At 40.5% G+C, this 57,671-nt stretch carries 42 protein-coding genes, 4 tRNA genes and 3 pseudogenes (1 of these 49 cut by a window edge); 18 read left to right on the top strand and 31 right to left on the bottom strand.

Annotated elements, in window-relative coordinates; genetic code table 11:
* From H5180_RS02510 to H5180_RS02500, 3 genes are all read right to left on the bottom strand, one after another.
* Nucleotides 1-191, bottom strand: partial view of a GreA/GreB family elongation factor gene (locus tag H5180_RS02510; RefSeq protein WP_182757611.1) — the start only. Its footprint begins 286 nt before the window's first position; 191 of the gene's 477 nt are visible here — the first part of the coding sequence; it begins with the start codon at nt 189-191; its stop codon lies beyond the left edge, outside the window.
* A 205-nt stretch (nt 192-396) separates the two neighbouring features.
* The gene (locus tag H5180_RS02505) at nt 397-1,065 is read right to left on the bottom strand and encodes a DUF2987 domain-containing protein (RefSeq protein ID WP_145233136.1); all 669 of its coding nucleotides are present in this window, start codon (nt 1,063-1,065) and stop codon (nt 397-399) included.
* Nucleotides 1,058-1,864: a glucosaminidase domain-containing protein gene (locus H5180_RS02500; RefSeq protein WP_145233135.1), complete on the bottom strand. Its 807-nt coding sequence runs from the start codon at nt 1,862-1,864 to the stop codon at nt 1,058-1,060. Before H5180_RS02500 ends, H5180_RS02505 begins: the two co-directional genes overlap by 8 nt.
* A gap of 176 nt (nt 1,865-2,040) precedes the next feature.
* On the opposite strand from H5180_RS02500, the gene H5180_RS02495 reads away from it, so the two are divergent.
* On the top strand, nt 2,041-3,330 hold the full coding sequence (locus tag H5180_RS02495) for an anti-phage deoxyguanosine triphosphatase (RefSeq protein WP_145233134.1): 1,290 nt from the start codon (nt 2,041-2,043) through the stop codon (nt 3,328-3,330).
* 85 nt (nt 3,331-3,415) lie between these two features.
* On the opposite strand, the gene H5180_RS02490 is transcribed toward H5180_RS02495, so the two are convergent.
* A complete protein-coding gene (locus tag H5180_RS02490) occupies nt 3,416-5,578 on the bottom strand; it encodes a prolyl oligopeptidase family protein (protein ID WP_182757610.1) in 2,163 nt (720 codons plus the stop codon).
* Nucleotides 5,579-5,730: 152 nt separating this feature from the next.
* On the opposite strand from H5180_RS02490, the gene H5180_RS02485 reads away from it, so the two are divergent.
* The 7 genes from H5180_RS02485 (at nt 5,731) to H5180_RS02455 (ending at nt 13,382) form a co-directional block, all read left to right on the top strand.
* Nucleotides 5,731-6,042 (top strand): DUF962 domain-containing protein, encoded by a 312-nt coding sequence (locus H5180_RS02485; protein WP_145233132.1) that lies wholly within the window; start codon nt 5,731-5,733, stop codon nt 6,040-6,042.
* 113 nt (nt 6,043-6,155) lie between these two features.
* A complete protein-coding gene (locus H5180_RS02480; RefSeq protein ID WP_182734261.1) occupies nt 6,156-8,003 on the top strand; it encodes an ABC transporter ATP-binding protein in 1,848 nt (615 codons plus the stop codon).
* A 574-nt stretch (nt 8,004-8,577) separates the two neighbouring features.
* Nucleotides 8,578-9,678 carry a tRNA 2-thiouridine(34) synthase MnmA gene (gene mnmA, locus H5180_RS02475; RefSeq protein ID WP_145233130.1) on the top strand — a complete coding sequence of 367 codons (1,101 nt, stop codon included), beginning with the start codon at nt 8,578-8,580 and terminating at the stop codon, nt 9,676-9,678.
* Complete coding sequence (hflD, locus tag H5180_RS02470; RefSeq protein ID WP_149982535.1) at nt 9,678-10,280, top strand: high frequency lysogenization protein HflD; 603 nt, start codon at nt 9,678-9,680, stop codon at nt 10,278-10,280. Before mnmA ends, hflD begins: the two co-directional genes overlap by 1 nt.
* 32 nt (nt 10,281-10,312) lie before the next feature.
* Entirely contained in the window at nt 10,313-11,683 is a 1,371-nt protein-coding gene (gene purB, locus H5180_RS02465; protein ID WP_145233128.1) for an adenylosuccinate lyase, read from the top strand.
* Nucleotides 11,684-11,765: 82 nt separating this feature from the next.
* Complete coding sequence (locus tag H5180_RS02460; RefSeq protein ID WP_182757609.1) at nt 11,766-12,911, top strand: cupin domain-containing protein; 1,146 nt, start codon at nt 11,766-11,768, stop codon at nt 12,909-12,911.
* 12 nt (nt 12,912-12,923) lie between these two features.
* Nucleotides 12,924-13,382, top strand: a complete 459-nt coding sequence (locus tag H5180_RS02455) for a GNAT family N-acetyltransferase (protein ID WP_145233126.1) — start codon at nt 12,924-12,926, stop codon at nt 13,380-13,382.
* Between the two features lie 178 nt (nt 13,383-13,560).
* Here H5180_RS02455 and H5180_RS02450 read toward each other — a convergent pair whose 3' ends face one another.
* The 5 genes from H5180_RS02450 to H5180_RS02430 form a co-directional block, all read right to left on the bottom strand.
* On the bottom strand, nt 13,561-14,016 hold the full coding sequence (locus tag H5180_RS02450) for a DUF4826 family protein (RefSeq protein WP_220493027.1): 456 nt from the start codon (nt 14,014-14,016) through the stop codon (nt 13,561-13,563).
* A 227-nt stretch (nt 14,017-14,243) separates the two neighbouring features.
* The gene (locus H5180_RS02445) at nt 14,244-15,035 is read right to left on the bottom strand and encodes an SDR family oxidoreductase (RefSeq protein WP_145233125.1); all 792 of its coding nucleotides are present in this window, start codon (nt 15,033-15,035) and stop codon (nt 14,244-14,246) included.
* Nucleotides 15,036-15,054: 19 nt separating this feature from the next.
* Nucleotides 15,055-15,558 (bottom strand): DUF962 domain-containing protein, encoded by a 504-nt coding sequence (locus tag H5180_RS02440; RefSeq protein ID WP_145233124.1) that lies wholly within the window; start codon nt 15,556-15,558, stop codon nt 15,055-15,057.
* An 89-nt stretch (nt 15,559-15,647) separates the two neighbouring features.
* A complete protein-coding gene (locus H5180_RS02435; protein WP_145233123.1) occupies nt 15,648-16,067 on the bottom strand; it encodes a hypothetical protein in 420 nt (139 codons plus the stop codon).
* A gap of 82 nt (nt 16,068-16,149) precedes the next feature.
* Nucleotides 16,150-16,824: a Crp/Fnr family transcriptional regulator gene (locus tag H5180_RS02430; RefSeq protein WP_145233122.1), complete on the bottom strand. Its 675-nt coding sequence runs from the start codon at nt 16,822-16,824 to the stop codon at nt 16,150-16,152.
* Nucleotides 16,825-16,875: 51 nt separating this feature from the next.
* Here H5180_RS02430 and H5180_RS02425 point away from each other — a divergent pair, with 51 nt between their 5' ends.
* Nucleotides 16,876-18,186 carry an amidohydrolase gene (locus H5180_RS02425; RefSeq protein ID WP_145233121.1) on the top strand — a complete coding sequence of 437 codons (1,311 nt, stop codon included), beginning with the start codon at nt 16,876-16,878 and terminating at the stop codon, nt 18,184-18,186.
* 107 nt (nt 18,187-18,293) lie between these two features.
* On the opposite strand, the gene H5180_RS02420 is transcribed toward H5180_RS02425, so the two are convergent.
* Nucleotides 18,294-20,180, bottom strand: coding sequence for a M61 family metallopeptidase (locus tag H5180_RS02420; RefSeq protein ID WP_182757608.1), 1,887 nt, complete (start codon nt 20,178-20,180; stop codon nt 18,294-18,296).
* Between the two features lie 386 nt (nt 20,181-20,566).
* Here H5180_RS02420 and H5180_RS02415 point away from each other — a divergent pair, with 386 nt between their 5' ends.
* A complete protein-coding gene (locus tag H5180_RS02415; RefSeq protein ID WP_182757644.1) occupies nt 20,567-21,196 on the top strand; it encodes a trimeric intracellular cation channel family protein in 630 nt (209 codons plus the stop codon).
* Between the two features lie 4 nt (nt 21,197-21,200).
* Here the strand turns inward: H5180_RS02415 and H5180_RS02410 are convergent.
* Nucleotides 21,201-21,418: pseudogene (locus H5180_RS02410) on the bottom strand (ClbS/DfsB family four-helix bundle protein); the annotation flags it as partial.
* Here H5180_RS02410 and H5180_RS23485 point away from each other — a divergent pair.
* Nucleotides 21,415-21,645: pseudogene (locus H5180_RS23485) on the top strand (EamA family transporter); the annotation flags it as partial. The pseudogenes H5180_RS02410 and H5180_RS23485 overlap by 4 nt on opposite strands.
* A 47-nt stretch (nt 21,646-21,692) precedes the next feature.
* Here H5180_RS23485 and H5180_RS02405 read toward each other — a convergent pair.
* Complete coding sequence (locus H5180_RS02405; protein ID WP_145233119.1) at nt 21,693-22,112, bottom strand: MAPEG family protein; 420 nt, start codon at nt 22,110-22,112, stop codon at nt 21,693-21,695.
* A gap of 279 nt (nt 22,113-22,391) precedes the next feature.
* Here H5180_RS02405 and H5180_RS02400 point away from each other — a divergent pair, with 279 nt between their 5' ends.
* Nucleotides 22,392-23,558, top strand: a complete 1,167-nt coding sequence (locus H5180_RS02400; protein ID WP_145233118.1) for a DUF3103 family protein — start codon at nt 22,392-22,394, stop codon at nt 23,556-23,558.
* Nucleotides 23,559-23,700: 142 nt separating this feature from the next.
* Here the strand turns inward: H5180_RS02400 and H5180_RS02395 are convergent, their stop codons facing one another.
* The 4 genes and pseudogenes from H5180_RS02395 to H5180_RS02380 all read right to left on the bottom strand — a co-directional run bounded on the left by H5180_RS02395 (nt 23,701) and on the right by H5180_RS02380 (nt 29,990).
* Nucleotides 23,701-24,822 carry an ABC transporter permease gene (locus tag H5180_RS02395; RefSeq protein ID WP_182757607.1) on the bottom strand — a complete coding sequence of 374 codons (1,122 nt, stop codon included), beginning with the start codon at nt 24,820-24,822 and terminating at the stop codon, nt 23,701-23,703.
* A 2-nt stretch (nt 24,823-24,824) separates the two neighbouring features.
* Nucleotides 24,825-27,626 (bottom strand): annotated as a pseudogene (gene rbbA, locus H5180_RS02390) (ribosome-associated ATPase/putative transporter RbbA).
* The gene (locus H5180_RS02385) at nt 27,626-28,630 is read right to left on the bottom strand and encodes an HlyD family secretion protein (protein WP_182757606.1); all 1,005 of its coding nucleotides are present in this window, start codon (nt 28,628-28,630) and stop codon (nt 27,626-27,628) included. The pseudogene rbbA and the gene H5180_RS02385 overlap by 1 nt, the downstream one beginning before the upstream one ends.
* A 355-nt stretch (nt 28,631-28,985) precedes the next feature.
* The gene (locus H5180_RS02380; RefSeq protein WP_182757605.1) at nt 28,986-29,990 is read right to left on the bottom strand and encodes an endonuclease/exonuclease/phosphatase family protein; all 1,005 of its coding nucleotides are present in this window, start codon (nt 29,988-29,990) and stop codon (nt 28,986-28,988) included.
* A 234-nt stretch (nt 29,991-30,224) separates the two neighbouring features.
* On the opposite strand from H5180_RS02380, the gene H5180_RS02375 reads away from it, so the two are divergent.
* Both H5180_RS02375 and H5180_RS02370 read left to right on the top strand, forming a co-directional pair.
* Nucleotides 30,225-31,487 (top strand): valine--pyruvate transaminase, encoded by a 1,263-nt coding sequence (locus H5180_RS02375; protein ID WP_182757604.1) that lies wholly within the window; start codon nt 30,225-30,227, stop codon nt 31,485-31,487.
* Between the two features lie 409 nt (nt 31,488-31,896).
* Complete coding sequence (locus H5180_RS02370) at nt 31,897-33,096, top strand: Nramp family divalent metal transporter (protein WP_182757603.1); 1,200 nt, start codon at nt 31,897-31,899, stop codon at nt 33,094-33,096.
* A gap of 25 nt (nt 33,097-33,121) precedes the next feature.
* On the opposite strand, the gene H5180_RS02365 is transcribed toward H5180_RS02370, so the two are convergent.
* The 10 genes from H5180_RS02365 to H5180_RS02320 all read right to left on the bottom strand — a co-directional run bounded on the left by H5180_RS02365 (nt 33,122) and on the right by H5180_RS02320 (nt 50,760).
* Nucleotides 33,122-33,526: an MAPEG family protein gene (locus H5180_RS02365; protein ID WP_182757602.1), complete on the bottom strand. Its 405-nt coding sequence runs from the start codon at nt 33,524-33,526 to the stop codon at nt 33,122-33,124.
* A 115-nt stretch (nt 33,527-33,641) separates the two neighbouring features.
* Entirely contained in the window at nt 33,642-34,505 is an 864-nt protein-coding gene (locus H5180_RS02360) for a PhzF family phenazine biosynthesis protein (protein WP_182757601.1), read from the bottom strand.
* Nucleotides 34,506-34,669: 164 nt separating this feature from the next.
* The gene (gene blaCARB, locus H5180_RS02355; protein ID WP_145233110.1) at nt 34,670-35,536 is read right to left on the bottom strand and encodes a CARB/PSE/RTG family carbenicillin-hydrolyzing class A beta-lactamase; all 867 of its coding nucleotides are present in this window, start codon (nt 35,534-35,536) and stop codon (nt 34,670-34,672) included.
* Nucleotides 35,537-35,671: 135 nt separating this feature from the next.
* The gene (recD, locus tag H5180_RS02350; protein ID WP_182734284.1) at nt 35,672-37,645 is read right to left on the bottom strand and encodes an exodeoxyribonuclease V subunit alpha; all 1,974 of its coding nucleotides are present in this window, start codon (nt 37,643-37,645) and stop codon (nt 35,672-35,674) included.
* Nucleotides 37,642-41,262 (bottom strand): exodeoxyribonuclease V subunit beta, encoded by a 3,621-nt coding sequence (recB, locus tag H5180_RS02345; protein ID WP_182757600.1) that lies wholly within the window; start codon nt 41,260-41,262, stop codon nt 37,642-37,644. Before recB ends, recD begins: the two co-directional genes overlap by 4 nt.
* Nucleotides 41,249-44,557, bottom strand: a complete 3,309-nt coding sequence (gene recC, locus H5180_RS02340; RefSeq protein WP_182757599.1) for an exodeoxyribonuclease V subunit gamma — start codon at nt 44,555-44,557, stop codon at nt 41,249-41,251. The genes recB and recC overlap by 14 nt, the downstream gene beginning before the upstream one ends.
* A gap of 167 nt (nt 44,558-44,724) precedes the next feature.
* A complete protein-coding gene (locus H5180_RS02335; protein ID WP_182757598.1) occupies nt 44,725-45,789 on the bottom strand; it encodes an alkaline phosphatase D family protein in 1,065 nt (354 codons plus the stop codon).
* Complete coding sequence (locus H5180_RS02330; protein WP_182757597.1) at nt 45,786-46,913, bottom strand: alkaline phosphatase family protein; 1,128 nt, start codon at nt 46,911-46,913, stop codon at nt 45,786-45,788. The genes H5180_RS02335 and H5180_RS02330 overlap by 4 nt, the downstream gene beginning before the upstream one ends.
* 66 nt (nt 46,914-46,979) lie before the next feature.
* Complete coding sequence (locus H5180_RS02325) at nt 46,980-49,349, bottom strand: TonB-dependent receptor domain-containing protein (protein WP_182757596.1); 2,370 nt, start codon at nt 49,347-49,349, stop codon at nt 46,980-46,982.
* A 367-nt stretch (nt 49,350-49,716) separates the two neighbouring features.
* Complete coding sequence (locus tag H5180_RS02320) at nt 49,717-50,760, bottom strand: alkene reductase (protein WP_182757595.1); 1,044 nt, start codon at nt 50,758-50,760, stop codon at nt 49,717-49,719.
* A gap of 145 nt (nt 50,761-50,905) precedes the next feature.
* On the opposite strand from H5180_RS02320, the gene H5180_RS02315 reads away from it, so the two are divergent.
* The 4 genes from H5180_RS02315 to H5180_RS23735 all read left to right on the top strand — a co-directional run bounded on the left by H5180_RS02315 (nt 50,906) and on the right by H5180_RS23735 (nt 55,384).
* On the top strand, nt 50,906-51,487 hold the full coding sequence (locus H5180_RS02315; RefSeq protein WP_145233102.1) for a TetR/AcrR family transcriptional regulator: 582 nt from the start codon (nt 50,906-50,908) through the stop codon (nt 51,485-51,487).
* A 72-nt stretch (nt 51,488-51,559) separates the two neighbouring features.
* Complete coding sequence (locus H5180_RS02310; RefSeq protein ID WP_145233101.1) at nt 51,560-51,955, top strand: DUF2750 domain-containing protein; 396 nt, start codon at nt 51,560-51,562, stop codon at nt 51,953-51,955.
* Nucleotides 51,956-52,216: 261 nt separating this feature from the next.
* Entirely contained in the window at nt 52,217-54,037 is a 1,821-nt protein-coding gene (locus H5180_RS02305; RefSeq protein ID WP_182730646.1) for a tetratricopeptide repeat-containing diguanylate cyclase, read from the top strand.
* 246 nt (nt 54,038-54,283) lie between these two features.
* The gene (locus H5180_RS23735) at nt 54,284-55,384 is read left to right on the top strand and encodes a methyl-accepting chemotaxis protein (RefSeq protein ID WP_274803910.1); all 1,101 of its coding nucleotides are present in this window, start codon (nt 54,284-54,286) and stop codon (nt 55,382-55,384) included.
* Between the two features lie 174 nt (nt 55,385-55,558).
* On the opposite strand, the gene H5180_RS02295 is transcribed toward H5180_RS23735, so the two are convergent.
* The 5 genes from H5180_RS02295 to H5180_RS02275 all read right to left on the bottom strand — a co-directional run bounded on the left by H5180_RS02295 (nt 55,559) and on the right by H5180_RS02275 (nt 57,626).
* Nucleotides 55,559-55,648 (bottom strand) — tRNA-Ser (locus H5180_RS02295).
* Nucleotides 55,649-55,796: 148 nt separating this feature from the next.
* On the bottom strand, nt 55,797-56,837 hold the full coding sequence (gene nadA, locus H5180_RS02290) for a quinolinate synthase NadA (protein ID WP_182730647.1): 1,041 nt from the start codon (nt 56,835-56,837) through the stop codon (nt 55,797-55,799).
* A 419-nt stretch (nt 56,838-57,256) separates the two neighbouring features.
* Nucleotides 57,257-57,332: transfer RNA gene (locus H5180_RS02285), tRNA-Lys, on the bottom strand.
* A 71-nt stretch (nt 57,333-57,403) separates the two neighbouring features.
* Nucleotides 57,404-57,479 (bottom strand) — tRNA-Lys (locus tag H5180_RS02280).
* Between the two features lie 71 nt (nt 57,480-57,550).
* Nucleotides 57,551-57,626 (bottom strand) — tRNA-Lys (locus H5180_RS02275).
* Nucleotides 57,627-57,671 lie beyond the last annotated feature (45 nt).

The raw sequence follows: 57,671 nt of genomic DNA, 5'->3' as shown, positions 1-57,671 counted from the left end.
CAGTCATTCACACGCTGTGCTTGCCCTTGCGCTAAATAGGCAGCTTCTAGGCCTAATGTATCGTATTTATTTTCAGCAATATTTTCTTCATGAGTGGCGGTGTCATGGGCTGTCTTTGCAGCAGCCTGCGCGGTACTAAGTTGCGCCTCTAAAGCAAAACGCAGGCATTCAATCACATGGGTTTTATTCATATCTAAGGAATTATTTTAAATCTATAATGACTGTATTTTAACGTGCTTTGGGCTGCGTGTAACTCAATTGGCTAAAAACAAGGTTATTCATAGGCATTGATTAGTAAATATGGAAGGATATTTTTTAATTACTCTTGATTACTCTTGATTAGTAATAATATAAATCAAGCGCTGCTGTTAACAGCGCTTACTCAACTGTTTTTTACTACTTAGCAATCCATGGCGTTACTTTTAGTAATGGCACCGGCACAGTAAATGCTGTTTTATCGTCTTCCCACTGCTCAGTAACACTGACATGACAAATTGCTCCTTGGCAATCAAAAGCAGGATCGGCAATCGTCACTGGCTCTGCAAAAGTCAGCACCACACCTTGTTGTTCAGGCAATAAAAAGCTCATCAGTTTGCTAACAAAAAATCCCGACAGATCCGATAATAATTCATCAAACTCATCATTAAGCTGATACAACTGGTGTTTATTTAAATTACTATTATTGAACTCACGCGCCTCAATTTGCAGTTTTAACTGGCAATCATGGTTTTCATTTTGAGGCTCGATAACCACCACAGCTTTATTTGTATCAAGTTGTTTATCAAAAGGAAGTAAAAGCTGAGCATGCTCAGTATAATTAAGTGAAAATTCCTCTCGCTCAGTAATAATGCGCCCGGTTTTAATTAAACATTCGTCATTACTGGCAATGTCGGTGATGTAAAAATTGACCTGAGCAAATTGAAAATCACCTTTATTGACGACTTTTAAACGATCATAAAAGCCATCATAGGAAACCACAAACTCTTTTGCTTGCACAGTAAACGTTGCTATTAGTACAACGGCTAATGCCATAATATGACTGATACTACGTACTGGGTTATTCATCAAAGTAAGCTCTATTTTGGTTGATCATTTGATTTAATTCTTCGATATACGCTTCACCACGCTCGGAATAGGAGATTAATCCGTAACTTAGCTTAGTCGCTGAAATTGGCTTTTCTTGTAAACGCAAATCGGCGCGGATACTACGTAACTCTTTATAAGCTGCATGGGTATTAATATTTTTAAAATAAGAAGTCACGGCTGCTCGCACAGATTTAAATGCCGCCACTTCATGGTCTGCACCAGTATTACGACGATTAGGCACCATACCGCAGCCTTTGCTATAACACCACTGACCAAAAAAGTTTAATCCTATTCGAGCAAATCGAGACGTTCCCCATGCTGATTCGTTTGCCGCTTGCATCAGCGCTAGCTCTTTAGGAATAATATCAACTCGACGTAATGCCTGACGCAAAGACAAACTATCAATCGTTTCTGGTAATTTATAGCTGTTTAAAATCGTTTTAACTTGCTTAGTTTGCGTGCGACTTAATGGCTCATCGTATTGCACCATCATCAATGCAATCTCCAGCGTTGCCCGTTGCTGCAGGATTTTTTTATTTTCAGCCTCAACATGCGGCCGAATAAAGTTAAAAAAAGCATGTTTTTTTTCTTTTACATCACTAAAGCCGTTAAAATCAGGAAGCTTAACGTTATGTAATGGCTTTTCTTTCTTTTTGACTGGTGGCTTGATTAAGGCTGTTTCGCCCTCAATAGTTGAATTCGACCTTTCTATAAATGGGTAACTCAATGCCCAAATAAAAAATAGGCTAACGATTAAACGAAATAGATACTTAAGCATGTATTCTCTCAAAAAAACTAATGTTTATGCATGGTATATCCACACGCATCTGACCATTCATTATACCTAAGCACTCCAATAAAGGCGAATATACCCATTTGAAGGATTTATAATCTATAAAAATCGGCTACAATTAAGCGCATAAAAACGCTAAAGAAGTTACCGGATACCCATTAATGAAATTAGACTGGCAAAGCCGCATAATAAATCAAAACAAGTTTCGCCCTAATGACAATCGCTCAGCGTGGCAAGTAGACCGCTCCCGGATAATCCATGCAGCTGCATTTAGACGTTTACAAGCTAAAACTCAGATAATGGGGATTGGCCTAAATGATTTTCATCGTACACGATTAACCCATTCTTTAGAGGTATCGCAAATTGGCAGTGGTTTACTTCGTCATTTAGAGAAACAACACCCTGACTTCACACATTTTCCCGACCCTAGTTTGCTTGAGACGCTTTGTTTGGCCCATGATATAGGCCATCCTCCTTATGGTCATGGCGGTGAAATTGCCCTTAACTACATGATGCGTGAACATGGTGGTTTTGAAGGCAATGCACAAACACTGCGCATTGTTTCAAGACTTGAACCATACAGTGATGGTCATGGTATGAACTTAACGCGCCGTACTTTGCTTGGCTTTATAAAATACCCGGCTTTTATTGATGACTTGTGGCACACCATCCCACATCATGATCCGCAACGTGCATTTATAAAAGCTGACGACTGGCGCCCAGCAAAAGGTTTATACAAGGATGATAAAGCGACCTTTGACTGGATTGTAGCGCCTTTATCTGACGCTGATAAACAACGCTTAGGCGATTTTAAGGCCGTCGATGAGTTTAGATCTAAAACCAGTTTTAAATCCCTTGATGCGGCCATTATGGAACTTGCCGACGATATCGCTTATGCCGTACATGACCTTGAAGACGCAATTGCAACAGAGCAAATCACCCTAAAAGAGTGGCAAAATCATGCCTTACCCGCACTTGAGCTTGTGCAATGTGAGTGGCTTAGCGACAGTAACTTAACCGAGCGGCTATTTTTAGGTAGCGAAGCACAACGTAAAGATGTGATTGGGGAATTAGTAAACTTATTTATTACTCAATCATCCATTGTGCACACAGAACTTGAGTTTGAAAATCCAATTTTAAATTACACCGTTGAATTACCGCACAGTTATCAGCATTTACTTGAGACGTTAAAGTCATTTATTTATCAACGACTCATTCGTGCTTCACATATGCAGCAAATTGAGTTTAAAGGACAAAAATTAATTATTGAATTATTTGAAGCATTTGCCTGCGAACCATTACGACTATTACCTGAAACCACAGCAAATGTGTTTCGCCTAGCACAACAACAAAATGGTAATACACACAGAGTAATTTGTGATTATTTAAGTGGTATGACTGACGAATATGCGTTTAAAACACACCAACGCCTTTTTTCAAGTAATAGCTAATTAATACTCTTGCGTTGCAAAGTCCCACTGCGCAACCTTAAAAACACCGAAACAATCGCTTCGGTGTTTTATTTATATTATTCAATTACAGTGATTTGATACCCATGTTATAAAGGGTGAAACCGTAAATATCTGCATATTGATCAATAATTTTACTGGTTGGTGTACCTGCACCATGACCCGCATTAGTTTCAATACGGATAAGGTATGGATTGTTCCCTGCACCTTTGGCTTGTAGCTCCGCTGCAAACTTATAAGAGTGAGCTGGCACCACACGGTCATCGTGATCGCCTGTGGTGATCAAGGTCGCTGGGTATTTAACCCCAGCTTTTACATTATGAACTGGCGAGTAGCCTTTTAAGTAATCAAACATTTCTTTACTTTGCTCACTCGTACCATAGTCATATGCCCAGCCAGCTCCGGCGGTAAAAGTGTGATACCGTAACATATCAAGTACGCCTACTGCAGGTAGTGCGACTTTAAATAACTCAGGGCGCTGAGTCATGACCGCGCCAACTAATAAACCGCCATTTGAACCACCGCGAACGGCTAGGTAATCACTTGATGTGTATTTCTCTGCGTTTAAATACTCAGCAGCAGCTATAAAATCATCAAATACATTTTGCTTTTTAAGTTGTGTACCCGCATCATGCCACTGTTTACCGTATTCACCGCCACCACGAATATTAGCCACGGCGTAGACACCCCCTTGCTCAAGCCAAGCAGCAATGGTTGAACTAAAGCTTGGCGTCATGCTGGCATTAAAACCGCCATAACCATATAGAATAGTTGGGTTAGTACCATCACGTTTTAAATCTTTTCTATAGGAGATGATCATCGGTACTTTAGTGCCATCTTTGGAACTATAAAATACTTGTTCAGAAGTATATGCCGCAGAATCAAACTGCGCCCCAGATTTACGGTAAACGTCTGAGTTACCAGTATTTACATCAAACGCATAGGTATTGCCCGGCGTTGTGTAATTAGCGAATGAATAATAAAGCGTACTACTTTCTTTTTTACCACTGAAACCACGAGCGGTACCCACACCGGGTAAACTAATTTCACGAACTAACTTGCCAGCTTTGTCATATTGTTGCACTTTAGAAATGGCATCAACCATGTATTTTGCAAAAAAGAAATCCCCCCCTTTAGACATACTCAATACATTATCTGTTTCTGGGATCAAATCTTGCCAATACTCAACAGTTGGGTTTGCGGCGTCTACCGTCACTACTTTCTTATTCGGCGCATTTAAGTTTGTTACTAAAAATAACTTACTGCCGTCGTTATCTAAAACGTAAGTGTCTGAATCTGTATTATCAAGCACTGTGACAAGTTTGCTGTCTGGCTTGGTTAAATCTTTAATAAACAGTTTATTACCAGATGTTGAAACACTAGCAGAAATCAATAAGTAGCGATTATCACGCGTTACCGAGGCACCAATATAGCGATGTTTTTGTTCCTCAGAGCCACCATATATAAGTTCATCGGTTGTTTGTGCAGTTCCTAATTTATGGTAATACACTTTGTGTTGATCAGTTTTTGCCGAGAGTTCACTGCCTTTAGGTTTATCGTAGCTTGAGTAATAAAAACCATCGTTGCCAACCCAAGCAATACCACTGAACTTTATATCGATTAATGCACTTTCAATTTGCTCTTTACTTTGCGTATCAATAATAATGACTTTACGCCAATCACTGCCACCTTCAGAGATCTGATAAGCTGCTAGCGAACCATCTTCAGAGAAAGTCAGACCAGACATTGAAGTTGTACCATCTTCGCTAAACTTATTTGGATCGAGGAAAACCTCTGCTTCGCCCTTGCCTTTTCTACGATAAAGTACATATTGGTTCTGTAGGCCATCATTTTTATAAAAGTAGGTGTATTCACCTTCAGTAAATGGAGCCGTTACTTTTTCGTAATTCATTAGCTTTTCAAGGCTGGCTTTTAATTTATCCCGGTACGGGATATTTTCAAGATATGAAAAAGTCAGTTCATTTTGTGTTTTAACCCACTTAGCCGTATCACTGCTCATATCATCTTCTAACCAACGGTATGGATCAGCCACTTTCTCGTCAAAGTACTGATCAACCACAGTCCCTTTTTTTGTTTCTGGGTAAGTGATAGATTGGTTAGCAGTTATCGGTGCTGCTGCATTATTTTGATTGTTTGTTGATATTGATGTCGATTCAGAACAACCCCAAAGCGCAACTAACACCGCGCAAGTAATGGCTTTTTTTAACATGATTATGATCTTTTAATTATTTGTTAGACTCATAACGGTATAAATTTGTCTTAAGTATGTCTAGTAGTATGAGATCAAAGCGCCTAATATCTGTAAAGAAATGTAAAACTAAATATTTAAAACCAGTCAATAGCATTAACAAGATATGTGATATGAAAAATACACCAGAATTTACTAGCTTTAAAAAGTTTTACCCATACTACTTACAAGAACATAAAAATATTACCTGCAAACGGTTACATTTTTTTGGTAGCTCTTTGGTGCTTATTATCGTTTTGTATGTGCTGTATAGCCAACAATTTATGCTGTTGTGGTTGCTACCCATTATTGGTTATGGTTTTGCCTGGGTTGGTCATTTCTTCTTTGAGAAAAACCGCCCTGCTACGTTCAAATACCCGTTTTATAGCTTATGGGCAGACTGGGTGATGTTTAAAGATATGCTGATTGGCAAAATAAAATGGTAGTCACTGTTGTTTTGTAATAACCGACAAACAAGCAAAAAGATCACTATGCAAACCTGTTTTTGTCGCTTTTCAGTGATATAGTTAACGCCATTTTTGCTATTCAAGATATTAAAATGTATCGATTATTTGAGCGGATGATCAAGCCGTTTCCCGAACAAAAGCCAACCCAGCCTCCTGCGACGCTATTTGCATTTTGTCGTCACTACACTAAAGGTATGGAAGTCTCGCTATTTTTTATGTCGCTAAGCGCAGCATTGCTCGCGATTTTAGAAGTATCACTGTTTAGCTATATGGGCCAGCTTGTTGATTGGCTAAGTATCTACACCCCTGAAACATTATTTGTTGAGCAAAAATCTGAACTCATAAAAATGGCGATAGTGCTACTTGTTGTCCTACCTATCGTGGTGTTTTTTCATTCTGCGATATTGCACCAAGCCTTGTTAGGTAATTACCCGATGTCAATTCGTTGGTTAGCACATCGCTATTTGCTTCGCCAAAGTGTGAGCTTTTACCAAAATGAATTTGCAGGGCGCATCGCCACCAAAGTAATGCAAACATCCCTCGCGGTGCGTGAAACCGTGATGAAACTACTTGATGTATTAATGTATATCGTGGTTTATTTTGGCGCTATGGTGTTTTTAGTAGCCGAAGCCGATTGGCGCTTAATGCTTCCTTTGCTTGTATGGTTAGCTCTGTATATTTTGATCCAAATGTACTATGTACCTAAGCTCAAAAAAGTGGCTAGCTCGCAAGCAGACGCTCGCTCTGAGATGACCGGCCGAATAGTCGACAGTTACACTAATATTTCGACTATTAAATTGTTCTCATATACCCAACGTGAAGAGCAGTACGCAAAAGACAGCATGGATGTTTTTTTACAACCTGTGTATAAGCAAATGCGCTTAGTTACCAGTTTAAATTTTGCCATTCAAACGCTTAACTACTTTTTAGTATTTAGTGTTGCGGCATTATCTTTGTATTTATGGACTCTGAGCGCCATTAGTGCCGGCGCAATTGCAATTGCGGTAAGCTTAGCACTGCGTTTAAATGGCATGGCACAGTGGATCATGTGGGAAATTAGTGGCTTGTTTGAAAACATCGGCACTGTCGCTGATGGTATGAAAACGTTATCAAACCCAATTGAAGTCGATGATCTGCCTGATGCCAGCACATTAAGTGTAACCACAGGTGCAATTGACTTTAATAATGTGCATTTTAACTACGGTAAAGCCGCAAACGAAACGAATCGCGGCGCTGTTATCAATGGCTTAAATCTCAACATCAAGGCCGGAGAGAAAATAGGTCTTGTTGGTCGCTCTGGCGCTGGTAAGTCAACACTCGTTAATTTGTTGCTACGTTTTTACGATATTGATAGCGGTAGTATCAACATCGACGGCCAAGATATCTCAAAAGTGAGTCAAGAAAGCCTGCGTAAGTACATTGCGATGGTTACCCAAGATACTTCTTTACTGCATCGGACAGTCAAAGAAAATATCCTTTATGGCCGCCCAGATGCCAGCGATGAAGAAATGATGAAAGCGGCTAAACAAGCCAAAGCGCTAGAGTTTATTGATGACCTTGAAGATAGCAAAGGCAACAAAGGTTTTGCAGCCCAAGTGGGTGAGCGCGGCGTAAAACTCTCAGGAGGTCAACGCCAACGTATCGCCATTGCTCGGGTGCTGCTGAAAAACGCCCCGATATTAATTTTAGATGAAGCCACCAGCGCGCTCGATTCTGAAGTTGAAGCGGCTATTCAAGCTAGTCTTGATGATTTAATGACCGGTAAAACCGTCATTGCCATCGCGCATCGACTATCCACTATTGCACAAATGGACCGGCTCATCGTACTTGATGAGGGCGGCATTGTAGAGCAAGGTAGCCATGAAGAACTGCTGGCACAAAATGGTATTTATGCCGCGTTGTGGACACACCAAACCGGTGGGTTTATTGGTGTAGAATAATTTTTACCTAGCCATAACGCCCTAGTTAAGTTTCAAAATCCAAGCGCTGTTTTTTGAAACTTAACCAGCCAAGTGTCATTACAAAAAACTTCATCGTTTTTAATACAACTTAAAAACCACACCTTCCCTGCCAATTTGGCTACGAAACTGTTCCCTACAAAACTCATATCTTGGGTGGCTTGGCTGTCTATATACCCAAACCACCTCAAGATGCGAGCGTCGTTGGAATTAAAAGCGATTTAGTAAAGGCATTGATTGCAAGTAATAGTGGTTCTATTGTTAAAATCAATAACGCAGTATAAATCGCTTTTAAACCAACCCGTTGGGCGTTTCACAGGCACTTACTCTCAGCGTTGTTACTTATTAAAAGGGACTGCCATTGTTGCAAAGTAACGCCTTGATATTAAGCACCTGTGAAACGCTGAATTCTGCATCTTGAGGTGGTTTGGGTATACTGCTATAATCGCGGCCTTTCATAGCCTGCGTAATTTGTCAGAGTGTCTCCTTTTAGCTCTATAATACGCGTATGCGCTAGTAGTTTAAATGACAGCAACCTGTATAAGCGAAATTATCCATGAGCGAAAATAGTCACATTAAAGTCATCGTTGGCATGTCCGGCGGTGTTGATTCTTCTGTATCAGCTTATTTATTAAAACAACAAGGCTATCAAGTTGAAGGCCTGTTTATGAAAAACTGGGAAGAAGATGATAATGATGAATATTGCGCTGCTGCCGACGATTTAAAAGACGCGCAAGCAGTCTGTGACAAGCTGGGGATTGAACTACACACAGTTAATTTTGCCGCAGAATATTGGGATAACGTATTTGAGTACTTTCTTGCTGAATATAAAGCAGGCCGTACGCCAAATCCTGACATCATGTGTAATAAAGAAATCAAATTCAAAGCTTTTTTAGAATTTGCAGCAACGGCGCTTGGCGCTGACTTTATAGCCACGGGCCATTATGTACGCCGTGAATTACGCGATGATAAATACGTTATGTGTCGTGGTCTTGATGATAACAAAGATCAAAGCTACTTTTTATACACATTAAGTCATGAACATATTGCACAAACGCTGTTCCCAGTTGGTGATATTGCCAAACCTGAAGTGCGCCGCATTGCTGAAGAACAAGACTTAATTACCCACGATAAAAAAGACAGTACCGGTATTTGCTTTATCGGTGAGCGTAAGTTTAAAGACTTCCTACAAAAATTCTTACCTGCACAACCGGGTGTTATTGAAGACACAGACGGTAACAACGTTGGTGAACACGAAGGCTTGATGTATCACACTCTCGGTCAACGTAAAGGTTTGCTAATTGGTGGCATGAAAGAAGGCTCTGGCGAACCATGGTATGTAGTAGATAAAGACTTAGAACGCAACGTATTGATTGTTGGTCAAGGTAAAGACCATCCGCGTCTTTACAGCAATGGACTAAATGCCAACCAATTACACTGGGTTGATCGTGTTGGGCCAAAAGGTACCACCCGCTGCACAGTAAAAACTCGCTACCGTCAAGAAGACCTAAACTGTACGCTGCTCGTTGGCGATGATGGTTTTGCCCGAGTATTATTTGATGAACCACAAAAAGCAGTAACCCCAGGACAATCTGCGGTATTTTATGCCAACGAAATATGTTTAGGTGGCGGTATTATTGATTCGGTGATCAAATAATGAATGAACACCAAGTCATGGCATTAGCAGCCATGTGCCAAGTTGCTAAACAAGTTCAAAAAATAGCGCAGTACGGCAGTAGCAACGATTACGAATTAGAAAAACTATTAACCAGTATTGTACAAACCTCCCCTGATTCACCCAGTGATGTGTATCAAGGCACTGAGAATCTAAGAGATGGTTATAAAATCTTACTTGATCAACTCAGTGCAGGTGAAAAGAAAGATGTTGAAATCGTCAAATACGTTGGCGGTTTAATGCAACTTGAGCGTGCACTGAGCGCAAAAGCAAGTAGCTTAGCAGAGCTTGGTAAAAGCATTGATGATATCAAGCGACGTCTTGATCACTTTGCTATTACTGATGACACTGTTATTACGGCTCTTGCCGATATTTATTCAAAGGTGCTTAGCCCCCTAGGGCACCGAATTCAGGTTTATGGCAAGCCTGACTTACTAAAACAGCAATTAGTACAACACAAAATACGTGCATTATTATTAGCAGGTATTCGCAGTGCAGTATTATGGCGACAAATGGGCGGTAAACGCCGTCACTTTTTCTTTGCGAAAAGAAGAATTATCGCCATTGCTAAAAACCATATTTAATTATCGTTCAAAACTAAAATTTAGGAGTTATTATGGAGCTTTCAGCGTTAACAGCTATCTCTCCGGTGGATGGTCGCTACGGCAGCAAAACCACTGAACTACGCAGTATTTTCAGCGAATTTGGCTTGATAAAATACCGTGTAACAGTCGAAGTTCGTTGGTTACAAGCCCTTGCAGCAGCTGATGCGATCAAAGAAGTACCGGCATTTAGCGACGAAGCCAATGCTTTACTTAACGCGATTGTTGATAACTTCAGCGAAGCCGATGCGCAACGTGTAAAAGATATCGAGCGTACTACAAACCACGATGTTAAAGCCGTTGAATACTTATTAAAAGAAAAAGTAGCTGACAACGCCGAGTTACATGCAATTAATGAATTTATTCACTTTGCATGTACATCAGAAGACATCAATAACCTGTCTCACGGTTTAATGCTCACTGAAGCACGTAACGAAGTATTACTTCCTTACTGTGATCAACTACTTAATGCAATTAAAGAAAAAGCCATTGAGTACAAAGCAGTACCAATGATGACACGTACTCACGGTCAACCTGCAACACCTTCAACTATGGGCAAAGAATTTGCCAACGTATATATGCGTTTAAAGCGTCAACGTGACCAAATTGCACAAGTTGAAATGCTAGGTAAAATCAACGGTGCTGTAGGTAACTACAATGCTCACCTCAGTGCCTACCCTGATTACGATTGGCACAATCATGCTGAGCAATTTGTAACTAGCCTAGGGTTAACATTCAACCCATTTACAACGCAAATTGAACCGCATGACTACATTGCCGAGTTATTTGATGCGATTGCTCGCTTTAACACTATCTTATTAGATTTTGACCGTGATGCATGGGGCTATATAGCGCTAAATCACTTTAAACAAAAAACCATTGCGGGTGAAATTGGTTCATCAACTATGCCACATAAAGTTAACCCGATTGATTTTGAAAACTCAGAAGGTAACTTAGGTCTAGCAAATGCTATTTTCGCTCATCTAGCGCAAAAGCTGCCGGTATCTCGCTGGCAACGTGACCTTACTGACTCAACAGTACTGCGTAACTTAGGTGTTGGTATGGGTTATGCGCTAATTGCATACCAGTCAACCCTAAAAGGTGTAAGCAAGTTAGAAGTAAACGAGCAACGATTACTTGACGAGTTGGATCAGAACTGGGAACTGCTAGCAGAGCCAATTCAGACGGTAATGCGTAAATACGGCATCGAAAAACCATACGAAAAGCTAAAAGATTTAACCCGTGGTAAACGTGTAAATCAAGAGATCATGGCTGACTTCATCGATGGTTTAGAGTTACCGGAAGAAGCAAAAGTAGAAATGAAAAAACTAACACCGGCTAACTATATTGGTCGTGCTGTCGAGTTTATCGACAACCTAGTTTAAGCTTTCTGCGACAACTTATTTTATATACACTATAAAGCGAAAGGCTCTTGCCTTTCGCTTTTTTCATTTTAATGGGCGCAGCATGTATCAATTAACGATTAACGACTTATCCGAGCAAGACTTTCTAACACAGTATTGGCAAAAAAAACCGCTCTTGATCAAGCAAGGGTTTACAGACTTTGCCGACCCGCTTGATGCTAATGAGCTTGCCGGTCTTGCCATGGAAGAGAGCATTGAATCGCGTATTATCACTAATCATGATAATGACTGGCAAGCGCATCATGGCCCATTTGAAGATTTTGAATTACTAACCGAGCAACATTCTACCCTACTCGTACAAGCAGTCGATCATTGGCATCCTAATGCTGCGCAGCTGCTGGAACCATTTCGGTTTATTCCTAATTGGCGTATTGATGACCTAATGATCAGCTTTTCAACGCCTGGGGGTGGAGTCGGTCCGCATTTAGATCAATATGACGTATTTATTATTCAAGGTGAAGGCAAGCGTCATTGGCGTGTCGGTATGCCAGATAATAAACTAAAACAATTTGCACAAAATAAAAGTTTATTACAAGTTGAACAATTTCCAGCCGTGATTGATTGCATCCTAGAACTAGGCGATATTTTATACATCCCGCCGGGCTGCCCACATGAAGGTTATGCTGTAGAAAACGCATTAAACTACTCGATCGGATTTCGTGCACCAAATCAACGCGATCTATTATCAAACTTTGCTGATCACATCATTGATAAAGAAGCGGGAAATAGCCGTTATCAAGACCCTGCAATAACACTGCGCGATTCTAAAGGTGAGATCCAAGCTTGCGAAGTCGAAAACATTAAACTATTAATGCAAGCGGCCCTAAATGACGACGCATTACTTAAATCTTGGTTAGGTAATACACTTAGTCAACCTAAGCATGAAATGGATTTAATGCCACCAGAAGATTTATTTAATAGTGAACAAATAGCTGAGCTATTGAATGATGATGATGTGATTTTTGAGCGCCTCGGTGGCACCCGTGCATTGTATCAAGTTTTTGAAAATGAAATACTTCTCAGCGTAAATGGTGAAAACTACCCACTCCCTGTTAGTGACTTAACTGCGGTTAAATTACTCACTGACCATACTATGGTGACAGCAGAGCAACTAAATAGTTCAAAAAATAGTTTAGTTTTTATACAAACCTTTACTACACTAATTAATGAGGGGATTTGGTTTTGCTAGGAGTGTGTTTGTATGGGCTATCATATCAACAAGGTAGAATGGGATATAGGCAAGGAGTTACTACAACAGATCAGAGAGCGGGTATTTGTATGTGAACTACATATTCCCAAACATATCGAGTTTGATAATCTTGATAGATATGCTCATCATATACTGGTAACAGATGACAGCCAAGGCCCAGTTGCAACAGGCCGATTATGTAGCGATGGCCTTATTGGCCGTATTGCGGTGCTGCCAGAGCACCGTAATCGCTCCGTCTATCGTTCATTGCTGAATTATATTGTTGAGCTTGCACAACAGCAGGGTTGTGATTGCGTCAGCATTAATTGTATTTTAAATGAGGTAGAACGATTTAAACGTAATGGCTTTGAACAACAAGGTTGTGTGTTTATGGAAGCAGGTATTCCACGGCTTCGTATGCAATGCCCCATTAATAAATTCAATACGAAACCATTTACACTGGTGCATTGATAAAAATTTATTAAAAATGGCCATCCTAGCGAGTTAAAAACCACCAATTTAACGCAATGGGCATTAAAAAAGCGAACATATTAATGTGTAACTCCACATAACACGTTCGCTTTTTTAATTTTTAAAGCTGTTCTTTATATTAAAATCTTTAAGTTAAAATTATAAATAAGCTTTCAGGTCAATTAACTTCGTTTGCCCACAGCTCTTCTTTTTCGTACATTTCATAAATACCATGCGCACGATTAATTAGTAGGTTTGCAAAATCAACTTTAGTTTTATCGTGTCCACCGGTTTGCATAATTTGATCTGCTTTTAACTGCCATTGCAGAGAAAAATATCGCAGCGCATCACGCGCATTTTCGGCAACTGATGCTAACGCATGATCAGTTGGTAAGCGACCGGTGATAACCCAATAACTTTTACCGTCTTGGCCTTTAAACTTCCATAGGGCACATAACGGAGCGATAAAGCGGCTTTCTTTTTCTAGCAAAGTTTTTGGCATTACGCCCTTCTCTGCTAAATGCTTTTGTGCATTTTGAAAACACTCACGTTGCCATGCAATACTTTGCTGCTTTGCTTGTTCTTGTTCTTCTGGTGTTAATTCTTTAAGTTGTTTTTGTTCCACAGTATTCATCACTCGTTTACATCATTTTAGCTACTTTAAGTGCATATAATTATCGGTGCAAGTATAAAAGACCAATTCCAGCGAGATCATAAGCGATCGCCTGTTTTTTCTACATTCTAACCCATCGTTCTACGCACAACTGTTTACTAATACTGCAAAAAAATCAATTTATAGCTAATTTATAAACTATAAAGCCGCTGTTAATGCATACCAGCACGGTGTTATTCATCGTTTGTTTAACGATAATTCTTTTTCGCTGTCATACGATTAAAAAAACTAGGAAAGAAACGTTTTATAGTCGGAGCCCAGCCACTGATCCCCTCGCCAACCACCACTTCATCTTTACGTTTAGCTATTGCACTGACCATTTGCTTCACAGCAGCCGTTACATCCATACCATTTTCAATGGAGTGTTCAGCCTTATTTTGCGCAATACCATGTTCATTAAGTGAATTATGAGCAATAGCCGTTTTTATAGAGCCTGGGCAGATAGTCAAACAATGAATGTTTTTATCGGCCACTTCAGCTCGCAAACAATCCATAAAACCAACGACTGCATATTTAGAGCCTGAGTAACCGGTTCTGAATTTAGAGCCAACTTTACCTGCGACACTACTGATTGATACTACACAGCCGCCGCCATTTTTAACCATACTCGGTAATACCGCTTTAGTTAGCGCAATCAAACCAAAATAGTTAACTTCCATAAGTTGACGATACACAATAAAGTCATTTTCTAAAAACAAACTACGCTGCGACACGCCACCATTATTAATTAAAATATCAACGTTACCAATCGTAGCCATACTATTTGCAACATACTCAAGTACCCGCTCAGGTTGTGATAAATCAAGTGGTATTACTTTGTGTTGTCCAGCCGGTAACTCGCTACAAAGTTGATTTAGTTTATCTGCACTTCTGGCTGATAAAATAATATTAGCGCCTAAGTGTGCTAACTGTATCGCTAACTCTTTACCAATACCTGATGATGCCCCGGTGATCCACACCGTTTTATTATTAAAGTTCATGCTCTACCTATGATTATTATTAAGGCTTTGTAGGACCCGCAATGTCTGTGATCTGTTGCTCGAGTTGTTTATATAGTCCGAGTAAAAAAAGCGCCTCAACAAGCACAAATAATGGCCCAATGATAAGCCCGATTAAGTCATCAACAAAAGCTGGTTTTTTACCTTCAAAATAATGCCCAATAAACTGTAAAACCCAGCCAAAAATAAAAACACCTATACTAACAGCTAACCAGCTAGTAAAACTAAGTGATGCAATTGGCGCAGCCGCTATACTCATTACTACTAAAATAACAGCCATTATCAAACCTAGTGAGACATTAAGCAGTAAATAATAAATCACAGTAGCTAACACAAAAACATGAGCGCCATTGATAACATGATCAGCAACCGGTAAATAAATACGCGCTAATAAACACAATACAGCGTATACAATGAGTGGAATACCAAAAAAGTGTGTGAGTACATTGCGTTTTGAACGGTGATATAAGCCATAATTGCCCAGTTGTTGTTGCAGTGTTTTCATTTTCTTTACTTTATATAATTATCTTATTATTTACTTTAGCAGTTAACACAACGTAACAATGTCTTCTAGCCGACATTTGTAAAATCCACTTATACAAATGCGCTTATGATTTTACCTTTATCGTGATCCGGAGTTTTAGATTGTAACTCACGGCCTTTTTGATATTCTTGTCCAAGCATTTTTTGTAACGATTCCATTTGTTTTGCTAATTCGTCATTCCCCCCTCCCTGCTCTTGTATTTTTTCTGTCAGCTTTTCAATCGCGGCCTTAAGTTCAGCTATTTTATCTTTATCAACACCTAATCGTTGATAAATAAGCGCTTCATTTGCTTTTTCTAAAAAGTCTTTTCCATATAAAGGGTTTTTAGGGCTGCTAACAGTATTAGCTTGGCTATTTATTGCCGTTTCTGGCAATTCGGTTGCCGCTTTAGGATGGCTTATGCTTTTCGCTTGCACAGGAGGGTTATAAGGTTCTGTCCGGTACTGATTATTAAATATTAGTGAGCTCATTGCTTCAAATCCATTGATAGTTTTATTTTATAAAGCAAATTTAAGGCCAATGTACTTATATCAGGTAAAAATAATAACGCAGCTAATGTACAAGTAAAGCCAGCTGTTGTTTATCAAGAATTTCTATACGCTGGTAATGCAGGGAAATAAGCTTTTTTTCACTTAATAACTGCAAGATTTGATTAATAGTTTGACGAGTTAAATAGGTCATATCTGCGAGTTGTTGCTGCGATAACATAATAGTAGCGGTATTACTGGGCAGCGACATGGTTGCCATCATAACCAGCCGTTTGCAGACTTTTTGCTGGGCAGTTAATAAAGCATGATCTTCTAATGAAGTGAACAGCAGCCGCATTTTTTGTGAAAGTAAAACACCAAAATCATGCCAGTAAATAGGCGTGATTGCTAATAATTGTATCAGTGCCCGATGCGGTACATGTAGCAATCGAGCGGGTGTTTGTGCATAAACATCGTGGGTACGCAAACCACCATCAAATAAAGCAACTTCACCAAACCAAATAGCTGGATCTATAAAACTCAGTACCGCTTCTTTACCTTCTCCATTTACTCCACTAACTCGCATAACTCCATTAACAACAGCGTATAAACCCGCATTTTCATCTCCTCTTAAAAATAATGCTTCACCCGCATCGAGTTTAATTACTTTTGCATGTAACAATAGCTGGTGTTGAAATTCTTTAGAGCGGCTACTAAACCAATTTCCTTGGTTAACTATCGCACGGTCCTGTTCATTCATATCGGTTTACTCTACATTAGTTTTAATAATCAAATAATAAAAGGGATCATTATGTTACACAAAGTTATTTACAGCGGCTTATTGCTAAGTACGTTATCTGCACCAAGTTTTGCAGCAGCTCCTGATCAACAGCTCAACAAGAATCTAAAAAAAGCTAACCACAGTGTAAGTGAAAAAGTGATCACTTGGCGACGCCATCTTCACCAATACCCAGAGCTTAGTAACCGCGAATTTGAAACGGCTAAATACATTACTAAACATTTAAAAGCACTGGGGCTCGAAGTACAAACTGGGATAGCCCATACGGGTGTAGTTGCTAAACTCAAAGGTGGTAAAAAAGGCCCTTTAGTGGCGCTGCGTGCCGATATGGACGCCTTGCCTGTCACTGAGCAAGTTGATTTACCGTTTGCTTCAACTCAGACCTCAACCTACCGTGGTAATGAAGTCGGTGTTATGCACGCCTGCGGCCATGATAACCATGTCGCTATTCTAATGGCTGTAGCTGAATCGTTGGCTAAAATTCAAGATGACTTAGCGGGTGATGTATTATTTGTCTTTCAACCAGCTGAAGAAGGTGCCCCAGAAGGTGAAGAAGGCGGTGCTGAACTCATGCTAAAAGAAGGCTTATTTAAAGAAAAACCTGACGCCGTGTTTGGTTTACATGTAACCAGTTCATTAAACACAGGCCAAATTGGCTTCCGTGAAGGCCCGCTTATGGCCAGTGAAGATTCATTTACAATTAATGTACAAGGCCGCCAAACTCATGGTTCACGACCATGGAATGGTGTTGATCCGATTGTTGCATCATCACAAATAATTATGGCCACACAAACAATTTCATCTCGCCAAGTTGATGTTACTAAAGCGCCGTCAGTTATTTCGTTTGGTGCTATTAATGGCGGCGTACGTTCCAATATCATTCCGGATAGTGTCGAGTTAATTGGCACTATTCGCACCTTTGACCAAGCAATGCGCGCTGATATCAAAAAGCGTTTAGTGAAAACAGCTGAAATGGTCGCTGAATCCGGTGGTGCTAAAGCTGATGTACATATCGACCACGGCTACCCTGTCACCGTAAACGATGTAAAACTCACGCAAAAAATGACGCCAACACTAACTAAAGTTGCTGGGGCTGAGAATATCATTACCACTGATTTGATCACCGGCGCTGAAGATTTCAGCTATTACGCTTTAGAAACTCCTGGATTGTTTTTCTTTTTAGGTGTTACCCCACAAGGTCAAGATGCAAAAACGGCAGCAAGTAATCATTCACCACAGTTTTTCGCTGACGAGCAAGCACTGCAATTAGGCGTGAATGCGATGACGCAGTTAGTTGTGGATTACTTTGCGATGAAAAAATAACCAGAACTCCAACGTACATGCTAAATCATAATCGGTTAGCATAAAATAAATATACCCACACTCTGTGGGTATATTTAAAAGTATTGATAAACCTACGCGGATTTATTTTATCGTGCGGTTAGTAGCTGTGATAAATAGTCAGGCTTACCTTCAATACGTTCAAGGTGAGGATATTTAAGGCCATCATGATAATCGATCTGGATTTCACTGTACTGATCAAAGTTTTTCACCAAGAGCTTAATTGGCGCTTTTGAGCCTTTAGCATCCGTCACTGCATCTTTGAGTGCATCAGCACTAAATTGAGTATTATTAACGGCAACAATTTGCATACTTGGCGCAAGACCCGCATTAAATGCAGGGCTATCCCATAATACGTCACGCATTTTGCCTTCTTTATTTACCGAGAAGCCCAGAGAATAAAGTAAATCAGTTGATTTATAGCGGCTTTCAATTGCTTTAATGCCCTCAGAGGCTTTATCGTTATAGGTCAATTTCCAACCTTGGTCTTCCAGTGATTTAGATAAGTTAACATGGCCTTTTAAACGCGAATTAATAAAGTCATCCCATTGATACTTTTCAATACCATTAAGCGTGTTAATCACATCATCAAATTTGTAGGTCAACACATTCCAATCACCCGGGTTTACGCCAAAAAAGTTGTGGGCAAAATCATCTAATGAATGACTGTTGTTACTCAATTCACGTAATTTTGCATCAACCGCAAACCAAATTAATTCTCCACCAGAGTAATAGTCTTCGCTCATTTGATAACTACGATAAGGCAAAGATGAACGCTGAGCGATAGTTGGATCGTTGGTTGTATCTAAAATATTACGCCATGCCATGCCAGGTCGGCCTTGGTCGTAGGTTGCACCTAAACGAGCTAGCATATCCATCGCATTTTCTTGGCTCCAAAGTCCTGAACGAGCCGCAATGACTTGCCCCCAAAACTGTGTTTGCCCTTCATATACCCATAAACCATTAGCTTCTTTAACTTGGTTATAGGTCGGTGTCCATAATGCGTCAGGGCGACGATATTTACCATTCCATGAATGATTAAATTCGTGTGCTAATAAATCGCGACCGACCCATGACTTATCCCAGTCAGTAAAATAATTTTCTTTCGCGCTATTTTCACTTGAGCGATGATGTTCCATGCCGATACCGCCTAACTTATCTGTCAGGGCAAGTAAAAAGTCATAATGATCAAAGTGATGTGCACCATAAAGCGCATACATTTGTTGAATAAGCTCACGGTGTGCTGTTAACCCTTCTGCACTGATCTCAAGATCTTTTTCTTTATCGGCAAAGACATTTAAGAACACCGGAGTATCTGCATTTGGGTTTAAATCAACACGCTTATAGTGGCTACCGGCAAACATTGGCGAGTCTACAAGGTTTTCAAAATCAATTCCCTCAAAGGTAACTGTATTGCCTTTTTGCGAAGACTTTTCAAGTGCAGTAGCAAACTGCCACCCTTTTGGTAACGTTACACTCGGTTGAAATTTAATTTTACGGCTATAGTGCCCAGCAGGGTAAAGCGCTACTGTATCCCATTGTAAATTGAGCATTTCTGGCGTCATCATAACGCGCCCTTGCTCTGAACTTTGTGGTGACAAGAATTGATATTCAACATGCAACTCACGTACACCTTTAGGAACTTTAAGATTAAAAGCATATACGTTGCCAGGATCTCGTTGCCATTCGATCACTTTACCTTTTGCTGACATTTTCAATCCAGCCAACTGACTTATTGGTCCAACTGGTGAGTGATGTCCAGGTATCCATTGCGGATAAAGCAAAGTCATTTCACCAGCATTAACAGGGATAGTTTCGTTTATTTTAAAAATACGATGAGCTAGATCTGTGGCATCAACAGCTATTTTTATAGTGCCGGAATATGGGGTATCAGTCGGATTTGGAACATCAGCAAACGCTGGAAGCATAAAGCCCATAACAGAGCTGAGGGCAGCAGCAAAAACATGTTTATTCACTTACTTCTCCAATTAGAGAGGCGCAAAGCACGCGCATTAGATGGGTATTGTCCTAGTAATTTGAGTGCAAAACACTCGGCAACCTCCATTTAATTTCAGAAACTTCTGAAACAATCAACATCCGTTATAACTATAACAACAGCTAATAGCAATGATTTATGGACGAACAACCATTTAATGCGTTCAATTTATTTGCGCTTTAAGTCAATTTATAGTGCCGTATTTAGCTGTATCAGCGCTTATTTGCATTCTTGTACTGAGAATATAAGAGCGCTGCAAGCACTGTTTTAAAACTTAATCATGCATAATACCTATGTTCAGGCTAAATAAATCATCAGTACGCTATCCTAATAGGCTACTTTTTTGGTAATGGTATGGAGACCACAATGGCATCTGACTATTTTCATTTGTTAAATTTGATCGGGGTAGCGTTTTTTGCCATCTCAGGTACTCTAATGGGCCATGAAAAAAACATAGGAGGTTTTGGTGTTGTGGTTGTCGCGTCAGTGACAGCGCTCGGCGGCGGCACACTGCGCGACGTATTATTAAACCACCCAGTATTTTGGATAGCCGAACCGGATTATTTATACGCAACATACAGCGCCATATTTATCGCCGTAATATTTATTCGTCATTTACCTCACGTATCAAACTATTACATGTTGCTGGTCGATGCTTTGGGCATGGCAATTTTTAATATTGTTGGCATTGAAAAGTCCTTAATCGAAGGCACTACGATGATTGTGGCTATTACTATGGGCATGACCACGGGCATCTTTGGTGGTCTAATGCGCGATGTAATATGCCGTGAAGTCCCCCTTGTCATGCGCGAAGAGCTCTACTCCACCGCGTGCCTATCTGGTGGCTTAACTTATGCCACACTGTTTCTATTAGAAGTACATTATGTTTGGTGTATTTTAGGCGCACTCTTTATTACCGTATTTTTACGGCTCGGTTCCCTACACTGGGGATGGCAACCAAATATATTTAGAAAAAGGTCGGTTAGAAAACAATAGTTTGCTATGTGAAGTTCCGATTAAAACGCCGAACTTTTGTACGTACCTTTTTCATCGATGATGACGTATTAAACTGAATCTTACATCCCAATGTCCATTTTTCGTACCAGGTTACACCATAAAATTCATAGTTATTTAAGCTGAAATAAGCAAGAGTATATCGTTTGCCTTAAATTCAAGCTCCATAAGTAGATCATCGTATTTCCAGTCTCGATACTCTTGTTATTGGGTCAGGATTTGCTTTGTGAAGTCAGCCATTTATAGGTGGAAATATGATACTTTTAGGCACCTTGTCTTATTTTACCCCTATTTTCTCCACTGTGTTTGCCTCTATTAACTTATCCGTTGCTTTAGCTGACTATTTTTTACAAGGTGTTGTACTCGTGACTATTGGGTCGTTAATTTGCTTTTGGGTTACCCGCACAAAAAAACCTGTAGTAGATAACTAAATGTAAAAGCGAAAAGCAAATAACGCTTTTCGCTTTATCAGGTTTTATTAGTTGGCTAATCTTAGCCCTAGCATCACCAGCATAACTAGATTCGCAATTACGCCAATCAAAAAGAAGTAGCTACGCGGGCTGGGGTTTTTCTCTGTGGCAATTGCGTAATACAGTACCATATGAATTAAACGTGCAATGACGTAAACCCAAATACAGATTGCAAAAACCGAACTGTGGTAATTAATCACAAAGGCAAATAAAACCGTTCCTATAAATAACGCGCTGTTTTCTAATGTGTTATGAAAGGTGCGATGCGCTCTAAATATAAAACTCTCATGAGATAGGTCTTTATCAATTTTTCCTGGCACAGCCCCAGGCTGTTTGGCTTTACTAAACGTCGCCACTGCCCACTGTACTAACACCATAATTAAATATAAATAAAATGCTATAAACGCTGAATGTGCTATATCGGTCATTGCTTAATCCTTTGTGTTGGTATTAGAGTAGTAGTTATAGCAACTATCAAGCCACATATAAGCCACTGATATATATAGAAATTACTTTTTAGTAAAATGATTTTTTGTAATAGATTCATTCTTTATATAAAACTTACTCTATAACAGCGGCTTGGTATTTTTTGCAGCCTAAGCGCAACCACAAAAACAATACTAATTACCTACTTTATAAATTTTGTTTGATTATTTATTCTAAGTATTGTTTTATAGCGTTACTGATAACGGAACGGTAAAATAAATATGATGAATAAAATAACCAAATGCTTGGCAACCTTAGCTCTGTTGAACTGTGTATCAGCGCCCGCTTTTTCAGCTCAATATGAAATCGAAAAAGGTGAAAACTTGTCTAAGTTGGCGCAATACAAAGACGTAACCACCATTAAACGCAATTTTGCAAAACAAATAGCGCTTAATTACAGTGTATTAAACGCTGATCTTAAACAAACGCTAAGCCAATATAAACTGGTTTTGAATGCGGATCAGCTACCGTCTTTAGGCATGCACACACAACAAAATACTCGTTTAGCAAACAGCGCATTACAACAGCTTAAAGGTTTACCACAAAACACCGGTAGTTTGTTACAAGTGCGTTTGGCAAGTGACACAATGCTTAGCGCTTGGCAGCAAGGCGAACGCCCTTTATTTGCATTTGCACCTGCTGGTGACGATTCGCAATGGAGCGAGATTGAAGCGTTCGATCAGTTTGGTGACATTCACTATCTTAGTGTTGATCAAATGCCGACCCAACCTGTATTTATTGTCGAATTAGATCAACAAAAAGTACAAGATGCGGGTATTGCAGTAATGAGAGGAATTTTATCTGCTAACAAATTCAGTAAAACCACGGTTAGTCCACAAAACCAGTTAAGCAATGAACAACCCCTGCAAACCAGTGTATTGAAAAAAATACGCTTAGAAGATGACAAAGAACCTTGGATCTCAGGTGGTGCTGAAATTTATGCCATTGTAACGGGTATCGACCCGACCCGAGATGAACCAATATTAGATATCGTTGATTTACCTTATTTAGATCATGACAAAACCGATTACAGCCCTAATCAGGTTTTAATTCATTGGCAGCGTTATCGTTGGCAAGCGGTCGATTTACTCTTAATGGAACAAGATGACAACACCAACTATAAAACTCTAGCAATAAAATTATTAGAAATATCAGAGCAAGTAATGGCGAGCATTCCTGATTTACAAGCGCAAGGTTATGCCATTATCCCTAAGCTGACCAATGAACTACTAAAAGCAATGCCGGATGAATGGTTTACTAATAATGACGATTATGTTGATGTTTTTTACACGCTGTTTGAAAACAAAGACTATCAAGAATATAAAGGAGCAAGCAGTAATGCGACCATTACGCTGTCTCCTTTAGAAATTAACCCAAGACTAAACTAAGTCATCCCCATTCGCTTAATTATTATTGCGGATGGTATCACTCCCCCATACTTCAATAGCCACCCATTAGCGCTTTAACGTTAACGGGTGGCTTTATCTTAAACAGCCACTTTTTTGAAAACACGCGTTATATTTTAATACCCTAACCTTGCGCCACTGATTTACGAAAGCGCATTAATGCAACAATAAAAAACACACTGCCAATAACAGTTAATGCTAAAAAGTAAGGCCAAACTACATCCCACCCTGCTCCTCGGTATAAAATTGCTTGAGCAAATTTTACAAAATGCGTTGTTGGCGCCAATAACATTATATTTTGCACCACCTCAGGCATACTTTCTCGCGGCGTAACACCGCCAGAGAGCATTTGTAATGGTAATAAAATTAAGATCATCAATAACCCGAGTTGCGGCATAGTGCGCGCCTGCGTTCCCAACAATATACCCAGCGATGTGGTCGCAAATAAATGAATCGCAACGCCAAATAAAAATAAGCCTGGCGAGCCATGAATAGGCACTTGTAACAAACCTTCGATCACAATAAATAATGAAAACGTAGTCAGTAATAAAATCACTAACCCATTGGCCCAAATTTTCGCCATCACTATTTCAAAGGGGCTTAACGGCATCACTAATAAATGCTCTAATGTGCCGTGTTCGCGTTCACGGATCACCGCGGCGCCAGTTAAAATAATAGAAATCATTGTGATCACGTTCATCAATTCCATTACGCTACCAAACCATACGCTTGTCATGTTTGGATTAAACATAATGTGCGCCGATTGCTTTATTGGCAATGAATAAACGGTTCGATAACCTTGCACAAACTCATTTACTTCGCCGTTAATAATGGTTTGAATATAGTTATCACCAATAAATGCTTGCGACATGCGTGTAGCATCTATATTTACTTGAATTGTAGGTTGCTTAGCTGCAAGTACATCACGCTCAAAATAAGGCGGGATATTAAGCACAAAAGTATAACGGCCATTATCCATAGCTGAGTCAACATCGCTTAATGAAATACTGTCTGGCGTTTTAAAGTAAGGCTCATAAAAGGCATTAATAATACGCTTAGATAATTGCGATTGGTCGTGATCAACAACTGCAATCGGCGCATTATTTAACTCTATCGACGTGGCTGAAGCCACCACATAAATCAACCCAGTAAAAGCAAAAAAAACAAATAGCAGTAAAACCTTATCACGCCATAAACTACGCAACTCTTTAATACCTAAATTAACAATGTTTCCGTGACGTTGCATGGCTATTTGTCCTGCTTTGGAAGTAAAAATACACTGGCCAGAGTCAGCACAGGTATAAAAGCGAATAAAGGCAGTAGCTGGGCTGATAAATCAGAAAAATTAAGCGCTTTATTAAAGACCCCCCGACACGCCTCTAAAAAGTAGGTGGTCGGAAACAGTTTGCCAATAATAGCGCCAAACCCTTCTAAGGAAGAAACAGGGTCAATTAGCCCACAAAAGTTAACGGCAATCATCAACACAACCACCGTAGTGGCTGCCAATGCTGAAATTTGTGTTTTTGTAAAAGCCGAAATTAACAGCCCAACTCCGGTAGTCGCTGTAACGTATAATAATGCAGCCAAACTAAGCGCCCAAAAGCTGCCTTTTAGCGCCACACCAAACACGGTAATAGCAAGTGCGACTAAACCAAAAAAGCTGATCATACTCACTAAAATGTAAGGCAGCTGTTTGCCAATAATAAATTCCAGCCGGTTAACCGGTGTTACATATAAGTTTATGATTGAACCCAACTCTTTTTCCCGCACTACGCCAAGCGCCATCAATATCGCAGGAATAAATACCAATAGCAGTGGAATAACCGCCGGCACCATGGCCTCAATGCTTTTAAAATCTTGGTTATAACGATAGCGAGATTCAATATTAGCTGGCACTAAATTGGGTACCTGTGCGTAAGTGCGCAAAGATAAGTTGGTTAAATAGCTATAATACACGCCGCTCATATAACCATTAATCGTTTCTGCCCTAAACGGCATAGAACCATCAATCCACACTACAATTTCAGGTTTACGGCCGCGTTTAAATTGCTGAGCAAAGTTAGGTGGAATTTCAACGGCCACGCTTAACTCGCCACTGCGCATTCGTTTATCAAGTTCTTGCGGGCTTTTAATATCTGCTTTTTGAATAAAGTAACGTGAACCTGCCATATTTTGAATGTAGTTGCGGCTCTCGGGCGATTGGTCTTGATCTAGTACCGCAAAGCTTAAATCTTCAACATCAAATGTAATGCCGTAACCTAAAATAAACAGCAAAATTATCGAGCCCAGTAAAGCAAACGTTAGGCGAATAGGATCGCGCCATAACTCTAGCGTTTCGCGATGCGCATAACCAAATAGCCGCAACAAACTAAATGTGGGGTTAGTGTTATTTTTACGAGTAGCGGGCGCTTTAGCCAATACTTTGGGTTTATCAGTTATCGATGCTTGTAACGCCGAGCTTGCTCCGGCTGCATTTACTGCTTCTTCTAAATATGCAATAAAAGCAGCTTCTAATGTGTCGGTATTACGCGCTCGGCACAGTGCAGCTGGCGTATCGCTGGCAAGTATTTTACCTGCATGCATTAACGAAATTCTATCGCAACGAGCCGCTTCATCCATAAAGTGAGTCGAAATAAAAATAGTCACGCCTTGTTCGCGCGAAAGCTCAATGAGTAGCTGCCAAAAGTCATCCCTTGCAACGGGGTCTACACCCGATGTGGGCTCATCAAGTATGAGCATTTCAGGGCTATGTACTACCGCAACAGCAAGCGATAAACGCTGGCGAATACCTAGGGGCAAATCGGTAGGAAAATCGTCACTGTATTTTTTAAGGTTAAACCGAGTAATTAAATCTTTAACGCGCGGCTCTATTTTCTCTGCGGGTAAGTGAAATAAACGAGCATGTAATACCAAGTTTTGCTTCACTGTAAGCTCGTTATAAAGCGAAAACGCTTGCGACATAAAACCAACGCGTTTGCGGCTTTCGATGTTATTGGCATCGACCTTTTCACCAAACAATTTTGCTTCGCCACTGGTTGCCGGTTGTAACCCGGTAAGCATTTTCATTGTGGTAGTTTTTCCACAGCCATTTGAGCCTAAAAAGCCAAAAATTTCACCTTGTTCAATACTTAAACTCACGTTGTTAACAGCGGTAAAATCACCAAATGTTTTACATAATCCATTTGCTTATATAGCGAACTGGGTTGTGTTTAAGTCTTGTTTACGAGGTGGCACAACTAACCGCTGATGATCATGACGTTTTTCTTCAGGAAGTAATGCTATAAACGCTTCATCAAGCGATTCTTTATTAGTTTGCATTTTTAGGTTTTGTGGGCTGCCCGTACCGATTACTTTCCCACCGTCCATAGCGACTAGCCAATCAAAATCATCGGCTTCTTCCATGTAGGCGGTCGCAACCAGTACGCTCATCGGTGTATTTTCAGCGCGAATACTGTTTATTAATTGCCAAAATTGACGACGCGATAGCGGATCAACTCCGGTTGTTGGCTCATCTAAAATCAATAATTGAGGGTCATGGATCAGTGCGCAGCACAAACCGAGTTTTTGTTTCATCCCGCCAGATAGCTTTTCTGCGGGGCGATCGGCAAATGCCTCTAAGCCTGTACTTTTTAAAAGGTTATTAATTCGTTGTTTGCGCTCTGCTTTATTTTGAGAAAAAAGGCGACCAAAAAAATCTATATTTTCAAACACAGAAAGTGTTGGGTACACATTTTTGCCAAGCCCTTGAGGCATGTAAGCAATGCGTGGCGACACCGAATTACGAAAACTACTACTACGCATATTGCCGTTTAATACCTCAACCTCCCCCTCTTGAATCGCCCTTGCCCCCGCTATAAGTGCCAATAAGCTTGATTTTCCTACGCCATCAGGGCCTATAAACCCAACCATTTTCCCGGCAGGTAATGAAATGCTAATGTTGTCCAGCACGCGATTATTAGCATAGCGATGACTCACCTTAGTAAGCGTAACTACACTTTCAAGAGGTGGCTGTTGCGCGTTTTTATCAGTGTTATTATTAGCGTTATCCATTATTCAGGTACTCGTACCTGTAACGACGTAGGCCAATTTTTTTCAGGTGCTAACAACACATAAGCAAGCCCTGGCACCCCTGTTTTTACTTGTTTGATATGATCTTTTAATAACTGCGAGTCGAGCTTTACCTTAACTCTAAACATCAGTTTATCGCGCTCGTTTCGGGTTTCTACCGATTTAGGGGTAAATTGCGCCTGTGCAGACACAAACGTCACTTTAGCCGGCAATGTATACTCGGCAACAGCATCAATAACAATGCGCGCTTGTGAGCCTATTGTTACCTTGCCCGCTTGCGCGGTTGGTAAATATATACTCATATAAACATCGGTTAAATCCAATAACGATAAAACCTTACCACCACTGCCAAGCACTTCGCCAGGCTCAGCTAATCGATACAATATGCGTCCATTGATTGGTGCTGTGAGCGTGCTGTCGGCTATGTTGCTTTGTAATCGCTCAATACGTGCCTGCGCTGCTTCTATTTCAGCATCCGACTGCACAACTTTTACGTTTGCCGCGGTTAAAGCAGCTTGCGCAATAGCAGAGGTGGTTCGTTGTTGATCAACCGCTTCTTTTGAAATATGGCCTTTTTCTAATAATTTTGCAGAGCGGCGCAATTCAGTTTGTGCAAAATTAAGCTCACTTTTATGCTGCTCTACAATCGCTAATGCGTATTTACGAGACTCATTAGCAACACGAAGCCCCGCCTCAGCTTCACGTAACTGTGCATTTAAATCATCAGTATCAATAACCGCTAACGTTTGACCCGCTTTGACCATATCGCCTTCTTGCACCATAACATCAACTAAGCGGCCCGGTAATTTTGTAGCAATATCGTACTCGGTCGCTTCAATTCGCCCATTTCCATAGGCAACACTGTCAGGGAGTTGTTCAGCAAATGATGTAGGTTGCAAGGTTTGCCAAGCATACCAGCCAGCCCCCCCCACAATGACCAATACAGCGAGCTTACTCAAAGATTTGAACGTTGATTTAATTGTCATATGCTAAAACTCCATGTATTAAAAAAGTAATGTAAGTGGGGGTAGTCAAGGTAAAAATTTTTAGGATACAGCACGCTATTTGTTATATGAAAGCAACCCTGCTTTGTAAGTACAACAAGGGTAGTTGTAATTAGCGATTTAAACGAACTTAAAAATCCAGCTTCACTAATCTACCACCCTCACCGTTAATAAAGATGATGTGGATCAATATAAATTAGAGTTAATGCACTAATTATTAGTGATTTTTTAAAACAGCAGGATAAAAGAAAGGGAAAACATCAAGGCACCTACTGAGCGCCTTAATATTAATTATGTCAGCGGCAGATTAGCTTACAATTTATAGTAACAAAACCCGCTACGACCTTAATGCTAAGCTAATCAATACCACGCCATGATCGGTGCTTAAATCATCACGCTCAAATTCAGGGTTAATTAAATGACGATCGTAAGTATGGTACTGGCTCACCTCAAAAAAGCTTTCGTCGTAACTTGAGTCAAACTCGCAAGATAACAAAATATAGTCAAGCACTGAGCTGCTCGCGCCAAAATAATGGGTAGGCTTTCGCTTTAAATCCACTGTATTTTGATTAGCCAAATTTAATTGCGACTTTGCAAATAACTGCCATGCGTCGTTAAGGCAATATTTTGCAAGGTAAGTGTTACTGTCAAACGCAGGGGCAAAGCGCAGTGTATTTGTTAGTAAATGGCTTAAAACGCCATCGGCTAGGTCGTTATTAAAATCGCCCATTAAAACCATTGGGTTGTGTGTAGATTCGCGGCGCGCAATGATGTCCATCATCAGTAATGTGGCTTCACTGCCGCGCTGAATAGTTGAGCCCCAACTCCCTGCTATATCGGCTTTTAATAACTCAATAATGTTTTTTTCGGGTGTGAGGTCTTTGTTTTGCTCATCGAGCTCTATCATTGAGCGCTTAGACTTAAAATGCACCACATAACAATCCGTGTTGCCGATATGCGGTAAAGTTATTGTAGCTCTAAGCACCTTTCGGCTAAATGTAAAATCATCAGTTAAACCAAGGGTTTTAGCAAGCTCATGGTCATGCTCAACAGTTGCCACTTCAACGATTGGGTATTTAGCAGCAAGTGCTACTACAGGTCGTTTGTAAATAAAGTCGTCGATTACCTGAGGCTCATCTACCACGGCAAAGTACTCATAGCCTTGCTCTTTAACTAATTCTTTAAGCGACTCAATACTAAATACTTCTTGAAAGCCAATCATATCAGGCTGATGCTCGGTTAAGTAATTTACAAGCCAACGCTGCTTTTTAGCCCACTGCTCAGCGGTGTATATGCGTTCAAATTCATAATAGGCATTAGGCGGCTCAAGGTAATTAAACAAATTAAAAGTGGCAATTTTAAGAATCGTATCAGTAATAACCGAATCGTCTGCTGTGGTGTTTAAAAGTGTTTTAGTGTGTGATTCAAGGTTGCTGATAAGGCTGCCCTACTTAAAATATGAAAAACGATTATAGCGGGTTATGGCTATATTAATCTAAGCGGTGAAAATTTTTCAATATCAAATTCATAGTGTTAATTTACACTAACTTATCATTTTTTAAGGCACACGGTCATTATGGATTACTCAAACTTCGGCACTAAATTTACTCAACCTAATGGTATTACTCAGTTAATGGAAGATTTAGGCGATGCTAAAAACAGTAACAATCCAAATATTGTTATGCTCGGTGGTGGTAATCCGGCCTTAGTGCCTGTGGTTAATGATGTTTTTATCAATGAGTTACAAAAGCTTGTTGCTAATAATACACTTTCCAACGTATTTGGACTTTACGATGGCCCTGCGGGTAATGATGCATTTCGTGCAGCTCTGGCCAAGCAACTAAAAAGTGAATACTCATGGGATTTAACCGCAAATAATATAGCGCTTGGTAATGGCAGCCAAGCCAATTTTTTTGTGTTATTTAATCTGTTAGCTGGCAGTATGCCTGATGGTAGCCATAAAAAGGTTTTATTTCCGCTGGCACCTGAATATGTAGGCTATGCAGATCAAGGCTTAACTAACGATATGTTTGTAGCAATAAAGCCCGATATCGAAATTTTAAATACTGAAAGTGGCTCAAACCAATTTAAATATATCATTGACTTTAAAGCTGTTGAGCAAGTATTAGCAAGCGACAGCAGCATTAGCGCACTGTGTGTGTCTCGCCCTACTAACCCTACAGGCAATGTCATTACTGATGAAGAAGTACATCATCTCGATTTATTGGCTAAGCAATATAATATCCCACTGATCATTGATAACGCCTACGGCGACCCATTCCCTGGGTGTATTTATACCGACGCAAACTTAATCTGGAACTCAAACATTATTTTATGCATGTCGCTTTCAAAGCTTGGCCTACCGGGTTTGCGAACCGGTATTGTAGTAGCTAACAATGACATAATTAAAGCCATTGGCCGTGTAAATGGCAGTATGGTTTTATCGCCAAACAGTTTTGGCCCAAGTTTAGTAACGCGCCTAATTAATGAGGATGAACTCCTCCCGCTGTGTAAAAATTCAGTGCTGCCTTTTTATCGAGAAAAAGCACAAACAGCAATGAACTTGTTTGATGAAATATTTGCCCACCTCCCCGTTTACTTGCACAAAGTAGAAGGCGCATTTTTTATGTGGCTGTGGTTTAAAGAGGCAAAAATAACCAGCGAACAACTTTACCAAAAGCTCAAAGAGCAGGACGTTTATATTATTCCCGGGCATAATTTTTTTATTGGTATTGATGATGCTTGGGCACACAAACACCAGTGCATTCGCATTAATTATGCAACCGATGCCAGCACTTTGCGAAAAGGCTTAGAGGCTATTAAAGCCGTGATGGCATGAATGGGGGTGATATTGTGTAGAGCATTCGAACCCTTTGCTTGAATAAAATGCGTGAAAAGTGTTTATAGTGCCTATAGTTATTGGCATAAACCTGTGAACAATTTAAGGTTATTCAGTCATTCTCTAAGTCGTTAAATAAGCCCTAAACTGAGGTAAGCGGTTATTACTGTTATTTATTGATTGTATTAATTTTGTGCAAACGAGCCACACCCCCTTTAAATTTATATATAAGTTGGTATGCTACGCGACCTTTTTTAACATATGATTATCATCAAAAAAGGGTTTGCCAAGGGGCGGCTATCGCTGCAAGGCACTTAATATAAGTGGCAGCAATAATACAGGCATCGCGTTATAAAACGTTAGATGTAACTTTAAATAGCAATATGCAAAAGTACTATTAAGGTCAATTATGCGATTAGGACCAGGACTACTCGTCACCGCTGCCTTCATTGGACCAGGGACTATTACGACTGCCAGCGTGGCAGGTGCAAACTTTGGTTTTGCACTAATATGGACATTACTGTTTTCAGTAATTGCCACCATATTATTACAATCTATGGCGGCGCGCCTTGGCGTAGCCACCGGGCAAGATTTAGCGCAAGCGCTAAGAGCCCACATTGAAACGCCCCTATTTAAATCTCTCGCTATATTTTTAGTGATCAGCGCCATTGGAGTAGGCAGTGCCGCCTATGAAGCTGGCAACCTTAGCGGTGCCAGCATGGGATTAATTGAAATATTTCCTCATGTTAATGCTCAGCTTTGGACGCCACTCATTGCATTTTTAAGTGCGGTGTTACTTTACAGCGGTAAACACAAAGTCGTTGAAAACGCGCTTATTTTATTAGTGATTTTAATGAGCCTAGTGTTTATCTCTACGTTAGTTATGGCTGCTCCCTCGCTGAGTGATGTGTTAGCAGGGTTTATTCCTAGTATGCCTGAGGGTTCAATTACCACGGTACTGGCATTAGTGGGCACCACCATAGTGCCGTATAACTTATTTTTACACTCAGGTGTTTTAGCTGCAAGGCACGACAGCAAAAGTGATAAGCAAAAAGTCATCAAGCAAACTAATGTAGATACTGGCGTATCTATCACCTTAGGTGGCGTGATCACCCTGGCTATTTTATCAACCGCGTCAGTGGCTTTTTATGGCACAGATGCAGGGCAAATTAGCGCTGCCAACATGGCGGTACAACTTGAGCCATTACTTGGCGATACTGCCCATTACTTTTTTGCTATTGGCTTATTTGCAGCAGGTTTAACCAGCGCAATTACAGCCCCTCTTGCCGGTGCGTATGCAGTATGTGGCATGTTAGGTTGGTCAAATAAAATGGATAACACTCGCTTTAAAAGTGTCGCGATTATTATTTTATTATTTGGTGCTGCCGTGGCGTCTCTGGGTTTAGACCCTGTTGCCGTGATAATTTTTGCCCAAGCCGCCAATGGCTTATTACTGCCTATTGTAACCACCTACCTAGTGTGGCTGGTTAACCAAAAAACAGTAATGGGCAAATACACCAACTCACTGCTGGTAAACTTACTTACTTTACCGGTGTTAGTGCTTATTTTTGGCCTAAGTGGTTACAAGCTTTTTAGTTTGATTTTTTGATACGTTTGCGAGTCTTTCCACCTTGTTAACTGCTCATTTTTTCAATGCTATACATCACCCACATTGCGAGTACTGCGATGAAGTTAATTGTAAAAATACTTCCTCGCAGCCTGATGTTTGAAGTGAATATTTGAACGCCACTGTGCAACACTCGCCCAGCGATAAAGACCCAAGCCAGCAAATAATAAGCTGAACTAATTGTTGAATCAGTAGAAATTAAAAGCACACAAACCAGATGAAAAAATACCGGCCACTCGAATTGGTTGCTCAAATTAGCGCTGAGTTTTGGCTGTATAGATTGAAATGGATTAGAGCCATCCGCTCTTTTACCAAGCCCCCATACACTTGGAGCTCTGGTAATAGTGAGCAAACCATATAGCACAACACACAAAATCACGTGCGCGAACATGGGCAAAAATATAGTATTCATTTCACACTGAGTCCTTTAAAGTAATCTAACCTTCGCTAAAACAAGCTTCTTCAACATAGAATAAAAACAGTCAATTGTACGCTATTGTCAATTACTAGGCTTAAGAGAGTAGCTGTTATACGGCGACTATTACTGAGCCTATACTATTGGCAAAACCACCCACCTTTACGCTGTTTATTATTGAATTGTTAGACTCAACAGATGCTGTAATTATTGAATGGCAATTCATAGCCCTACCTTGTTCAAAAACATATTCACTCCCTAACTCAGCAAGATGCTCGGTAAGGTAACATGCTAAAGCCCCACAAGAGCTTCCTGTTGCTGACTCTTCAGAAATACCAAACAAAGGAGCAAAATTACGGCAGCTGGCTGTATGATTACTTTGCACTTCACAAAGCTCAAAAACATGAAAGCCAACAAGGTTATGCTGTTTGCAAAAATCAGCGATACGTTCATCGTTTGGTTCTATTGCATCTAAATAGCCATGAGGAACAGCAATAATGACATCGGCTAGTCCTGTTGAAATAGCTTCAATAGGTAAGTTTGTGCTTTCAAGTATATTACTTTCAATACCTATCACATGGGCAATTTCTTGATATGAAAAACCAGCTATTTTTTCAGGTAATTGCTGCTCCATGACAACCTTACCATTTGGTTCAATACTCACAGATAACATGCCAGCCTTGGTGCGCTGAACATAAGTGCCCGCAGTAAGCATACCTTCTTGGAACATAGTAGAAAAAGTAGCTAGCGTAGCATGACCACAAAAATCAACTTCTGCTGTTGTAGTAAAAAAAGACACCTCAAAATCAGCTTCATTATCACTAGCAACAAAAGCCGTTTCTGAATACCCGACAACTTGAGCAATTTTTAATTTTTGAGCATCTGTGAGCCTGTCAGCATTAAAAACAACGCCTGCAGGGTTGCCACCTTTGCCATTTACTGTAAACGCGTTTACCAAAGCAACTTCAATATCCACCTGTACCAACTCCCTCTATAACGAGCCTTAAGAGTGACTCGTTTTATTTATCTTTTAATCCATCAACCATAGCCGAGTTGCTATTTTGATTCAATGGTTTAGCTGTTCTGGCAGGATCATCAGACTTTACTCTTTATCCATGAAAGACCTCAACGTTAGCTTTATCAACGAGACTGCGATGTATAAACTTTAAAAATGGAGTTCCCTAGTTTAGCGATCACCTCATTGCGTTCTTTCATTGAGACCTCAGTTTGCGCTATGTAGATGCTAATTATGATCGGTGATTGATGTTCACTCCATACTACAGCTGTAATGCTTCGAGCACCAAAGCCACCAGCCCCGGAACGATCGGCTATGTTCCAACCTTCAGGCAACACTGAGCGCAACAAGTTACCAGTTACTTGGTTATTGACCATCCATGTTTTTAACTTTTCTTGGCTCATTGGAGAAAGTGTTGAGCCGAATAATAGCTCATTTAAAGTGTTTGCTATTGATTTAGGAGTCGTTGTATCCCTTAAGTCTCCTGGTATTCCTTCATTTAAATCGGGCTCAAAACGGTCTAAGCGAGTTTTTTCATCCCCTGTGTGCCTTACAAAATCAGTTATGCTTTCTGTGCCCCCTACTGCATTTATGATGATGTTTGCCGCGGTATTATCACTTGTTTTCATGGTTGCAGAGCACACATCATCGAGGGTTATTGCTTGTCCTACATACTTTTCTATAACCGGAGAATACGTCACAAGATCTGTCTTTTTAATTTTGACTGTACTATTAAGATTAATATCCCCTTGCTCAGAGTCATACAATAACTTTGCACAAGCAATTGTTTTAAAAGTACTTGTCAAAGGGAAGCGTTCATCACCTTTGTAATCCCAGTATTCTCCATTTTTAGTATCAAGAACCGTTACCCCTATCCGGCCCGAAAGCGTCACTTCGATTAACCTAGCTTCTTGCTCCACTTGTTGAAATTTTGGGCTATGTGAAAATGCCACAAATGGTATTAAAAGCAAAATAACCAATAAAGAATTCATCTATTTAATCCCATGATTCTGATTAACCAGCATTTTATATCAAAACATCTGTGACAACAAAAAAGCTAAAGCTTGACCTACATGATAAATTTAATGGGGTCAGATCAAGCAGCTTAAAACTTAAAGCTTTCCCTTTCAAAGCTCCACCAACCTCTCATACAATCCTGATGCCCTGCTGACTGATTTATTCATTGCCATTAACAACACTTTTTTATCAGCCACCAGCTCGAAAGTGTTTTTAGCGCGGGTAATGCCGGTGTAGACTAACTGGCGGTTGATGCCGGCAGTTGCTTGGTTTTGTGGTGGCAGTACCATAGCCGTATAGGCAAACTCGGAGCCTTGTGATTTATGAATAGTCATTACATAAACTGTGTCATGGGCTGGTAGTCTGGCTGGTGAAAATGCCCGTTGATTGCCCTGCTCGTCAATAAATATGGCTTTGAGCTGAGCACTGTCGTCGTGCATTAAAATCCCAATATCTCCATTAAATAGTTTTAGCTGATAATCGTTTTGCGCAATCATAATCGGCATGCCCAAATAATGCCGCTGATTTGAGTTTACATTAATCAATCCTTGCTGGCTTAATTGCGTTTCAATGCGTTTATTTAAACTATGAACGCCATAATCGCCTTCGCGTACTGCGGCTAACAACTGGTAACTGGCAAAAGCTTTATGTATGTCTTGTACGCTCGCGTGTTGTTTAATTAAATTAAGATACTGAGCGTATTTACTGGCGGCGCTTTGTACTAGTTTATCAATCGGTTTACTTACAATGTCATAGTCTAAAATAACGTCTTTAAATTGGCCGCTGCTCAGCTCTTGCTCTACATAATTGAGCTTGCCGCTGTTATTGGTATTAACCGCTAATGCTAATTGACCTATGCCGCTGTCGGCTGTGAAACGGTAACTGTGCTGTAAAAACGCGATACAGTCGGCCAGTTTGAATTGACTATTACCTGCGACTAATTTGCGCTGGTTATTAAAGCATAAGCTGTTTAGTTCAGCGCAACGCGCCTCTGAATAACTTGGTGTTTGGCCAAGCACTAAACCTTGGCATAAATCGCTCATTACACTGCCGGTATCAACCGAGGCAAGCTGGTCTTTGTCACCGAGTAATATAAGTCGCGCATGCTCTGGTAAGGCCTCAATTAGTTTAGCCATCAGCGATAAATCAACCATCGACGCTTCATCAATGATCAATACATCTAAATGCAATGGATTACTGCGGTTATGCCTAAACTTATTAGTAAACGGTTTTACCCCCAGTAACCGGTGAATCGTTTGCGCGCTTTCTGGGATCAGCGGCGTAATAGCAGCGCTTATTTTATCTTTTAACTGTTGTTTTGCCCCAAGGATTGATTCACTTAATCGCGCAGCGGCTTTGCCTGTCGGTGCCACCAACTTAATACTCAGTGGGGCATTTTGATAAAGCGATTGTAAAATTGCTAGTAGCTTAGTCACGGTCGTGGTTTTACCTGTTCCTGGGCCACCGGTAATAACGCTAAAGCCTTTGGTTGCTGCCATCGCACAGGCAACCTTTTGCCAATCGAGCCCTTGCTCTGGTGCATCTTGTTCGGGGAAATAGTCACAAAGTAACTGAGTTAACTTATCGCTATCAATATCGAGCTTACGCTCACTCATTAACAACAATCGTGATGCCAGTGTTTGCTCATAACCGCTTAGACGTGCAAAATAAAGTCGTTGTTCAAGTAACTGTAACGGTTTAGTCTCCCCGACACTAGGATGGTTTTGCAAGCAATTAATTGCCTCTGCGGTGGTAAATGTGTCGCTAAACGGGCTGAGTGTGTCAGGAATTATGCCCGCTAGTTTGGTAAAATCACTTTGGCGTAAATTAAACGGATTACGCCAATCTACCTGCGCTAAATCTAAACAGCTGTGCTGACTTTGCTGCGATAAACAAAGTAATAAAAGCAGTGAATAAACGTCGTTTGGTTGTTGAGTTTGCTCACTGCTACACAGTAATTCTGCCAGTTTTATATCAACCATTCGTAGCCGGTTTTCGCTAAGTAGGTAATCAAATAATGGCACTATTTGTACGTCGTTCGTCGCTGCTGTTGCAATGGCTGTATTGGTATCTAACACGCTCATAGCATTGCTCCTTGGCTATTTTCGGTTGCCTCATCTATGCTTTGGGCAACCCTGCCTTGACTAAAAAGCCCATCTAAAATAATAACTTGCTCGGCGGTCAACTTTTTAAAGTACACACCTTTTCCATCTGCCATACCACGTAAAAAGGTGTAATATACGCCACCTAAATGCTGCTCAATGCTGTAATTGTTGATCCGTTGTTTTAATAACCGATGCAATGCCACGGTGTAAATTAGATACTGTAAATGGTACTGGTGGCTACTCATAGCTTGCTCTAAATGCTCTTGCTCATAATCAGTTGGCTGATTGCCTAAAAAGTTAGACTTATAATCCAAAATAAAATACTGCTCGTTATGACAAAATATTAAATCGACAAACCCTTTTAATAAGCCTTTTACATCATAAAAATCGAGCCTACTTTGATTAAAACCAAAGTGCTTAATCAATGTTTCATTCAAGCCTTTTGCCGTTAAACTGGTAATTGGCAGATTAAACTCCATTTCAACCAAACAATCCCGTGGCGTTAATTTACTTAAACTTAAACCGTTTTCATTCAATGGGCAGTTTAACGCGGCAAGCACCCATTGCTCAGTTGTTTCTTGCCATTGCTCACTAATATGGTATTTGTTCAAGCTACGCTCAACTACCACGCTTAGGTTTTGCTCATGGTTTGTGGGGTGCTGCTCTGGGCTGGTGAAATCCAGTTGTTCAAAAATCTCGTGTAAACAACTACCCGGTTTTGCCCCCTTGGGAAAGCTATAAGGTGAGCGAATATCGTCTTGTTGCGTGGCAAACTCATCTTTTTGATGATCTTCGTCGCTGCGCCCAGGTTCTAAATGCTCGCTATGACTTTTAAAACTCAGCGCACTAAAACTGGTGGTGCGCCAATCACGTTCAATTTTAACTTTAACCTTATTAACACTCACACTGTGACTTTGTGCTTGGCTTGATTGCAGTGATAATGCACCCTGCTGAAATAACTCTTCGCTAGTAAACTGTTGATAGCTCATGGCTGGTTTGTCAGCACAAAACTCTTGTAAATACGTGCGCCACACTAAACTACTGGTGATATCAAGTCCTGCAAATAATACATGCCCTAAGGAGCTACTTTGAATTGCCAACCGACTACTTTGTCCTTGGCCTAGGTTATACATACCAATTGCGCAGTAATGAACGGCGCGAGTGAGTGCAACATACAATAACCGTAAATCTTCAGCTAGGCGTTCTTGCTCCGCTTTTTGTAACGCATCGTCATTTTTACTGAGATCGTAAATCAGCTGGCCATCTTGATGATACAACGCATCTTTCGTTTCACGATACCCGCTGGCAAATGGCATAAATACCAGCGGGTATTCAAGCCCTTTTGAAGCATGCATAGTGACTATCTTTACCAAATTGGCATCACTCTCAAGGCGTACTTGCACGGTTTCACCATCTTGTTGACTTACTTGCTGCGCAAACCAACGTAATAACCGTAAAGTACCCTCTAGCTCGATTTGTTTTTGCTGTAGGATCTCGCCTAAATGACGAAAATCGGTCAGCCAACGTTCAACGTTGTAACCCAACCCTTGCCATTTCGCGCTTAATTGATTGTGACTGAGTAAGTGCTCAAGCATTGCCATAGCACCTTGTTTGTACCAAATAGAGCTCAGGTAAACAAAAAAGTTAAGATGCTCTTGCCACTGTGCTTCATCATCAGCCAAGGCATAAATGTCATTATAACTTAAGCAAAATAGTGGCCCAGCTAACACGCCGCGCAACAGTGATTCGTTGTATTGGCCATGTAAAGCCGATAAAAAATTAAGTAAATGATGGCTCAGCTCTTGGCTAAATACACTCTCACGGGATAAGTACACGCTCGCAATTTTGGCATCACTGAGGGCTTTTTTCATAATTTGCGCTTCAACCCGATCACGCACCAAAATACAAATATCTGCCGCCGTGACTGGCTTATTCGCAATACACGCACGCCCTTGCTGTGCTTGCTCAAGTAAGGTCACTATTTTATTGGCAAAATAGCTAGCTAAATGTTGCTGGCCAATGCCTTTATTAGTTGGTTTATTTTTTTCATCTGCGGCGCTATCTGCAAACACACAAAACTCAAAGGCGGTGGCAGGTTGGCCATCAATTAAAAACGATTTATCGGCTTTTTTACCTTGTGCCGCCACGCGATTAAACGGGATCGCATCGTTATAAATAAAGCTGTTATCGTGTTTACTAAACAGTGCATTGACGCTTGCAACCACATCGCTACTGGAACGAAAGTTAGTACCAAGGGTAAATTGCTGCTCCTTTGCCACTTCGTGTTTAGCACCAATGTACGTAAAAATATCCGCGCCCCTAAAACCGTAAATAGCTTGTTTAGGGTCGCCTATCATGGCAAGCGTGGTTTTTTCTTGGCTATAAATTTTACTAAAAATACCGTACTGAATGGGATCAGTATCTTGAAACTCATCAATCATCGCTACCGGGAACAACTGCGCTATTTTTTCTGCCAGTGCTGCGCCTTGCTCTGTATTGAGTGCACTGTGCAAATTAGTTAATAAATCATCAGGAGTTATAACGCTTTGCTCTTGCTTGCGTTTTACAATGGCTTGTTTAACCCAACTTGCCGCATGTTGCACAATAGCAATTGCCAAGCCTTGATTAACGGTGTTAACAAGCTTCGCCATTTCATCAAACTGGCTAAGCATTACATGACTAAACAAAGGCTGATTTTTTTTATAATTAGCTTCGTCACTGAGGTTTTCAGTACTCCATATTTCATAAGAGTACTTGTTTGTACCAAACTCAAAAAACAGCTCATCACCTTTACAAAATGCCTCAAGCGCTGCAAGGCTACCTTTACGTGCAGGTGTTTTGGCACCACTTAAGCCAGAGCTTTTTACAGCTGCAATAAATTCGCTATCAAGGCAGGCTTTTTTAAAGCTCGCGACTTTACCAAGATATAGCTCGCGTGCTTGCCACACATCATCTAGTTTTATTTGCGGAGTAACCAGCGCATTGCCTTTATTAAGTATGTTCGCCACTTTACTAAATAACGCTTCAGGGGCAGCAAATACCTCTAAAATTGCATCAGTTTTTTCTTTATTGAGTGGATATACAAACACTCGCCAAAAATCTTTAATGGTTTCAAGCAAGATCTCCCGTTGATCTAAAATAAACTCCAAATTAAACGCCACACCAGACTCAAACGCATGCTGTTTTAACATTCGTTGGCAAAAACCATGAATGGTGAATATTGCTGCTTCATCCATCGATTTAGCGGCGGCATCGAGCAAATCAAATGCACGGTGTTTATCATCGATTGTGGCGATCACAGCATTGATCAGCTCATCCTCTGTTGCTTGGCCAAGCAGTGCATCACGTGCTGCTATAATACGAGTGCGCACACGGTCTTTAATTTCTTGGGTGGCGGCATCGGTAAACGTAACGACCAATATTTGTTCAACACTCAACGGAGTATTTACGGGCGATGAGTGTTGTTGCGCGATTTGCATGCCGAGTAAATAACGTAAATATAAACCTGTAATAGTATAAGTTTTACCGGTGCCTGCACTGGCTTCAATGAGACTTTGCCCAATAAGAGGCATGGTAAGTGGATTAAGCGCTTGCATGGTCACTCTCCTTTGCATGTGCAAATAACGGCGCAAGTAGCATATCGCTCCAGCGTATAAATTCCTCTTGGCACTCATTCAACGATTGCGTTGTTAAGCGAATATAGGGGTTCTCGCCCTCGCCTCGGCCAATATATTGTGGGCTAAATTTGCTCATTGCTTTGCCAATATCGCCACCACTTTTTACGTACTCATAGCCACTCACAGGAAAAAACGCTACGGGTTCTTTAAGTAGCGCGTTATATAAAGTAAACCAATCTTGCAACAGTGCTTGGGCATCTGCTTTATCCAAAGCTGCAAAAGTGATTTGTTTATCAAGCCCAAGTAATACAGTTTCTACATGTTGATCCACGCACTGCGCAACAAGGTGATATATAAAGCCCTTGATGAGATCTTTTGCCTTGATACTGGCACTGCGATAAAACACTTGTTTGTGCTGATAAAGATGATTTAACCAGCCTTCAAGCTCAGTACTGTTGTTATCACTGTGAAGTGTTAGCGCAACTTCAATCGGTTCATTTTTGCCGCCCTTGATGTGCTCTTTAACTTGCCCTGCCAGTGCATCAACCCGGTGCTGCATTTTCTCAAAGATCAAATCTCCAACATGCGCCTGCGGTAACTCGCCTCGTTGCAGTATTTGCTCACGACTAAGGGGCTGCTCAAAAATAGCCGCTTCGAGTATTTCGTCGAGATAAAAATAACGCTGCAGTGCGTCTAAACTAAATGGCTCTTCATCTTTAGCTACTTCGTTAAATTGTGCTAAACGCAACCCTAAACTTTGCTGATAAAAACTCTCTTGTGCATTGCATACGCTGCGGATAAACATATCCAGCTCAAGATGTTCAGGTGCGCTGACCTCAAGCGCCGTCAGTGGCTCTGGGATTATCGCCTGAGCGGGTAACCAAATTGGATTATAACTGTGATTGGATTGCAGCGTATTAGTGGTATCTGCCTGATAATTTAGGCTATTAAAAGGCTGTAAATGCTGTTTATTGATCAAACACTCAGGCAAGGTTTGCTCACTTGGCTCAGCAAATTTGAAACTGCGGCCAATGTATTCTAGTAATTCACTCACTAAGGTTGATGGCATACGCGGTTGATTATCAAAACATGAACGGCCAATATAGCTCATGTATAAGTTATCACGGGCACTGAGCAGCGCTTCTAAAAATAAGTAACGGTCATCTAATTTGCGCGATCGGTCACCTTTTTGCTTTTTCGAATAAGGCACTAAATCAAAACCAATCGGCTGCACAGTTCGTGGGTAATCGGCATCGTTAAGCCCTAACATACACACCACTTTAAATGGCACAGCACGCATTGGCATTAGCGTACAAAAATTCACTTGGCCGACTAAAAAGCGTTGCCCTACACCTTTTTCTTGAATGCCTTGTTTAATTAAATAACTCACAATACGCTGTGACACTACTTGCGTGTAATCTCCATTATCATGGTGCTTTTGCAGCTCTTCGAGCACCTTTTGCAGTACCAGTAAATCCCAGCTATCGTCGCTTTCGCTCTCGTAAATAGCCGTTAATAGTTCACTCAGGATAAGGGTTTTATTAGTTAGCGTGTCGTCTGGGGTGAGCCTGTGTTTAAAGTGTTGCAATACATCAATAAAATGCACTAATTTATTGAGTGTATCAAGTGCCATCCCTTCCACTTCATCAGCGCTATATATGCCATTAAACGGGCATTGTTCATCACGTTGGGCAATACCTAACAATAAGCGGTTTAAGCCATGTTGCCAGGTATTTAATTCTATCGCGGGTAAATCAAAGCTATGCTTATGCTCGGCGTTTATTCCCCACTTGACGCCAACACGCTCAAGCCAATATTGAATTTGCTCATATTCGTGCGCTTCAACACTAAACTTTTCAGCTATTTGCGTCACTTGCAGTAAATCAAGGATATCTGACACACCAAAGCGCGAAAACGGCAGATCAGCTAAGCTTGCAAACGAACTCAGTACCGGTTTTTCTTGCTCAATGGCTAGATCGGCTAACGCATAGGGAATAAAACGGTTACCCTGCGCACCGCCAAATACCGCTTCGATGTAAGGGCTATAAGTGCCAACATCCGGCATCATTACTATAATATCTTTTGGGGTGAGTGCGGGGTTTTGATTAAATAAATTAAGTAAGTAATCGTGCAAACGCTCAACTTCTCTAAGTGGAGTATGGCAATCACTTAGAGCAATGCTGGTATCGGTAGTGCTTATTGCAAGCTTACCTTCATCGTTTATAAACCATTCTTTATTGTCAGTAAGGGATTCACCTTTAAACGCTAACTGGTAAATTTCGCTTTGAATTTGACCAAGTAAACTGTCGTCAAACACATCAATAAAGCCATCAATCCAGCTTGCGTCACGCTGTACCAGTTGTTCAAAGTAATCACGGCCTAATTTACCCCACGATGATAACAACGGATTACCAATAAAATAGTAGTCTTGCTCTGGCTCACTTTGCTTTTTTTGCTGCGCTTCCAGCAATGGCATTTTGGCGTATTTAGCCGTTATTTTAGCTGCAGTTTTTTCATCAATTAAATCCCCCCAATAATGTTCGCTGGGATTAAAAAAGAATAAAAACACCTCAGTTTTTTTACTTAATGCATCAAACACATCAAGTTGCGAACTGGCAATGGCTGAAATACCAAATAAACTGATCCGCTTTGGTAATAAGCTACTGTCCATTTTATCAAGCGCGGCTAATAACTGCCCTTGCATATTGGCGCGATGAAACTGACTTTGCCCAAGCACTTGACTATGCGCTACTATTTTTCGCCACAGATCAGGCTGCCACGGCGCGATACTAATATCTACATCATCTAATTTATCAGTGCCGCTGTCCCATGTGGCTATCCAGTGCGGACGGTACATTAAATATTGGTCATATACATCGGCTATTTTTTCACATAAAGCAAAGGTTTTTTGACCGTCTGTGTCACCTGCTAAGTAAGTTTTAAGGGGTAAATATAACGGTTCATCAATGCAGTTTGGTAAAATAGCAAATAATTTCCAAGCAAGATTAGGTTTATTAAACGCCGACTCTTTGGGTACATTCGGTAATAGCTGCTGGTATAACTGCCAAATGAAACTCGATGGCAATGGAAAATCTACCTGTGCTGCCACCCCCAAACTTTCACTTAAACCAATTTTCAGCCACTGCGACATACCCGGAGATTGCACCAACACCACTTCTTTATCAAACGGGCTGCTTAATGGGTTTACTTTTAAAAGCTGATGAAACTGCGCTTGCAGGGCTTCCATACGGTTAGATTGAATAATATTGAGCATAGCGACACTGTTCTTGCTTGAGATAAAAACAGTGTAAGATATTTTCAATTATAGGGGTAGCCATTGTCGCTAATTGGCATTAATAAATCAGCGAGTTAGCACAATAATTAACTCACTTTTTATACGCACAGTATAGCTACTGTGCGTTTTATTTTCTGAGGGAGTCATTATTTATATGGGCTAATACTTGATAAGCTAAATTGGCTTTGCATGATCACATCGCCATCAATGCCTTTTAGCTGAAGTGAAATAGCTGGATCTGTTTGTTGCCAATCAATGCTAAAATCACCGTAATTAACGTCATGTGTGAACTTCCCCACGCGGTGTTTATTAGGACTGACGTTTTTCCATTTTTCAGTAAGGCCTGAGCTGGTCATTTCAATCAGTGGATAATCAAGGTTCTGTTCATACCTTGATATCTCTCCCCAGTGTGTGTCACCACTGATAATTACCACGCCGTTTACTTTGTGTTTTTTAATTAACGCAAATAAACGGTTTCTATCCTCCGGAAAATTAGCCCACGACTCCCAGCCGGTAAAGTCAGGCAGTAACTGTAAACTCGAAGCAATCAGTTTAATTGCAGCAGGCTTTTTAAGCTCTTGTTCAAGCCATTGCCACTGCGCCTCACCTAACATCGATGCGCCTTTTACTTCACTTGGGCTATAAGGCCCTTGATTATTCGCTTTACGCTCAGTCTTGTATTGTGTTTCACTAACGTGGTTAAGTGCATCGCGGTTCCAACGCAGATCAGGCATGATCACTTGTATCGTGTGCTCACCTTCGCCATACATATACGAGGTATAAATCCCATCGGCACGTGTGCGACGCACTGAACCCGTTGGCTCTTGCCAAAAGTCGAGCATAATTTTCCGAGACTGTTCTTTATGTGGGTACTCTTTACCTGCATCATTTTGGCCAAAATCATGATCATCCCACATGGCAATAAGGGGAGTCTGTGCTTTTAACGTTTTAAAGCCGGGCTTAGCGCCTAAGCGCTGATATTTATCGGCAAGTACGCGCATATCGTTGGTGTCGCCGTAGATGTTATCACCCAAAAAGATAAACAAATCTGCCTGCTCTTTATTGATTGCGTCAAAAATCGGAATATCTTTATCTTGATGCCCACATGAGCCAAACAGTATTTTTTGCGGCGTTAGTTTTTGCGGTGTACTTAATACTGAAAAACTCGCAACAATGCTTACCAATGCGGCCGCTTTAATTAAATGCTTCATTTTAAAATCTCATCAATTGCATCCGCCATAGCGGGATTAAGCTGCTTAGGGTTTTCGCCAAGTACGGTTAAAATCGTTGCCGCAACTTGTGCTTGTTTGAGCTCTGTTGTTGTTTTTAATAAACCTTGCGGTTTAATATCTGGGCCAATTGCAGCTAACCAAATATGCTCAGAGCCAATAATTCCCTCAGGAAAAGCTTTACGACCTTGCTCCGATTTTGCCATTGCTTGTTTTGAACTATGATGCTGCCAATCATTAGCGTTACTGCCACGGCCATGATCCGTGGTGATAATAAGCGTTGTGTTATTTTTATAGCCAGGTGTAGTCTGAATGGTTTGCCATAAGTCTTTGATAAAAGCGTCACTTTGTTTAGCCGACTGCAAATAGTGATCGTAATGACCATCATGGGCAAAATCATCGGTTTCACCTAAGCTGATCACTAATAACTTAGGCTTTTTTGCCAGCATATAAGCTTTGGCAAAACGATATGTAAAACTGTCTAAACGCACATTATGCCAAGGACTTGGGATCTCCTGTTGTAAAGCATTTAATAGTGGCGCATCGGCAAATAAGTCTGCCTCAATTGGCATAAAACCCGCATTTACATATACGTCGCTGCGTTTGGTATTAACAATAAACGGAAATACATCCCAACTGCCAAATAAGGCGGTTTTATTTTTATAGTCAGCGCGTTGCTCTAATCGCTCTAAAATAGTTTTATTTGGATTTGGCGTTTTATCATTACTGTTAATTGCCTCATCAACACTGCCAGTTAAGATCTCACTGTAGCCTGGGTATGAAAAATACCACGGGTTACTCACCGACATTGTTGAACCATTCTCTCTATCGCCAATTAACACACCGTGTTGAGCAATCGTATTGCTAATAAATGGCATTAACTGAGCTTGTCGGGCGTGTTTGTCATCGCGCCAAAACTGTTGTTTCAATTGCTCTGGCTGTTTAACAAAATCGGGATTTGCTAACAATTTTTTATCGGCGCCGTTAAATACCTCTTGCCAGCGCACACCATCAAGCGTCACAAGTACGACATTATCACTGGCTTTGACAATATGACTTACCATTAATGTACAGCCTATTACGGCCAGTTTAGCTATTGCTTTCATAGTATTCCTATCAATAAAAACCCATCAACAAGGATGGGTTTTGGTTATTATTTTTATAATTAGGGCTTAAAAATTAGCAGTAAATGTAAGTGCTGCAGTTCGTGGTGCACCAATAAAATAAGTGCTGCCATTACCTGTCCCACCCGCTAAATACTGTTTATCTGTTACGTTAGTGACAGCAAAAGCAATATCGATTGATTTAAATGGGCCGGCATTGACGTCTGCAGCATAACCGGCATTGATATCAAGCACGGTATAACCATCAACTTTATTACGTGTACGAGTTTGCTCATCTAAAAATGCACCTAAGCGTTCACCGGTATATTTAGCGGATATACCAAAGCGGAAGTCGCCACTGTAATAATCGGTCGAAAGCACAAACATATCGCTTGGTGAATCGATAACGTCATCGCCTTTTTTAAAGCTTGGCGGTAGCGCTTTTCCGTCTTCATCTTTGAGGATAACACCATCGGCATCGTAGGCACTTGGATCGTGCGATGCGTATTCAGAGCTGTTATTAGTATATGAAGTATAAATATTCCATTCATTTGTAAGCATATAACTTGCTGATAGTTCAATACCTTGCGAGTCAATACCACCTACATTGATGTAAGAGCCATTTGTACCTATCGTATAATCAATCCCGCCAGTATCACTGCCAGGTGCGATAAAGGTGATACGGTTATCAAAGGCAATAGAATAAGCGGTCGCAGTTAGGCTCAAGCGGTCTGCTTTATAACGTACACCAAAGTCGATATTTTCAGCTGTTTCTGGTTCAATTTCTGTGAGTGTAGAACTATCACGCTCCAGCACACCATCTTTAATTGCTGAGAAATTTTCACTGAAACTGGCAAATAACTCAGTGCTGCTAGTTAGCTGGTACAAAGCACCTGCACTAAATAACACATCTGAATCACTGTTTATTTTATCAGAGCGTAGATCTGCAAAATGATCGTATTTTTGTAATTCAACTAAATACTGTTTAGCGCCAAGATTAACTGTAAAATCGCCTAGGCTGATAGAATCTTGTACGTACCACTTAAAGGTATCTGTTTCAAAAGTATTTTTATATTGCGTCCAGTATGGGATGCTATCAAAGTGATGATACACGCGAGCGTCAATAACTTTATGCCAATCACGAGATTCGTCACGATCAGTTTGCTCAAGCCAAATACCTGCTTCAATATCGTGCATCCCTAAGGTTAATTTATAATCAGCGGTTAAACCTAAACGGTCCTTGTCATAGTGTGTATGGCGATATGACATTACCGGTATTGCCGAATCTGGGTAACACGCCGGATTCAACCCTGTGCCTGAATCCCATGGCCAACTGAGTGTATCCGTACAATTTGCATTAGGCGTTAATGGCTTACCTTGGCTATCTGCAAAACCATATGAGCCAGCATTTGTGCCGCCTTCGGTTGTTGGATTACCGTCTTTATCGACAGGTGATGTTAAATAAGGTGGGATCCAATCACCACGCCCTGAGTTTTTATGGTAATAAGGGCTGATTGTTAATAATGATGAAGGTGAGATTGCATATTCAAACTTTACGTAACCTAACGCATTTTCACGCAATGTACCCCAACCTTCTGCGAACATTTGGTCAAAGTGTGGCACGCCAGTCCAATTCCAAGTTAGTTGATCCCAATTTGGTGTTTGCGCAAATTGCTGCAAGCTCACACTGTTATAGTTGGTCTCACTTACATCATCATACGATAAACGCCCTGTTACAGTCAGCGCATTAAAGTTAGATACAAATTTAGCCTCAGCATGTTGATTATCTTTACCGCCATTACTGCCATCACCTATCCAGCGGCTAGTATTGGTTTGTGAATAACTCACATAAGCTTGCGTGTTATCAAAGAGAGTGCCAGTTTCATGCTTAAAATAATAACGAGTCGCATCATGGTCACCATTGGTGTAAGCAAATGTAGTTCCTCGCTCAAGGCTAGGAGCTTTACTTACAAAATTAAACGTACCACCGAGCGCTTCAAGTGATGCTGAGGCGATATCTGAGGTACCTTGGCCCACTTCAACCGTGGCTAAGTTTTCGCTGTCTAGGTAGCGATTAGCTTTTGCACCACCGCCATAATTAGAGCCGCCGTTTGGAATACCATCAACCGTCATACCTAACTGCTGTTGGTTACCATCGATACTAAAGCCGCGCATCGTAATAGTGGTAGACCAATCATCACCACCAAATGCATCACCTTCGTTAATACTAATTCCCGGTAGGTTATCCATCACCGATAATACACTTGATACCGAACTCTGCTGTTCAATCATTGATTGCTCAATCACACTATTTGCATAGCTCGTTGGTTTTGCCACTACCGTGACTTCTTCTATTTCATTGGTATTTGCAAAGCTATTAGTTGAAAACGCTAAAGCGATTGCTAAGCTTAAAGTCGATCTTTTAGTAAAAGTACGCATTGTTGTCCCATTTGCAATTATTGTTTTGTATACGGGCAAAGTATGGAGGGAATATATGACAAAAAAGCTCGAAAAAATTGACGTAACAGTGACAAATATATTGATTATTTATGGCAACAATGCAGCTTAAACAATTAACATATAAAGATATTATAATTTAAATAACAGTCTATCGCGGTAATATTTGTAGGAAATAGAGAGGGAGTTAAATCAATACGAAAGAGTATTTTTCACAGCATTAGTAACGATTAAAAAGCAATATTGCTAATCGCAAATAAATACCTAAAACGAGTTTGCAATCAACATGTATGGCGTTAATGCAACCACCTACAGAAGTAGGTGGTTTAGTAACTAAAACAAACTACGTTTAAATTAGTTCAGCCAGCATTTCATCACTATACGGAACCACTTCTTCAGCATTTTTGATTTTACTGATGTAATCTGGGTTTGCAATAAACGGGCGACCAATAGCAATTAAATCAAACTTATTGGCGTTAATCGCAGCTTTAGCCGTGTCAAAATCATAGCTACCAACACCCACTAAAGTACCTGAATAAGCTGCACGTAAATATTCTGACGTCGTTTTATCTGCAAGGCTTGCAAAGCGCATGCTATCGTCAAAAATACCGCCATGTAAGTAAGCGAGAGATCGGCTATTCAACTCATTTAAGAGGTAATCAAATACCGCTTTATCGCGGCTATCTTCGCTCATATTAAAGTAAGCACCAGGAGATAAACGTAGCCCAGTTTTATCTGCGCCGATGACATTAATTACCGCATCAACAACTTCAAGTGCAAAACGCGACATATTCTCTGGAGTTTGCCCGTATTCATCATCACGCTCATTGGCTGCATAATGTAAAAACTGATCGATTAAGTAACCATTCGCACCATGGATCTCAACGCCATCAAACCCTGCTTCAAGCGCATTCTCTGCAGCCTTTGCATAATCTGCAATTAATGACTTAATATCGGCAGTGGTTGCTGCTTTTGGGGTAATATAAGTAAGCTCACGCATACGTGGTACAGAGCCTTCAACACCAATCGCAGATGGGGCTAAAACGTCGCCATCAAAAAAGTGTGGATGTGCAACCCGACCAACATGCCAAAGTTGTGCAAACATTTTACCGCCCTGCTCATGCACAGCATCGGTTACTTTTTTCCAGCCTTGAATTTGTGCGCTGGTAAATAAACCTGGCGTATTCGGGTAACCTTGCGCATCAGGGCGAATAATCGTGGCTTCACTAATTATTAAACCGGCTTCAGCACGGCGTGCGTAGTAATCAACCATCGCTTGGGTTGGCACTAAGTTATCGTCAGCCATACAACGCGTTAGCGGTGCCATAAGTATACGGTTTTGTAATTCAATCGTGCCATTAAGCTTAAACGGTTGCAGTAGATCAGTGGTCATTCTTATCAATCCTTATCTTGAGTGTACATTCAAGATAAGGGCGAACAATAAAACATTCAAGTCTATTTTTGAATATTTGTTCAAGATTAAGTAAACTAACCCCACATACACCTTATAAGTCAAATAGAATGCAACAGAGCGCCCTATGAGAATAGCCGAATTTGACCGTGAATTTGTACTTCGCCAAGCGATGCTGGCTTTTATGCAACACGGTTATGCTAAAACGAGTATGCAAAAATTAACGCAAGTTACAGCGCTTCATCCGGGATCTTTATATGCTGCGTTTGGCAATAAAAAAGGTATTTTTTTAGCGGCTATTGAGCAATATCAGGCTGATAGAAATCAGCAATTTACGGCACTTTTTTGTCAACATAAACCCGTTTTACCAAGCCTACGCCAATACTTAGACTCAATAGTCAACGAGTGTATCAGTGGTGATGCGATGAAAGTATGTTTACTGACTAAAAGTATTAGTGAAGTTGAAGGGCAAGATTCACAGATCAGCCACGTACTGATGACAAATTTAAATGCCTACGAAAACGCCCTCGCCGAACAATTTGAGCGCGCGATAAAAGAAGGTGAAATCCCAAACACACGCACAGCTGAGCATCTAGCTCGTTTTTTAGCAATGGGCCTTTACGGCTTGCGAACCTATGCACTGACTAACCGCTGCGAACAAGATCTAAGCCAACTCGCCGACGATTTATACCACGCAATGTGTAATTAATTTTTAACTAATCGACATTTTGTCATATTAGTCAATATACTATACCTAAGCCATTCTAGAGAGAGTCTATTAATGAGTAATGCAACTGCAACCGCATCTGAAAAATTCGAGACAATCTTAAATTTAGGAGCCAAAAAAAGATTGGCTTTTATGTTTGAGACCGTCCAAGAGTTCAAACAAGTGTGGATATTAAATGACGACGATGGCTGTGTTATGCTCGCCAACGAAGATGATGATTGTGTACCGGTATGGCCTGAACGTATTTATGCCGAGGCATGGGCTACCGGTGAGTGGGAAAATTGCACAGCTAAAGCAATTCCATTGAAAGATTGGACAACCCGATGGACACCCGGTCTTGAACAAGATGACTTACTTATCGCCGTTTTTCCAACTGAAGAAGACGACGGCACAATTTTATTTCCTGATGAATTTGATTCACAACTAAAAGCACCTAAAAAACGTTACTAATTACACTTCGCTATAATTGAGTCGCAGACGTGTTGTTCTGCGACTTATCCACGCAAACTTTAAATTTTTTACGCGCAACGCTTTAAGACAAAGATACAAAATTAATACCTATAAAAATTAAAATATAACGGCAATAATGTCGCTTTTAGCGATAATTAATTTATGCTTATTCACACTGATCAGTGAAATAAACACAGCTCCCACTGCAAAAACTTTGGCATTAGTTGACTTCAACACGCCCCTTACTCTTTGGACTTTATAATGGTACGACAAGGTATTTTAATATTACTACTGCTAACGTTTATTAATAGTGGCTATGCCACAGAGCAAATTGACTCACTAGAATCCACACTCAGTGAAATAAAACAGCTCAAAAGTGATGGTGAATCCGCACAAGCTTATCAACAATTAAGAGCAACATATTCCTCGGCACAATCAACCACACAACAAGCTGAGTTAATGGTTGTTTGGCTTGCATTTATGAATGAAGACAAGAACTGGCATGAATTCGACTTGCTCAAAGACGATGTCTCACAATTACTCGATAGCGAAGTCGATATAGAAACTAAATACGCACTTTATGACAACCTCGGATTAATGAAATATCGCTTAGGTAAGTTTGCCGAAGCCGATTCTTATTTATCAAAAGCAGTGTCTTTTGCTGATGACACACAGCTTGCTACGAGTATGACTTACTATTTGTATGGAATTAACTCTGTTAGACAAGGAAAAATGGTAGATGGACTCGATAAAATCTTACATGCTCACGATTTACAAATAAACATTCAAGGATATGCTTCACCGAAGATATTAATTGGTTTAGGGTTTACCAATTATTATATGAAAAACTACGACAAAGCGATTGAATACACTCAACAGGCAATAGCAGCATACCCTGAAAATGACATACTGCTCACTGAGCTGTATGCAAACTTAGCTGCAATGTACGTTGATAAAGCCCAATACCAAGAGGCATTAATTGCCATTAATCAAGCCGAAAAAGTAGCCCACTTCCATAATATATTTGACCGAGTTCCTATAATTATTAATAAAGGCACTATTTATGCTGAGCTAAATGAGCACCAAAAAGCCATTGATTATTATTTAAAAGCGTTAGATATTGTAAATAAAAACAATGATTTAATACATAAGCCTACCGTTTTAAGTAATCTGGCACAAAGCAATCAAAGTTTAGGTAATTATAAACTTGCTGCCGACTATTTTGAGCAAGCCCTTGCTATATTTTCAAGCGAGAGTCAACTCATCAAACGTTTAGAAAACTATCCGCCAATGATCGAAAATTATCAATCATTAGGAAATTACCAACGCGCATTAGAACTTATGATTGAATACAAAGAATTAGATGATGAAAGTACCTCATTAGCTGCAAAAGAAAAATTTGATCAATCACAAGCAGCCTATGATATTGCCTCTAAAGAAAAGTCATTAATCGAAGCTAAACTAGCGCAAACAAGCAATGAAAATGCAATTCTACGACTCTATGGGATCGTTGCCTTCAGTCTTTTAATTATCCTATTTATTTATATTGCCTATAGACTAAAACACTCTGCCTACCTGCAAGTTAAAGAGCTTGCGTTGCGCGATCAGCTCACGGGACTATTTAATCGCCGCGCATTGCACGATATCTTTGAATTAGAAATGAGCCGGGTTAATCGCAATAAAAAAACTTTTAGTATTATTTTGCTGGATATAGATCATTTTAAAGTACTCAACGACACCTATGGACATGACTATGGTGACATTGTATTGCAAAAAGTGGCTAGCGCATTGCAAGATTCAATTAGAAGTATGGATAAAGTTGCTCGCTGGGGAGGTGAAGAATTTCTGGTGTTTTTACCTGAAACCAATAAAGAGCAAGCATCGCATCTTGCAGAAAAGTTACGCTTAGCCGTAAGTAACATTGAATTGACTTACCAAGATAAGCTACTTCAGGTCACTGTTTCTTTAGGTGTCTGTGAATATAATCAACAAGGTGAATATAAAGACATGGTTAAACAAGCCGATCTTGGTCTTTATAAAGCTAAAGAAACAGGGCGGAATAAAGTCGTCTGTCTCAGTTAAACTAACAAATGTTCTTGCGCGCAACTATCTTCAAACATATAGTTTACTAATAAAGCGATGTTATTTCCTCGCATTAAGGCTGCTCTGTTGACCTAAAAATAGCAATGGCACACTGTTTTATTGCGCTTGCTCAAAAAAATTACGACATAGTTTGCTAAACTAACCTAATAACCTATTAGATTAAGTGTGCTAGCACAACGCTGAGATTTACTCTGGGCACATTTACAGAAACTGTTGGACAAATACGTGATATTTAATTCTAAGTATAAAAAAGAAATTGCAAAACTAAAAAATGAAATTGTAGATATTCGTAACCAAAATGAAGCACTGCATGATGAACTAGAACAAGTTAAGAATGCTAAAAGTCAGTTAGTAGCGCAAATAAATCAAACTGATAAAACTGCCAAACAACAAGACGAATTAAACCGCTTGTGGCTACAGTCTTCAATTTTAATAGAGCAAATCAGGGAGAGCCTAGCAGCAAATTCAAGTGAACTTGTAATGCACAGAGATGGCTTTCAATCATCACAGCAGTTGCTTGATAACATTATTGTAATGCTATCCGCTACTTTGCAATCAACTTCTGTGATATCCAGAGACACTAAAACAGCCTCTGAATCTGTAAAGCAATTACAAACAGTCACAGCAGGGATTAATGACTTTGTAAACATTATCAAAGGCATCTCTGACCAAACTAACTTACTAGCCCTTAATGCTGCTATTGAGGCCGCCAGAGCTGGAGAACAAGGTAGAGGCTTTGCCGTAGTTGCAGATGAAGTTCGCACATTAGCACAACGCTCAGCTGATGCATCGAATGAAATTTCAGGCTTAATTGAACAAGTAAACCAACAAATGGACCACGTTGTTGGCAACATTACCGACGTCGGGAAACAAAGTAATGAGATCAGTGAAAGTTCAGCGGCTATCGAAGATACCGCTAATAAAATTGTTACGTTCTCACAAAACATGTATTCAGTTATTACCGACTCAACTGAAAACGCATTTATTCAGACGGTAAAAATGGATCATATCGTTTGGAAACTGGAAGTTTATAAGGTACTACTTGGGTTATCTGATAAAACCACAGATGAATTTGCCGATCACACAATGTGTCGTTTAGGTAAATGGTACTATAAAGGTGATGGTGCAGCTAAATACGCCTCCCATATTGAATTTAAAAACTTAGAAGCCCCGCACGCCGAGATTCACAACCATGGCATACAAGCATTGCAAGCCTTTGCAGATGGCCATTCGGATAAAATGATTGATCATATATCGCAAATGGAAGCGGCGAGCTTTAAAGCCGTTGATTTATTGACTAACCTAGCAAACAAAATAACTAAATAACGGTCGTTTTAAGTTTAACTACAACTTTAGCGCTGCTCATTTTATATTTATTATTGCAAGCAACTAAACACCAATACCTAATAAAAAGTAAAAAATAGTTAGAATTTGAATTATTTACTTCACTTTTTTATAGGCACAAAAAAGGACGCCATGAGGCGTCCTAATATAGAATAATGGCGGTGAGGGAGGGATTCGAACCCTCGTTAGGGATTAACCTAAACACACTTTCCAGGCGTGCGCCTTCAGCCACTCAGCCACCTCACCGCAGGCGTTAATGTATAACGCGGCGTAATAGTATGAAATAGCGCGCGGCGGTGCAAGGTGTTTTTCCCTTTTGCCTGTTAACTGCCTAGTAAACAAACAAAAAAGGCCGCTGATAGCAATACCAGCGGCCTTATCTTTATAGCCTAGTTTAGCGTTGGAGTGACGCTGAGAAATCGAGCATACGATTAAGCGACTTGAGTGCGCCTTCACGAAGGTCCATATCTACAAACACTTCTTTGCCAGTTGCATCTAATAACGCTTCCTCAATCGCTTTGAGGCCGTTCATTGCCATCCACGGGCAGTGCGCACAACTCTTACAGGTTGCGCCTTCGCCAGCCGTTGGTGCGGCAACAAATTCTTTATCTGGGCATAACTGCTGCATTTTATAAAAAATGCCGCGATCTGTAGCTACAATAAACTTTTGATTGCTCATCGTTTGTGCCGCTTTGATCAATTGACTGGTTGAACCTACTGCATCTGCTAACGCTACAATTTCCGCTGGTGATTCTGGATGAACTAAAACGCCAGCGTCAGGGTAAAGCGCTTTCATGTCTTTTAACGCTTTGGTTTTAAATTCGTCATGCACGATACATGCGCCATTCCACATGATCATATCAGCGCCAGTATTCTTTTGAATATAGGCACCTAAATGTTTGTCTGGGCCCCAAATGATTTTTTCACCCATTTCATCTAGGTGCTCAACAATCTCAAGGGCACACGATGAGGTAACAATCCAATCAGCGCGAGCTTTAACGGCAGTTGATGTATTTGCGTATACAACCACTTTACGATCAGGGTGCTGATCACAAAACGCTGAGAACTCATCAATTGGGCAACCAATATCAAGCGAACAAGTTGCTTCTAGTGTTGGCATAACCACGGTTTTATTCGGTGTCAGTATTTTTGCTGTTTCACCCATAAAACGTACGCCGGCAACGATAATCATGTCAGCATCGTGCTTGGCACCAAAGCGAGCCATTTCTAGCGAATCAGCAACACAACCGCCAGTTTCTTCAGCAAGCGCTTGAATTTCAGGATCAGTATAATAATGGGCAACCAATACGGCATTTTTATCAATCAATAATTGCTTGATACGTGCTTTGTATTGCGCCTGCTCATCATTATTCAATGGAGCTGGTTTAGGAGGAAAGATATAACCTTCAGGCATAATAGTTTGAGCTAAACTCATTTCTCGACCACTTAATCTACAGTGCATTTATGGGGCGGATTATACGAGAATATAAAACTAAATAACAGTAGTGGTCATAAATACCAATCTACTTAAATATTTAATCATTCTAGCAGGCTAAATAAAGCGTTAACTGCGTTAGTTATTTTTTATGTACGACTGCATGGATGCAGGAGGTAGAGCAATGCAGGAGCAATTGCCGAGAACAACTACATGTCAAAATTTAAGCCTTGTTATCACTGTATTTATCTGTCGCTATAAATGGTCAGTAACTTAACACGATTGATATAATAGCAATTTGATTAACGCATTTGTATTTAGCTTGACGATGATTTTTGTAAGTGTTTTTTGCTTTTGATGTAAAGTGATGTGAATTTACTAAATAGGGGTCAGATAAACTGAAATTGAATAAACCAGAATGGTGGGTCATGATGGACTTGAACCATCGACCAATGGATTAAAAGTCCACTGCTCTACCAACTGAGCTAATGACCCGCTCTGATGTGCCTAAGCACGCTGCGTAGATCCGCCGATTATAACCACTCTACTATTCTACGAATAAAGAATGGTGGGTCATGATGGACTTGAACCATCGACCAATGGATTAAAAGTCCACTGCTCTACCAACTGAGCTAATGACCCGCTCTGATGTGCCTAAGCACGTTGCGTGAATCCGCCGATTATAACCACTCTACTATTCAACGAATAAAGAATGGTGGGTCATGATGGACTTGAACCATCGACCAATGGATTAAAAGTCCACTGCTCTACCAACTGAGCTAATGACCCGCTCTGATGTGCCTAAGCACGCTGCGTAGATCCGCCGATTATAAC

The organism is Pseudoalteromonas sp. SR41-4 (genome assembly GCF_014163985.1).
Classification (GTDB): domain Bacteria; phylum Pseudomonadota; class Gammaproteobacteria; order Enterobacterales; family Alteromonadaceae; genus Pseudoalteromonas; species Pseudoalteromonas rhizosphaerae.
The sequence above is the reverse complement of the archived record's forward strand: the minus strand, read 5'-3'. Positions and strand labels throughout refer to the sequence as shown.

Coding starts and splice junctions, on each gene's coding strand:
- H5180_RS02505 (WP_145233136.1), bottom strand. CDS start 1,065: ATGAATAACCCAGTACGTAGTATCAGTCATATTATGGCATTAGCCGTT.
- H5180_RS02500 (WP_145233135.1), bottom strand. CDS start 1,864: ATGCTTAAGTATCTATTTCGTTTAATCGTTAGCCTATTTTTTATTTGG.
- H5180_RS02495 (WP_145233134.1), top strand. CDS start 2,041: ATGAAATTAGACTGGCAAAGCCGCATAATAAATCAAAACAAGTTTCGC.
- H5180_RS02490 (WP_182757610.1), bottom strand. CDS start 5,578: ATGTTAAAAAAAGCCATTACTTGCGCGGTGTTAGTTGCGCTTTGGGGT.
- H5180_RS02485 (WP_145233132.1), top strand. CDS start 5,731: ATGAAAAATACACCAGAATTTACTAGCTTTAAAAAGTTTTACCCATAC.
- H5180_RS02480 (WP_182734261.1), top strand. CDS start 6,156: ATGTATCGATTATTTGAGCGGATGATCAAGCCGTTTCCCGAACAAAAG.
- mnmA (WP_145233130.1), top strand. CDS start 8,578: ATGAGCGAAAATAGTCACATTAAAGTCATCGTTGGCATGTCCGGCGGT.
- hflD (WP_149982535.1), top strand. CDS start 9,678: ATGAATGAACACCAAGTCATGGCATTAGCAGCCATGTGCCAAGTTGCT.
- purB (WP_145233128.1), top strand. CDS start 10,313: ATGGAGCTTTCAGCGTTAACAGCTATCTCTCCGGTGGATGGTCGCTAC.
- H5180_RS02460 (WP_182757609.1), top strand. CDS start 11,766: ATGTATCAATTAACGATTAACGACTTATCCGAGCAAGACTTTCTAACA.
- H5180_RS02455 (WP_145233126.1), top strand. CDS start 12,924: ATGGGCTATCATATCAACAAGGTAGAATGGGATATAGGCAAGGAGTTA.
- H5180_RS02450 (WP_220493027.1), bottom strand. CDS start 14,016: ATGAATACTGTGGAACAAAAACAACTTAAAGAATTAACACCAGAAGAA.
- H5180_RS02445 (WP_145233125.1), bottom strand. CDS start 15,035: ATGAACTTTAATAATAAAACGGTGTGGATCACCGGGGCATCATCAGGT.
- H5180_RS02440 (WP_145233124.1), bottom strand. CDS start 15,558: ATGAAAACACTGCAACAACAACTGGGCAATTATGGCTTATATCACCGT.
- H5180_RS02435 (WP_145233123.1), bottom strand. CDS start 16,067: ATGAGCTCACTAATATTTAATAATCAGTACCGGACAGAACCTTATAAC.
- H5180_RS02430 (WP_145233122.1), bottom strand. CDS start 16,824: ATGAATGAACAGGACCGTGCGATAGTTAACCAAGGAAATTGGTTTAGT.
- H5180_RS02425 (WP_145233121.1), top strand. CDS start 16,876: ATGTTACACAAAGTTATTTACAGCGGCTTATTGCTAAGTACGTTATCT.
- H5180_RS02415 (WP_182757644.1), top strand. CDS start 20,567: ATGGCATCTGACTATTTTCATTTGTTAAATTTGATCGGGGTAGCGTTT.
- H5180_RS02405 (WP_145233119.1), bottom strand. CDS start 22,112: ATGACCGATATAGCACATTCAGCGTTTATAGCATTTTATTTATATTTA.
- H5180_RS02400 (WP_145233118.1), top strand. CDS start 22,392: ATGATGAATAAAATAACCAAATGCTTGGCAACCTTAGCTCTGTTGAAC.
- H5180_RS02395 (WP_182757607.1), bottom strand. CDS start 24,822: ATGCAACGTCACGGAAACATTGTTAATTTAGGTATTAAAGAGTTGCGT.
- H5180_RS02385 (WP_182757606.1), bottom strand. CDS start 28,630: ATGACAATTAAATCAACGTTCAAATCTTTGAGTAAGCTCGCTGTATTG.
- H5180_RS02375 (WP_182757604.1), top strand. CDS start 30,225: ATGGATTACTCAAACTTCGGCACTAAATTTACTCAACCTAATGGTATT.
- H5180_RS02370 (WP_182757603.1), top strand. CDS start 31,897: ATGCGATTAGGACCAGGACTACTCGTCACCGCTGCCTTCATTGGACCA.
- H5180_RS02365 (WP_182757602.1), bottom strand. CDS start 33,526: ATGAATACTATATTTTTGCCCATGTTCGCGCACGTGATTTTGTGTGTT.
- blaCARB (WP_145233110.1), bottom strand. CDS start 35,536: ATGAATTCTTTATTGGTTATTTTGCTTTTAATACCATTTGTGGCATTT.
- recD (WP_182734284.1), bottom strand. CDS start 37,645: ATGAGCGTGTTAGATACCAATACAGCCATTGCAACAGCAGCGACGAAC.
- recB (WP_182757600.1), bottom strand. CDS start 41,262: ATGCAAGCGCTTAATCCACTTACCATGCCTCTTATTGGGCAAAGTCTC.
- recC (WP_182757599.1), bottom strand. CDS start 44,557: ATGCTCAATATTATTCAATCTAACCGTATGGAAGCCCTGCAAGCGCAG.
- H5180_RS02335 (WP_182757598.1), bottom strand. CDS start 45,789: ATGAAGCATTTAATTAAAGCGGCCGCATTGGTAAGCATTGTTGCGAGT.
- H5180_RS02330 (WP_182757597.1), bottom strand. CDS start 46,913: ATGAAAGCAATAGCTAAACTGGCCGTAATAGGCTGTACATTAATGGTA.
- H5180_RS02325 (WP_182757596.1), bottom strand. CDS start 49,349: ATGCGTACTTTTACTAAAAGATCGACTTTAAGCTTAGCAATCGCTTTA.
- H5180_RS02320 (WP_182757595.1), bottom strand. CDS start 50,760: ATGACCACTGATCTACTGCAACCGTTTAAGCTTAATGGCACGATTGAA.
- H5180_RS02315 (WP_145233102.1), top strand. CDS start 50,906: ATGAGAATAGCCGAATTTGACCGTGAATTTGTACTTCGCCAAGCGATG.
- H5180_RS02310 (WP_145233101.1), top strand. CDS start 51,560: ATGAGTAATGCAACTGCAACCGCATCTGAAAAATTCGAGACAATCTTA.
- H5180_RS02305 (WP_182730646.1), top strand. CDS start 52,217: ATGGTACGACAAGGTATTTTAATATTACTACTGCTAACGTTTATTAAT.
- nadA (WP_182730647.1), bottom strand. CDS start 56,837: ATGAGTTTAGCTCAAACTATTATGCCTGAAGGTTATATCTTTCCTCCT.